This window comes from Neptunomonas japonica DSM 18939 (assembly GCF_000422765.1).
Lineage (GTDB): Bacteria > Pseudomonadota > Gammaproteobacteria > Pseudomonadales > Balneatricaceae > Neptunomonas > Neptunomonas japonica.
The window spans coordinates 1-57671 of sequence record NZ_AUGR01000017.1 but is presented as its reverse complement, the minus strand read 5'-3'; the positions used below and the strand labels follow the sequence as shown (position 1 = coordinate 57671).

Annotated in this window: 53 protein-coding genes and 1 tRNA gene (1 of these 54 running past the window's edge); 23 read left to right on the top strand and 31 right to left on the bottom strand. The window is 43.6% G+C overall.

Annotated elements, in window-relative coordinates; translation table 11 throughout:
• Positions 1–153: the 3' end of an RDD family protein gene (locus G511_RS0112130; protein ID WP_028469861.1), read on the top strand. It extends 303 nt beyond the left edge of the window; the window shows 153 of its 456 coding nt (coding positions 304–456); the start codon falls outside the window, past its left edge; it ends in the stop codon at positions 151–153.
• Here G511_RS0112130 and lptG read toward each other — a convergent pair.
• Complete coding sequence (gene lptG, locus G511_RS0112125; RefSeq protein WP_342664796.1) at positions 150–1214, bottom strand: LPS export ABC transporter permease LptG; 1065 nt, start codon at positions 1212–1214, stop codon at positions 150–152. The two genes, G511_RS0112130 and lptG, sit on opposite strands and share 4 nt — an antisense overlap.
• On the bottom strand, positions 1211–2326 hold the full coding sequence (gene lptF / locus G511_RS0112120) for an LPS export ABC transporter permease LptF (protein ID WP_028469859.1): 1116 nt from the start codon (positions 2324–2326) through the stop codon (positions 1211–1213). The genes lptG and lptF overlap by 4 nt, the downstream gene beginning before the upstream one ends.
• Positions 2327–2460: 134 nt before the next feature.
• On the opposite strand from lptF, the gene G511_RS0112115 reads away from it, so the two are divergent.
• The 4 genes from G511_RS0112115 (at position 2461) to G511_RS0112100 (ending at position 9603) form a co-directional block, all read left to right on the top strand.
• Positions 2461–3969 (top strand): leucyl aminopeptidase, encoded by a 1509-nt coding sequence (locus tag G511_RS0112115; RefSeq protein WP_028469858.1) that lies wholly within the window; start codon positions 2461–2463, stop codon positions 3967–3969.
• Positions 3969–4406: a DNA polymerase III subunit chi gene (locus tag G511_RS0112110; RefSeq protein WP_028469857.1), complete on the top strand. Its 438-nt coding sequence runs from the start codon at positions 3969–3971 to the stop codon at positions 4404–4406. Before G511_RS0112115 ends, G511_RS0112110 begins: the two co-directional genes overlap by 1 nt.
• Positions 4407–4578: 172 nt before the next feature.
• Entirely contained in the window at positions 4579–7449 is a 2871-nt protein-coding gene (locus tag G511_RS0112105; protein ID WP_028469856.1) for a valine--tRNA ligase, read from the top strand.
• Positions 7450–7884: 435 nt separating this feature from the next.
• Positions 7885–9603, top strand: coding sequence for a sensor domain-containing diguanylate cyclase (locus G511_RS0112100; protein ID WP_028469855.1), 1719 nt, complete (start codon positions 7885–7887; stop codon positions 9601–9603).
• Here the strand turns inward: G511_RS0112100 and G511_RS0112095 are convergent.
• Both G511_RS0112095 and G511_RS0112090 read right to left on the bottom strand, forming a co-directional pair.
• Positions 9587–10327, bottom strand: coding sequence for a sulfite exporter TauE/SafE family protein (locus tag G511_RS0112095; RefSeq protein ID WP_028469854.1), 741 nt, complete (start codon positions 10325–10327; stop codon positions 9587–9589). The two genes, G511_RS0112100 and G511_RS0112095, sit on opposite strands and share 17 nt — an antisense overlap.
• A 171-nt stretch (positions 10328–10498) precedes the next feature.
• Positions 10499–11089, bottom strand: coding sequence for a TetR/AcrR family transcriptional regulator (locus G511_RS0112090; protein WP_028469853.1), 591 nt, complete (start codon positions 11087–11089; stop codon positions 10499–10501).
• A 102-nt stretch (positions 11090–11191) separates the two neighbouring features.
• Here G511_RS0112090 and G511_RS0112085 point away from each other — a divergent pair, with 102 nt between their 5' ends.
• Positions 11192–11731 (top strand): carboxymuconolactone decarboxylase family protein, encoded by a 540-nt coding sequence (locus G511_RS0112085; RefSeq protein WP_028469852.1) that lies wholly within the window; start codon positions 11192–11194, stop codon positions 11729–11731.
• A 61-nt stretch (positions 11732–11792) separates the two neighbouring features.
• Here the strand turns inward: G511_RS0112085 and G511_RS0112080 are convergent, their stop codons facing one another.
• Positions 11793–12749 (bottom strand): GlxA family transcriptional regulator, encoded by a 957-nt coding sequence (locus G511_RS0112080; RefSeq protein ID WP_036551963.1) that lies wholly within the window; start codon positions 12747–12749, stop codon positions 11793–11795.
• Positions 12750–12863: 114 nt separating this feature from the next.
• Here G511_RS0112080 and G511_RS0112075 point away from each other — a divergent pair, with 114 nt between their 5' ends.
• Entirely contained in the window at positions 12864–13421 is a 558-nt protein-coding gene (locus tag G511_RS0112075; RefSeq protein ID WP_028469850.1) for a cysteine hydrolase family protein, read from the top strand.
• A 151-nt stretch (positions 13422–13572) separates the two neighbouring features.
• Here G511_RS0112075 and G511_RS0112070 read toward each other — a convergent pair whose 3' ends face one another.
• Entirely contained in the window at positions 13573–14121 is a 549-nt protein-coding gene (locus G511_RS0112070) for a hypothetical protein (protein ID WP_028469849.1), read from the bottom strand.
• Between the two features lie 505 nt (positions 14122–14626).
• Here G511_RS0112070 and G511_RS0112065 point away from each other — a divergent pair.
• The gene (locus G511_RS0112065) at positions 14627–15325 is read left to right on the top strand and encodes a hypothetical protein (protein WP_028469848.1); all 699 of its coding nucleotides are present in this window, start codon (positions 14627–14629) and stop codon (positions 15323–15325) included.
• Positions 15326–15369: 44 nt separating this feature from the next.
• Here the strand turns inward: G511_RS0112065 and G511_RS23880 are convergent, their stop codons facing one another.
• From G511_RS23880 to G511_RS22740, 11 genes are all read right to left on the bottom strand, one after another.
• Positions 15370–15792: a GNAT family N-acetyltransferase gene (locus tag G511_RS23880; RefSeq protein ID WP_051221977.1), complete on the bottom strand. Its 423-nt coding sequence runs from the start codon at positions 15790–15792 to the stop codon at positions 15370–15372.
• 202 nt (positions 15793–15994) lie between these two features.
• Positions 15995–16129 (bottom strand): hypothetical protein, encoded by a 135-nt coding sequence (locus G511_RS24840; protein ID WP_281170419.1) that lies wholly within the window; start codon positions 16127–16129, stop codon positions 15995–15997.
• A gap of 269 nt (positions 16130–16398) precedes the next feature.
• Positions 16399–17142, bottom strand: a complete 744-nt coding sequence (locus G511_RS0112050) for a hypothetical protein (RefSeq protein ID WP_028469847.1) — start codon at positions 17140–17142, stop codon at positions 16399–16401.
• A 30-nt stretch (positions 17143–17172) separates the two neighbouring features.
• A complete protein-coding gene (locus tag G511_RS0112045; protein ID WP_028469846.1) occupies positions 17173–18234 on the bottom strand; it encodes a protein-glutamate methylesterase/protein-glutamine glutaminase in 1062 nt (353 codons plus the stop codon).
• 20 nt (positions 18235–18254) lie between these two features.
• Positions 18255–18881 (bottom strand): chemoreceptor glutamine deamidase CheD, encoded by a 627-nt coding sequence (gene cheD / locus G511_RS0112040; RefSeq protein WP_051221975.1) that lies wholly within the window; start codon positions 18879–18881, stop codon positions 18255–18257.
• Position 18882: 1 nt separating this feature from the next.
• A complete protein-coding gene (locus G511_RS0112035; protein ID WP_051221973.1) occupies positions 18883–19731 on the bottom strand; it encodes a CheR family methyltransferase in 849 nt (282 codons plus the stop codon).
• 37 nt (positions 19732–19768) lie between these two features.
• Positions 19769–22126: a methyl-accepting chemotaxis protein gene (locus tag G511_RS0112030; protein WP_028469843.1), complete on the bottom strand. Its 2358-nt coding sequence runs from the start codon at positions 22124–22126 to the stop codon at positions 19769–19771.
• A gap of 68 nt (positions 22127–22194) precedes the next feature.
• Positions 22195–22692, bottom strand: coding sequence for a chemotaxis protein CheW (locus G511_RS0112025; RefSeq protein WP_028469842.1), 498 nt, complete (start codon positions 22690–22692; stop codon positions 22195–22197).
• The gene (locus G511_RS0112020; RefSeq protein WP_028469841.1) at positions 22689–24878 is read right to left on the bottom strand and encodes a chemotaxis protein CheA; all 2190 of its coding nucleotides are present in this window, start codon (positions 24876–24878) and stop codon (positions 22689–22691) included. The genes G511_RS0112025 and G511_RS0112020 overlap by 4 nt, the downstream gene beginning before the upstream one ends.
• A gap of 6 nt (positions 24879–24884) precedes the next feature.
• Positions 24885–25247, bottom strand: coding sequence for a response regulator (locus G511_RS0112015; protein WP_028469840.1), 363 nt, complete (start codon positions 25245–25247; stop codon positions 24885–24887).
• A gap of 18 nt (positions 25248–25265) precedes the next feature.
• Positions 25266–25529, bottom strand: a complete 264-nt coding sequence (locus G511_RS22740; protein ID WP_036551962.1) for an STAS domain-containing protein — start codon at positions 25527–25529, stop codon at positions 25266–25268.
• 459 nt (positions 25530–25988) lie between these two features.
• Between G511_RS22740 and G511_RS0112005 the strand changes: the two genes are divergently transcribed.
• Positions 25989–26246 (top strand): hypothetical protein, encoded by a 258-nt coding sequence (locus tag G511_RS0112005; protein WP_028469839.1) that lies wholly within the window; start codon positions 25989–25991, stop codon positions 26244–26246.
• A 40-nt stretch (positions 26247–26286) separates the two neighbouring features.
• Here G511_RS0112005 and G511_RS0112000 read toward each other — a convergent pair whose 3' ends face one another.
• Genes G511_RS0112000 through pdxH form a run of 3 tightly spaced genes read right to left on the bottom strand, consistent with a single transcriptional unit; the run spans position 26287 to position 28078 of the window.
• Positions 26287–26757 (bottom strand): FKBP-type peptidyl-prolyl cis-trans isomerase, encoded by a 471-nt coding sequence (locus G511_RS0112000; protein WP_028469838.1) that lies wholly within the window; start codon positions 26755–26757, stop codon positions 26287–26289.
• Positions 26758–26768: 11 nt separating this feature from the next.
• The gene (locus G511_RS0111995) at positions 26769–27431 is read right to left on the bottom strand and encodes an alpha/beta hydrolase (protein WP_028469837.1); all 663 of its coding nucleotides are present in this window, start codon (positions 27429–27431) and stop codon (positions 26769–26771) included.
• The gene (gene pdxH, locus G511_RS0111990; protein WP_028469836.1) at positions 27428–28078 is read right to left on the bottom strand and encodes a pyridoxamine 5'-phosphate oxidase; all 651 of its coding nucleotides are present in this window, start codon (positions 28076–28078) and stop codon (positions 27428–27430) included. Before pdxH ends, G511_RS0111995 begins: the two co-directional genes overlap by 4 nt.
• 140 nt (positions 28079–28218) lie before the next feature.
• Between pdxH and G511_RS22735 the strand changes: the two genes are divergently transcribed.
• From G511_RS22735 to G511_RS0111970, 4 genes are read left to right on the top strand one after another with little or no spacing between them, the layout of a single operon-like run.
• Positions 28219–28857: a paraquat-inducible protein A gene (locus G511_RS22735; protein WP_051221971.1), complete on the top strand. Its 639-nt coding sequence runs from the start codon at positions 28219–28221 to the stop codon at positions 28855–28857.
• Positions 28857–29483, top strand: coding sequence for a paraquat-inducible protein A (locus G511_RS0111980; RefSeq protein WP_028469835.1), 627 nt, complete (start codon positions 28857–28859; stop codon positions 29481–29483). The genes G511_RS22735 and G511_RS0111980 overlap by 1 nt, the downstream gene beginning before the upstream one ends.
• Positions 29480–32086: a PqiB family protein gene (locus G511_RS0111975; RefSeq protein WP_028469834.1), complete on the top strand. Its 2607-nt coding sequence runs from the start codon at positions 29480–29482 to the stop codon at positions 32084–32086. Before G511_RS0111980 ends, G511_RS0111975 begins: the two co-directional genes overlap by 4 nt.
• A gap of 15 nt (positions 32087–32101) precedes the next feature.
• Positions 32102–32803 (top strand): hypothetical protein, encoded by a 702-nt coding sequence (locus G511_RS0111970; protein ID WP_245574000.1) that lies wholly within the window; start codon positions 32102–32104, stop codon positions 32801–32803.
• Positions 32804–32839: 36 nt separating this feature from the next.
• Here the strand turns inward: G511_RS0111970 and G511_RS0111965 are convergent, their stop codons facing one another.
• From G511_RS0111965 to G511_RS0111955, 3 genes are read right to left on the bottom strand one after another with little or no spacing between them, the layout of a single operon-like run.
• Entirely contained in the window at positions 32840–33481 is a 642-nt protein-coding gene (locus tag G511_RS0111965) for a DUF2959 domain-containing protein (RefSeq protein WP_028469832.1), read from the bottom strand.
• Between the two features lie 53 nt (positions 33482–33534).
• Entirely contained in the window at positions 33535–34539 is a 1005-nt protein-coding gene (locus G511_RS0111960) for a hypothetical protein (RefSeq protein ID WP_028469831.1), read from the bottom strand.
• A 43-nt stretch (positions 34540–34582) separates the two neighbouring features.
• Positions 34583–35422, bottom strand: a complete 840-nt coding sequence (locus G511_RS0111955; RefSeq protein WP_028469830.1) for an alpha/beta fold hydrolase — start codon at positions 35420–35422, stop codon at positions 34583–34585.
• A gap of 229 nt (positions 35423–35651) precedes the next feature.
• On the opposite strand from G511_RS0111955, the gene G511_RS0111950 reads away from it, so the two are divergent.
• The 9 genes from G511_RS0111950 (at position 35652) to G511_RS0111910 (ending at position 45882) form a co-directional block, all read left to right on the top strand.
• Positions 35652–36914, top strand: a complete 1263-nt coding sequence (locus G511_RS0111950; protein ID WP_051221969.1) for an efflux RND transporter periplasmic adaptor subunit — start codon at positions 35652–35654, stop codon at positions 36912–36914.
• 3 nt (positions 36915–36917) lie between these two features.
• A complete protein-coding gene (locus tag G511_RS0111945; protein WP_051221967.1) occupies positions 36918–40070 on the top strand; it encodes an efflux RND transporter permease subunit in 3153 nt (1050 codons plus the stop codon).
• Between the two features lie 290 nt (positions 40071–40360).
• The gene (locus G511_RS0111940; protein WP_028469827.1) at positions 40361–40591 is read left to right on the top strand and encodes an EF-hand domain-containing protein; all 231 of its coding nucleotides are present in this window, start codon (positions 40361–40363) and stop codon (positions 40589–40591) included.
• Positions 40592–40832: 241 nt separating this feature from the next.
• A complete protein-coding gene (dapC, locus tag G511_RS0111935; RefSeq protein WP_028469826.1) occupies positions 40833–42032 on the top strand; it encodes a succinyldiaminopimelate transaminase in 1200 nt (399 codons plus the stop codon).
• Between the two features lie 23 nt (positions 42033–42055).
• Entirely contained in the window at positions 42056–42421 is a 366-nt protein-coding gene (locus G511_RS0111930) for an ArsC family reductase (RefSeq protein WP_028469825.1), read from the top strand.
• 20 nt (positions 42422–42441) lie between these two features.
• On the top strand, positions 42442–43473 hold the full coding sequence (gene dapD / locus G511_RS0111925; RefSeq protein WP_028469824.1) for a 2,3,4,5-tetrahydropyridine-2,6-dicarboxylate N-succinyltransferase: 1032 nt from the start codon (positions 42442–42444) through the stop codon (positions 43471–43473).
• 133 nt (positions 43474–43606) lie between these two features.
• Positions 43607–44752: a succinyl-diaminopimelate desuccinylase gene (dapE, locus tag G511_RS0111920; protein ID WP_156905209.1), complete on the top strand. Its 1146-nt coding sequence runs from the start codon at positions 43607–43609 to the stop codon at positions 44750–44752.
• A gap of 12 nt (positions 44753–44764) precedes the next feature.
• Positions 44765–45604, top strand: a complete 840-nt coding sequence (locus tag G511_RS0111915; RefSeq protein ID WP_028469822.1) for a putative RNA methyltransferase — start codon at positions 44765–44767, stop codon at positions 45602–45604.
• Positions 45601–45882 (top strand): hypothetical protein, encoded by a 282-nt coding sequence (locus G511_RS0111910; RefSeq protein ID WP_028469821.1) that lies wholly within the window; start codon positions 45601–45603, stop codon positions 45880–45882. Before G511_RS0111915 ends, G511_RS0111910 begins: the two co-directional genes overlap by 4 nt.
• A gap of 29 nt (positions 45883–45911) precedes the next feature.
• On the opposite strand, the gene G511_RS0111905 is transcribed toward G511_RS0111910, so the two are convergent.
• Together G511_RS0111905 and G511_RS0111900 are read right to left on the bottom strand one after the other, a co-directional pair.
• Positions 45912–47777 carry a methyl-accepting chemotaxis protein gene (locus G511_RS0111905; RefSeq protein ID WP_028469820.1) on the bottom strand — a complete coding sequence of 622 codons (1866 nt, stop codon included), beginning with the start codon at positions 47775–47777 and terminating at the stop codon, positions 45912–45914.
• Positions 47778–47958: 181 nt separating this feature from the next.
• On the bottom strand, positions 47959–49269 hold the full coding sequence (locus G511_RS0111900; protein WP_036551959.1) for a DUF945 family protein: 1311 nt from the start codon (positions 49267–49269) through the stop codon (positions 47959–47961).
• A 153-nt stretch (positions 49270–49422) separates the two neighbouring features.
• Between G511_RS0111900 and G511_RS0111895 the strand changes: the two genes are divergently transcribed.
• Positions 49423–49815, top strand: a complete 393-nt coding sequence (locus tag G511_RS0111895; RefSeq protein WP_028469818.1) for a hypothetical protein — start codon at positions 49423–49425, stop codon at positions 49813–49815.
• A gap of 6 nt (positions 49816–49821) precedes the next feature.
• Here G511_RS0111895 and G511_RS0111890 read toward each other — a convergent pair whose 3' ends face one another.
• The 6 genes from G511_RS0111890 to G511_RS0111865 form a co-directional block, all read right to left on the bottom strand.
• The gene (locus G511_RS0111890) at positions 49822–50721 is read right to left on the bottom strand and encodes a DMT family transporter (protein WP_028469817.1); all 900 of its coding nucleotides are present in this window, start codon (positions 50719–50721) and stop codon (positions 49822–49824) included.
• Positions 50722–50889: 168 nt separating this feature from the next.
• Positions 50890–51333 carry an IreB family regulatory phosphoprotein gene (locus G511_RS0111885; protein WP_028469816.1) on the bottom strand — a complete coding sequence of 148 codons (444 nt, stop codon included), beginning with the start codon at positions 51331–51333 and terminating at the stop codon, positions 50890–50892.
• Between the two features lie 98 nt (positions 51334–51431).
• Positions 51432–55067 carry a translocation/assembly module TamB domain-containing protein gene (locus tag G511_RS0111880; RefSeq protein WP_028469815.1) on the bottom strand — a complete coding sequence of 1212 codons (3636 nt, stop codon included), beginning with the start codon at positions 55065–55067 and terminating at the stop codon, positions 51432–51434.
• A complete protein-coding gene (locus G511_RS0111875) occupies positions 55064–56803 on the bottom strand; it encodes an autotransporter assembly complex protein TamA (RefSeq protein ID WP_028469814.1) in 1740 nt (579 codons plus the stop codon). The genes G511_RS0111880 and G511_RS0111875 overlap by 4 nt, the downstream gene beginning before the upstream one ends.
• A 30-nt stretch (positions 56804–56833) precedes the next feature.
• Positions 56834–57319, bottom strand: coding sequence for a transcription elongation factor GreB (greB, locus tag G511_RS0111870; protein WP_028469813.1), 486 nt, complete (start codon positions 57317–57319; stop codon positions 56834–56836).
• A 257-nt stretch (positions 57320–57576) separates the two neighbouring features.
• A tRNA-Lys gene (locus tag G511_RS0111865) sits at positions 57577–57652 on the bottom strand.
• Between the last annotated feature and the right edge of the window lie 19 nt (positions 57653–57671).

Below are 57671 nucleotides of genomic sequence, written 5' to 3'. Positions count from 1 at the left end.
CGTTTCTTTATGGCTGGCGTGTCTATTGCATGCCTTGGTTTAGGTTATTTATGGATGCTTTTTTCGGATCAAAAACTCACCTGGCACGACCAAGTTTCAGGCACACGAGTCGTTCAATTACCTGCGAAAAAGAAGCAGAAGAAAGCCGGCTAAGCGGCTTTTCTTAATAAGAACAACCCGACAATTAAACAGATAACAATAGGAATAGCGGTTGCCAGTAGCGGTGTAAAGCCTATCACTGTACTGGCTGGCCCCAGCAGGTCTTGAGAGAACTTAAAGATGAGGCCAACAATCACTCCGGCAATAATTCGCTGCCCGACAGTAACGCTTCTTAGTGGCCCAAAAATAAAAGAAATCGCGATCAGAACCAAAGCAAATATACCCGCGGGCTGTAGGACCTTACTCCAAAAAGCTAATAAGTACTGATTAGAGTCCAACCCCTGCTCACCCAAATAGCTTGAATAAGACCATAAACCACTGATTGAAAGGTCCATTGGATCAACAACAATAACTGATAACAAAGTAGGGGTTAATCCAGACTTCCAACTTTCTTCATCAACCTGCTCTGTTTGTGTACGATCACCTAAAAATAAGGTACTCACCACATCTTCAAGTAACCAACCGCCGGTACTATAAACACCACTTTTAGCAAAACTCGATGCCACCATCTGACGCTGATCATTAAAAGAATACCGCGTCACCCCGTGTATTTTTCCGCCGGGCTCTACCGCGTTAATATGGATAAATTGATTATCCTCACGGTGCCACACCCCATGCTTAGAGCGTAGAGCCTGTCCTGCTGATTGTGCTAAGGCACGCGAACTCTGTGCTTTTTGCTCTGTTACAGGGACAACATATTCTCCCAAAATCAACGCAAATACAGCCAGCAACATAGCGGGCTTCATAACCGCTAATACAATTCGCTGTATGGAAATACCTGCTGCACGCATTACTGTTAGCTCACTATTGCTTGCCAACATGCCTAAACCAACCAAGCAGCCAACTAAACTTGCCAGAGGCAAAAACTCATATAAACGACTAGGTATTCTGAGCATTAAATAACTCAATACATCTACAAAACGGTAGCGGTCATTAATTTCACCGGTTTGCTCTACAAACTCAAAAACCAGATCGAGCCCAACAATAACTAACAAGATAACAAAAATAGCACTGAGTACCTGATAAGCGATATATCGGTCTAAACATTTCATCATGCCTTACCTCGCTTAGGGATAGACGGCACCATACTGAACAGCCGTTCCCAAACACCGGAGGCAAATATCAAACTCATGGCTAATAAAAAGAAACCCGCATGAATCATCCACAATAAACCAACCGATGCATCGCCATCATCAATCATGCCTTTGGCACTGGTGAGAAGCGTGAGATACAACATATAAAGCAGTATTGATGGAATGAGCTTGGCATAGCGCCCCTGACGGGGGTTAGTTTTACTCATAGGCACGGCAATTAAAGTAATAATGAGTGCCAAAAGAGGCATGGATAAACGCCAATGCAGTTCAGCTTTAAAACGCGGTTCTGAACGACCAAGGAGTTCAGTCAGCGTCATTGCTTCAATTTCAGGGCCTCGTAAGTTAGCGCCTGATCTAGGCATCAAGAAGCCATATTCCGCATATTTAATTTCTTGATAGTCAGCTTGCCCTGGTACACCTGAATAACGATAACCATTTCTCAGTACAACAAAGCGCTCACCTGTTCTAGGATCAGTAATCACTTGTTTGCCGGATTCTGCCAATACAACTCGCAGCTCCCCGGTTTTGCTGTCACGCTCTGAAACAAATATAAGGTCGAGTTCTTTCCCACCCTCTTTTACTCCATTGATATAAGTGGTGCGCCCTCCGCCTTTGCCTAGATTCTGGAACCTGCCGGGGGTCAGACTATCCAGCTCACTCTTTGCGCTCTGCTTATCATAAATAATTTCCACCTGCTTCCAGCAAAGTGGCGATATATACAAGCTCAATAACGCCACTAGCAAAGCCACACCAGTAGCAGGCCCTAAAGCAAACGCGGCTAATCGCCGACCGCTCACGCCGCTTGAGTTAAGAACGACCATTTCGCTTTCTAAATACATCCTTCCATAAGCTAGTAACACTCCCAAAAACAAGCCTAGAGGGATAATCAGTACCAACATACCCGGTATACGATACATGACTGATTGAAATACAAATTCTGGTGATAGCTTTCCTGCTGCCGCATAAGAGAGGTACTTAACAAAGCGACCACTGACAATTAACAGTGTAAGTACAGTACTAACAGCCAGCGTGCTCATCATGATCTGACGAGACAAGTAGCGAAAAATAATCAAAGTAAACCAACCTAGAAGCTAAAGGGTTTATGTATCTCAAAGAAAAATAGTTTATAGTGCCAAACAATTATAGATGCCGGAAACTACACGGCATTATCTATCAAACCAGCATTAATGTCTTGTTTGGAGCCATCATGGATTTTGAAATTGTAAACGGTGCAGTTGCATCTCTAGAAACCGAATGTCTAGTTATCGGCATAGAAGATGGGGCAACGCTTAGCCCATCGGCACTCGCATTGGATCAAGCCTCACAGGGCTACCTTAGCAGCCTAATTAATAGCGGTGATATCAAGGGCAAAACCGCTGAGTCGTTATTGCTACAGAAAATCAACGGTGTCACTGCTAAACGTATTTTATTGATCGGCCTTGGCAAAGCAGATGGCCGCCATGACCGTAACTACAAGAAAATCGTTACAACGATTAGCGCTGCGATTAAATCGAGCAATTTAACAGAAGCAACCATTGCTCTTGATGGACTTGCATCCAAAACAGATGATACCTACCGTCAAGTTCGCCACCTAACCGAGTGGGTTACCGCCGATCTTTATCAATACGACCAAACCAAAAGCAAAAAAGCAGATCCCCACGCTATCCAGAAGCTTTGGATTCATTTGCAAGAAGCTGACACTGAAGAAGGTGAAGGAGCGCTGGTTGACGGTACTGCCATTGCTAATGGTATGAATGTTGCCCGTGATCTAGGTAACCTGCCAGGTAATATTTGCACACCAAGCTATCTAGCAGAACAAGCAATAGAACTTGCCAACGAATACGACTCTGTCACGTGCGAAATTCTCGACGAAGACGCCATGGAGCACCTCGGCATGGGCTCATTACTATCAGTGGGTCATGGTAGTGAGCAACCTTCTCGCTTAATCGTTATGAAATACAACGGTGGCGAAACTGATGCACAACCGCATGTCATTGTTGGTAAGGGTGTAACGTTTGATACTGGCGGTATCTCGCTTAAGCCTGGCGCTAAAATGGACGAGATGAAATTCGACATGTGTGGCTCAGCATCAGTGATGGGCACCATGCATGCTATCGCTGAAATGGACCTGCAAATCAATGTTATTGGAGTTATTGCTGCCGCAGAGAACATGCCGGGCAGCAAAGCAACTAAACCGGGTGATATTGTTACGACACTCTCTGGTCAAACCGTTGAAATACTCAACACTGATGCCGAAGGCCGTTTAGTACTCTGTGACGCACTAACCTACGTTGAACGTTTTAACCCTAAAACCGTAGTCGATATTGCAACCTTAACAGGAGCAGTTATCGTCGCGCTGGGGAATAGCGTTTGTGGTCTGCTGACCAACGATGAAGAACTCGCTAGCGAATTAAGCATCGCTGGAGACTACGCGAATGATCGCGCATGGCGCTTACCATTGTGGGATGACTATCAGGAGTTGCTCGATAGCAATTTTGCTGATATCGCCAATATTGGCGGACCAGCTGCAGGAACTATTACAGCCGCCTGTTTCTTATCCCGCTTTACTAAGTCATACCGCTGGGCACATTTGGATATCGCAGGAACGGCTTGGAACAGTGCAGGAAAAGCCAAAGGCGCTACTGGTCGTTGTGTACCTTTACTAAGTCAATACCTGCTTAACCAAGCAGCCGACGAGATGACAGACGACGAGTAATGTCTCAAGCCGACTTTTACATTCTGCCCAGCGCAGATGAAGACAGCCGCTATCAGTTTCTAGGTAAACTGGCGACCCGTGCAATAAGCGCGGGTCACTGGCTGTACATTCACACAGATTCTGAGCATCTGGCTGAGCGTATCAGCGAGCGTTTGTGGCAATCGTCACCCGAAAGCTTTTTAGCCAACAGCTTGCCTACAGAAAAACTGCATGCGCCTATTTTGATCGGCTGGCAGCCGGATCACATCCCTAACACACCCGATATGTTAGTAAATCTTTCAGCTATCTTTCCTACTCAAACAGTAGAGTTTAACCGCATCGCCGAAATTGTTATCCAATCCGATGAGATACTCGCTCTCACGCGAGGACGCTTTAAAGAATACCAAGGCGCCGGAATCCAGCCTCGCATGCACGATATGCGTAAACGATCCACCTAAACGCCTTCATTGATACCGTCTCTACAGGTATAATTCTCTGTTTTACTGGCTACACTTGTATCTATTTGCACCGCACGTACTTCTAAAGAGCGTCCGGTATGCCGCCAGTCCTTAATTAAGCCGCCCTAAACACGCAGCCTTAAACAAACAGTGCCAAGAGACGCAGACCACGATGGATAAGACCTACCAGCCACACGAGATTGAAAAATCCTGGTACAAAACCTGGGAAGACAACGGTTACTTCGCCCCCTCTGGCGAAGGCGAATCATATAGCATCATGATTCCACCACCGAATGTTACCGGCAGCCTGCACATGGGCCACGCATTCCAGCACACCATCATGGACGCACTCACTCGCTACCATCGCATGAAAGGTAAAAATACCTTGTGGCAAGTAGGTACCGATCACGCCGGTATCGCAACCCAAATGGTAGTAGAGCGTAAGCTGGCAGCAGAAGAGCAAAAGACCCGTCACGATTTAGGCCGTGAAGCCTTCATCGAAAAGATTTGGGAATGGAAGGAAGAGTCTGGCGATACCATTACACGCCAAATGCGCCGTCTAGGCGACTCAGTTGACTGGCCAACTGAACGCTTCACTATGGATGCAGGTTTTTACAGTGCCGTACAAGAAGCCTTTATCAGCATGTACGACGATAAACTGATCTATCGTGGTAAGCGCCTGGTTAACTGGGATCCTAAACTACATACGGCCATATCTGATCTTGAAGTAGAGAACCGCGAAGTCCAGGGCAAGATGTGGTACCTACGCTATCCTCTAGCCGATGGCGCGACTACAGCCGAAGGTAAAAACTATTTAGTCGTGGGTACGACACGTCCCGAAACTATGCTCGGCGATACGGCTGTAGCCGTAAATCCAGAAGATGAGCGCTTTCAAAGTATCGTTGGTAAGTTTATTGAGCTACCTCTTGTTGGACGGCGTATTCCTATTATCAGCGATGAATACGCTGATATGGATAAAGGTACGGGTTGTGTGAAAATCACACCTGCACACGATTTTAACGATAACGAAGTCGGTAAACGCTGCAAGCTACCGATGGTCAATATCTTCACACTTAACGGTGACATCCGAGACGAAGCACAAACGTTTACTTCTGATGGCCGCGAAAGCAACGATCTCGACAAAACCCTACCCGAGAAATATCGTGGTATGGAACGCTTTGCGGCACGTAAAGCCATTGTTGCAGATTTCGAAGCCCTTGAGTTACTCGTAAAAGTTGAAGAAAACGCCATGACGGTTCCATACGGAGACCGTGGTGGTGTTGTCATTGAACCGATGCTAACAGACCAATGGTTTGCTGATGCTAAAACACTAGCAAAACCTGCTATTGAAGCCGTTGAGAATGGCGACATTAAATTTGTCCCTAAACAGTACGAAAATATGTACTTCGCTTGGATGAACGATATTCAGGACTGGTGTATCTCTCGTCAGCTATGGTGGGGCCACCGTATCCCGGCGTTTTATGATAACCAAGGCAATGTTTACGTTGCTAAAGATGCCGATGCAGCACGTGCTAAGTATGGTTTAGACCTTGAGACAGAACTACGCCAAGACGATGATGTTTTGGATACATGGTTTAGTTCAGGCCTATGGACATTCGCCACACTTGGCTGGCCTGAAAACACCGAACGCCTGAAAGCCTTCCACCCAACGGATGTGCTCGTTACAGGCTTTGATATCATCTTTTTCTGGGTTGCTCGTATGATGATGATGACGATGCACTTGGTCAAAGATGAGGATGGCAAACCACAAATACCGTTCAAAACCGTTTATGTTACTGGCCTTATCCGTGACGAAAATGGCGACAAAATGTCTAAGTCTAAGGGTAACGTCCTTGATCCTTTAGATATGATCGATGGTATCGAACTTAAAGACTTACTGGAAAAACGCACCGGTAACATGATGCAGCCGCAACTGGCTGAAAAGATTGGTAAGCGTACTGAGAAGCAATTCCCAGAAGGCATCGCCGCACACGGTACTGATGCACTGCGCTTTACACTGGCAGCATTGGCCTCTACTGGCCGTGATATCAACTGGGATGTAAAACGCTTAGAAGGTTACCGCAACTTTTGTAATAAAATCTGGAACGCTGCACGTTACGTACAGATGAACACTGAAGGCGAAGATTGCGGCCAGATCCTGGTTGATGGCAAGGCGGGCGATGTAGAATTGTCACTGGCAGATCGCTGGATTGCTAGCCGCTTGCAGCAAGTGGAAGCTGACGTAAGCAAGCACTTTGAAGAATACCGCTTCGACCTTGCATCACAAACACTGTATGACTTCATTTGGAACGAGTACTGCGGTTGGTACCTAGAACTATCTAAGCCTGTACTGTGGGATGAAAACGCTTCTGAACAAGCCAAACGCGGTACACGCCGCACATTGGTACGTGCACTCGAAGTGATCTTGCGATTGACTCACCCAATCATGCCGTATATCACCGAAGAGATCTGGCAGTCTATCAAAACTGAAGCGGGTGTTGAAGGAGACACCATCATGCTACAGGGCTTTCCTATTGCCAATGAAGCCAAAATCGATACAGCAGCAGAAGCCGATATCGAGTGGCTGAAAGGTGTTATTGCTGGTGTACGTAATATCCGTGGTGAAATGGGTATATCTCCAGCTAAAGAGCTAGATATCCTGCTACAAAACGGTAATGCTGAAGATAAAGCTCGCTTGGATGCGAACCAAAACTTCCTATCAAAACTCGCTTCTCTTGCTTCAATAACCTGGCTTAACGCAGACGACGAAGCACCCATGTCAGCAACGCAGCTAGTAGGCGATATGCAGGTATTGGTGCCAATGGCAGGATTGATCGATAAAGATGCGGAACTAGGGCGTCTCAAAAAAGAGATGGATAAACTTCAGAAAGAGATCAGCCGTGTAGAAGGTAAGCTAGGAAACGAGAAATTCGTATCCAACGCGCCTGATGCTGTTATCGCTAAAGAGAAAGAAAAACTCGATACTGCCAAGTCAGCACAAAGCCAGCTGACAGAACAGTATGGAAAAATCGAAGCGTTGTAAAACACGCTTCCAGTTTTACTTAAGTAGCTATAAAAATCCCGACATCAGTCGGGATTTTTGCGTGAAAAATTAGAAGTTAACTTAGCTTACATAAAAGGGAAAGATAAATTCCTGACACTATTCTAAATGCGCCCGAGCTCCGAGATAGCTGCTTACAGCATCATCCCAGCCTCGGAATAATAATTCCGGGGCTATCACCATTAAGAGCAAGCTCTTATAGCGTCACCGATTTACTCAACCAGAAGCAAAATATCACTATTTGAAAAATGGCCTAGTCCTGTTTACGCTACAGTTTCCATTATTAACATTGATACCATTCGCCTGAAATAACTTATTTAGAAACATAATTATAAAATGTCTTAATATAGCAACGATACACGATACAATAAGCAAGAATATATCTATCGCCAGCTCGCACTATTGGGACAAAATGAGATGTCTGCAACCAAAATAAGTTTCCGGTCGCTGAAAGTAACACTGATTTTTCCATATGTCTTTCTGATCATTCTTCTTACGATCACCATTGGCCTGCTTTCCTACTGGGCTGGTAGCAATACCGTTTCACGTCTTTCAGAACGTCTTTCTTTAGAAATGGTAGAACGTATTGGCCAAGCAGTAGATCACCACATGTACGGCTCTAGCGCTGTTTTAGAAGCAGCCTTTCCTGTTGGTTTAGCCGCTTCCGATGATATTAGTACTGAGCTGGATGCGATGCGCACCCGTTTTTGGACCGCCACGACCTTGCACACCGACCCTAATGATTATGTTTATTATGGAAATCTCGCAGGACAATCTTATGGCCTTAAACGACTTAATAATAAAGAAGCTGAAATCCGCATTAAAACAGATCCGATTGAGCCTCGCCGCTATTTACGTTTAAGTAGTATTAACGGAGAAACTACGCAAGTTTCAATTGAAAGCAGTGTTTTTGACCCACGCACACGCCCTTGGTTTAGTTCAAGAGAGAAAAGCGCGAATCGTCACATGTGGACATCTGTTTATGTGGACTTTTCTACTCAAGACTTAGTCGTGACGCGTGCCCGTCAAGTACTCTCACTTGCAGGGAGCTTTACGGGTGTAGTGGCGACTGATGTTTCCTTATTAAAGCTCAACCGTTTTATTTCTGACCTAGAAGTAAGTGAGCATGGATTAGCATTTCTGGTAGAGAGTAATGGTGACTTGCTTGCAGCGTCCAATGTACCGAATGTCCAAAAAACTAGCGACGGGCAGATGACCAGAATGGATGTGAATGACTCTGGCAATGTCATGATCAAATCCACTTATCAGGTTCTTATCCCCGAAATAGCTAAAAAAGAGAACCGTTCATCGGTGGGAACCCTGACATTTACGGACAAGTTTGGCGAAAAAATTAATGTGGCTTATAAGCACATTACAGATAATGCCGGACTAGACTGGATCGCGGTAATTGCTGTACCTAATAGCGATATTCTCACCGGTGTTACACAGCAGGTTTACATGGTACTAATATTAGGCATAGTCGCCGTGGTATTAGCTATGTTACTAGGGCTAATGATCTTGATGAGGTTTACTCGTGATATAACCTCTATGGCTCATGCCGTTATGGAAAGAGGTGAACCGGAGTTATCCAATATAACACTACAGCGGACTGATGAAATTGGTGTGTTAGCACGCTCTTTAATGGAAATGCGCCGCGACCTACTCACTGATTCATTAACAAATACCGCAAACCGCGCGGCCCTTGAGTTATTTGTCTCAAAGCTACTTAAGTCAGATGACCAGTGCCCGGCACCTTCTTTCGCATTACTTTTTATTGATCTAGATAACTTTAAACAGCTTAATGACAAGTACGGTCATGATAAGGGTGACGAGGCATTAATCGAAGTGGCACAACGTTTTGCAATGCTGATGAGACCACATGACTTACTGGCGCGCATTGGCGGCGATGAGTTTGTCGTTGTATTAACCGATAATATTAGCCTACCTTCAGCAGAAATAATTAAAGACCGCTTTGAAACGTCACTAACCCAACCTTTGGGTTGCTTACTCCCTAATAATACACTGCAGTTACATGCATCTGTTGGTGTCGCTATTTATCCAGACGATGGGCGTGACCTTAAGTCATTAATCAAAGCTGCTGATATGAAGATGTACAAAGCTAAAAGTGACCGATAGCCGCACGTACTAGGCCTATGAGTGACAGCAGTATCAGCAAGCCAATAACTCCGGATCTCAAACGTTGTTCGGGAACGATTGTAAATAGTTTCCCTCCAAAATGAACACCCAACGTCATAGGGATTATCATCAAGGCACTCATAATCAGTAACGATTGAGTGAACAGCCCGTGGCCTGATGCACTGAGTATAAAAACAATATCTGTTCCAAAAAAGAACAATACTAAGGTAGCGCGCAAAGACGCCATACTCAGGTTCATCGCTGTTAGAAAAGTAGCAACAGGCAACCCCCCGACAGCTGCTGCACCGTTACAAACGCCTGACAGTAAACCAAGAGAAAAAAACGTTGCGGGTCCGCGTCGGCCACGATACTGCCAACCACTGGCCAACAGGCCACTTAGAATTAATATCATCAATGACAGTAACAAACGTATGCTGTCTGCGGGCAATATAACCAATACATAAACACCTAACGGCGTGGCGATTGTTGCGCCAATCATGAGATAGATGAGTATCTTACGCTCCACATCCCGCCATGTTGTGATGGCCATATGAATACTGGCAATGATCTCTAGGATCGCCAACATGGGCACTACGATTGTTGGATCAAGAAACAGTGTTGATGAGGCAACAACTAAAGCAGAAAAACCAAACCCAATACAACCACGGACTACCCCAGCAATAGCGATAATTACTGTCAGCAAAAGCCATTCTATCGGCGTCATAACGGCAACTCCATATCCCAGAAAGCATGCATCTACTCTTCTGTTTTTATTGTTATTTTTAAATCAGTGTTAACAATATAAGGATGGGGAGGAAGTACCAGCCAAGATCGAAATATAGGACCACATTTTCTCTAAGAATAAAGTGGAAAAGTCATTAGCGGTCATAGCTAGTTAGTGAGGCGCTTTTAACATTTGAAAGGTGTTTTCAATCAACTGCTCAACCGCAACAACATCATTACTAGTACGTAAATAAGTACGTAAGCCTATGAGTTGAACCTGTATATATTTAGCCAAGGACTGAGGGTCTGCATTAGAAGAAAGCTCGCCCTGTGATTGTGCTTCTTGTAGAACTCGAGTAAAGCTTAGCTCACCTTTTTTCATCAATATTTGGCTTTCTTGTAATAATTCTGGGTTGCTATCAGTTAACTCCGCAACCGCTTTAACTAGCATACACATATCGCTAGGCGCAGAGCTACGATTGCTAACCACGACGCAGTGAATAAATGCCTGCAGCCCAGACAAAGGAGAACCTTGTTGCTGAATTTTTTCCTGGAGTAATGCATATGTATTGGCTGAGTAGCAGCGTAGAGCCTCTTTAAACAAACCTTCTTTGCTGCCAAATGCACTATAAATACTGCCTGGGCGAAGATCCACGGCCTGCTGAAGATCCCGCGTTGAAGTGCCATTAAAGCCCTTTTCCCAGAAAAGTAGCATCGCTTTTTTTATTACATCAGCACGATCGTATTTAGCAACATTAGCCATGATAAGTTCCAGTTTGAGCAGTCGTTCAATTTTAACTTGAACAACTGCTCAAAATCAAATAACCTTGAATTATTGAACAATCGATCAAAATAGGAAGCACTTATGAACAACCTTAATGTACACACTCGCGAAACCGCTCCAGAACAAAGCAAAGCTCTACTAGACAACTCTATTAAAGCATTTGGCTCTATCCCCAGCCTACACGGTGTTATGGCTGAATCACCTGAAGCGCTTGAGGCCTACCAATTACTCCACAAGCTTTTCCAAGCAACCTCTCTGGATGCAGAAGAGCTTACTGTAGTATGGCAAACTATTAACGTTGAACATGGCTGCCACTACTGTGTTCCCGCTCATGCCGCCATTGCAAAAATGATGAAAGTAGACGATGCACTTACTGTCGCACTGCGCAGCCGTAGTCCAATGCCTACCCCTAAGCTACAGGCATTGCATGACACAACCCTAGCCATCGTTCGTAACCGTGGTTTAATTTCTGAAGCACAAGTACAAAACTTCTATGACGCAGGCTATACCCAGAAGCAGTTATTAGAGATAGTGTTAGGCTTGGCCCAAAAAATCATGAGCAACTACATTAACCACTTAGCAGATACGCCACTCGATGAGCGCTTTTCTGCTTTTCTATAACCTTCAAAGTACATACAACAACGCATAAGAAAAATCGGCAACTCCAGCCGGTTTTTTATGCTCAATGCGCAAAGCGGTGTCTAAACTCACGCGGAGTCAGCCCCATCGTTTTAATAAATATTTTACGAAATGCACTCACATCTTCATAACCCACTTTTGCGGCTATAAGCTCTACACTGTCGTAACTACTTTCAATCCAGTCGCAGGCTTTTTGGATACGTAACTGCTGCAAGTACTGGCTGGGTTTTAGTTTTGTTGCTTTAACAAAGCGCCGTAAAAAAGTACGTTCACCTAGACAACTTAGTGCTGCTAAATCACTCATCGAAATATTTTTAGCAAAATTAACCTGCAAATGATGCTGCACAGTAAGGACGGCTTGATCACCATGATTTAGCGCTGGCACAAAACTACGATAATAGCGCTGCTCTCGTGAGCCTGTATCAACAATCAAATACTTCCCTAGTAATCGCATTATGCGCGGTTGAGTAAACTGAGCCACCAGCTCCAGGCCTAAATCCAGCCACGCCATAAGGCCACCCGCTGTAATAAGATCAGTATCGTTTATCAATATTTTATTACTGTCTAAAAGGACGGTGGGATAAGTTTTGTTAAAGCGTTCAGCCAAGCCCCAATGTGTCGTCGCCGGACGCTGATCCAATAACCCGCAAGAAGCCAGGATAAAAGCTCCAGCGCATACGGAGCAAAGTATCACGCCTTGTGCACGCTGCTCTAATAACCACTCTTTAAGGTTTTGATCTGGGCCAATGTAATACTCACCCTCCAGACAAGGGGGAAGAATCACAACTTGTAATGGGTTACTCGTCTGCTGCTCCTCTAAAAACCCCTTAGTCGAAGATACTGAAACCTGTTCAACATTGTATATGTCTATATCAAAAGCGATAGTCAGATCTTGCTGTACACAGATACGGTTTGCTGCAATGAACATCTCTTTAAGACCTTGAACAGCAGATTGAAGTGCACCTGGGTAATCAATAATGCCTATATGAATCAGGACCATTGTCAGTTCTAACCTTTTATATGCCTATTATGACTCCAGTATATAGACCTGCTTTTTAAGATAATAGTCACAACACCTCAATACAAACTCCACAATAAGATAGGAAGAGTACATATGTCCCATACAGCATTATTATTAATCGACTTTCAAAACGATTATTTTTCAGAGGGTAAATGGCCACTCAGCGGTGCTGAAGCAGCCGCGGAGCAAGGCGCTAAACTACTGACAACATTTCGCAACCAAGGTTTACCTATCGTTCATGTTCGCCATGAATTTTTAACAGCTAACGCGCCATTCTTTTTAGAAGGATCTGAGGGTGCGAAAATTCATCACTCAGTAACCCCACTAGAAAATGAAACTGTTATTCTCAAACACAAACCTAATAGCTTTCGTGATACCGAGCTTCAAGAGGTGCTTAAAAAACTGAAGGTAGAAAAACTCATTATTATTGGTGCAATGAGCCATATGTGTATCGATGCAGGCGTTCGTGCGGCCGCAGATCTAGGCTATGAGGTATCGGTAGCGCATGATGCTTGTGCTACACGTGATCTGGAATTTAATGGCACAACGGTACCTGCTGCTCATGTACATGCAGCGTTTATGGCAGCGCTTAGCTCATCATATGCCAACGTAAGCAGCACAATAGAGTTATTAGTAAACCTAAATGTCTAATATCACAAACACGTGCTCATTCAATTAGCATCAACTAAGCAGATGAATATTGATACAAAAGACATGGTTGGGCAAAAAACTCCAACCATGCATTCATCACGTTTAACGTGCCTATTTTATTCTGTACGGCTTAGGCAATACAACTACGGAGCTATTGGCATGCTTCATCTCTTAGCTGTATATCCAATGGGTCACGACTGCTCATAGCTTTTAAGACAAGAAGTGAGCATTGCTGTTTTTTCACTGTATTTTCTTCCACAGGCAATGAAAGTCTCACTTGAGCCACAACCGGTTGAAAACTTGCTGCAGCGTTGCAATACAAACGCTTATATTTCGGATACAACCAATCTTTTCTATTGGGATTATTTATAAATTGCCTACAGGTTTCTTTAAACAACTGTTGCGCCGCCATCGAACACTGAGAGTACTGCAGCACATCAATATCTTTTAAGGGTAAACACACACTATTAGGTTTCAAGCGCCACATTTGGTATTGGTAACTTACAGGCTGACCTTGGTAATCAACCATCACCGAATCTAACGTCAAGCCTGCACTTTCTGTGTATTGCTGGCTGATTGCCCTACTAAGAGAATGCGTAAATGAGAGATAGCTTTGTAAAACAAAGTTCTCAGCCACAGCACCTCTTGAGACAAGTAACAATACAGCCATAACTACCCTTTGAATAACAACCTTACGCATCCTTTCGTCCCTTATAGCTATCAGATATTTTATTGCTTCATATATTTATTATCTTAGGCAAAGAACACTCTCATCGCATACTGAGAAACACACCGCCGAACCTATCAAACACAACAAAGTTTAGCTGACCTTTCCTTTTACAGGGGACGCTGAACACATAATTTTGTTTTTAAAAAGATACTCACACTTCTTGTGGATAAGTATGTCAGTTTCAATTGAACATATCCCCCTAAAGCCCACAGATTAAGGGATTCAACAACTGGGTGCTTTTCGAACAATAAATAAAAAATGCGCAACAAGTACGACATATACCTTTTAGCACTTTCATCTTTTTATGCAATATTAACAACAAATTACTCTATATAGATCAGGCTTTTACTTGTTTCCAGCCTATATAACTTGGTACATTCTGATCATAATGAAAGTTGAAAGCACAAATACGTGTGACGCAAAGCGGCTAGAAATTAACTATCGCGTGCATCAACATATAGCTACGGAGGACACAATGGCTTTTAAAAAACGCTTTTGGATAACCCTATCATCCCTAATCATCCTGCCTACTATCGTAATAATTATGGGCATTTATCAATTCAGTTACACCAATGCAGATATTTATATTGAGTTAGCGGATGGTGAAGTAGTGCAATACGATAAGTTGATGCGCGAAGCAGAAAAAAAAGGCTACTCAAAAGTCATGCTGTCATTGTTCAGCATCCGCACTTTGCAAGACTTTATAGTATTCCTCCCAGAGCAAGATAGTGCACCAATTGCTGTGCCGTTAAACGAGATTAAAAAACAGGAGATGCAACGCTGGGCCACAGGCCAATATTCTATTGGTGAAGAACGCGGTAACATTTCTCTTAATTTCGATACAATCAGAACTATTAATGCAGACATTAAAGACAATCAGATAATATTCGCAGCCCCTTTTAGTGTTTCAAACCAAGGGTCTGGTGTATTTTTTTATTTGGGACTGTTTTCACAAGATACCAAACGACATACGATCAATCATATCGATAGTATTTTTATTGGGGATAGGGTAAACATTGTTAGCATCGAGCCTGACAACCAAGGCCGACTCATTGCTATCGAATATACTGAGCGTGATACCGCAAGTGAAGCTGATAAAACAACACTGTCGCCGGTCACTGTTGAATTCTCCCTAAATACAGAGCAAGTACGTTTTTCACCTAAACCTAAATAACTGCACCTAAAATAGCAGTGTCTCGAATCACAGCCCTTACTTAGTTATGCTTGTTTAACCATTAAGAGCACTTGCTCATTTTTCCGATTATAACGCTCTAAAATTGGCTGTAACAAAATGGGAATAGGCTCTACGCGCTTGAAGCCATGCGTAGCATAAAACACTTCTAGGTGAAGATAGGGGAAACAATAACAGCCGTTGAGTTCACCTTCACAATGTAAATACTGTAGTAACTGATGCCCTAAACCCTGGGTACGTAACTCTCTTTCAATCAAAACACCTCGTAACACCGTACAACCCGCTTGCTGACAAAAACGCGCTGCACCCACGACCTGATTACCCGCTTGGACAATAACCCAAACCCTATCAGAGCCTTTGACCTTACCTTTGTATTGATTGCGCTTATAGAATTGGGAAAGCGCTAACTTGTGTTCTGATAACAGTGGTTGTATTTGATAATCTGCCACTAGTTACACCCTCTAATAACTCCCTATTGATGACAAGAAAAAAGGTAAATTTTCACTATGAGATATTTCAGGCTTAAACTTAATTCTCATACATGTTTACTATAAGCAGTATTATACCTAATGCTTTGAATAAGAAGAGTTGAAAAGGTGTGAAGATAAAACAAAAAAACCCGCAAAGGCGGGTTTTTTTAGAAGACTCAAACTATTTTCCAGATTGGTCATCGTTCATCAGATGACGAATTTTTATGAAACCCCATATCATTGCACCTGCCATTGCAGCTACCCCCACCAAACTGGGTATAAGAGTTTCCATAACATAGGGATCAATACCAAACATAACCATCACCTCATAGAGAATTCTTTATCATTAGAGATAGGTTACACGCGAACACATTAGAAAAAATTGATATAGCTCAACCTTTGTGCTCAGAGCTATCATTACTAATTTTATCCAATTGATATTTATCAGTATTTTATATAAAGCAGCTTTGCGTTAAACGCTAAAAATTGATCTAAATCAATATATTAAAATACTCTTCGAGTCGCGCCATACATATTCAACATTCACCGCGCACTTGGCTAAGATAGCATCGCTGGGTTCTTTCCTTAAAAAATTTCAACTTCCCCCGCATGCATCCCAACTTGGGTAACAGGACGCTTAACAACTATCGATTGCTGTAGCCTTATTGCACGGCAACTGCGCAATAAGTTATGCATCTGTGTTTGTGTTTGCGCAGCATCCTGAAATGATATTAACTTCAGCTGTTCCGCGACTTGATTCAATAAATGAATATTCTGACCTAACGCAGCTAACGCCTGTGAAGATAAGTCCTCAAACTGTAACGATCTAACAGCATGATTAATCGCACCGTCGAGTTGCTCTCCTAAAGCATCTATCATCTGGGTATGTTCGTTAACAGAGTTATAAACATCAGCAGCTTTAACTCCATTATTGACTTTATTCAAGAGCTCACTTGAAAGCTCTCTTTGTTGACTAGAGAGCATATTGACGGTTTTAAAACTGACGCCTAATACCTGAACAGCCTCTTTAATTAGTCCACCAATACGTGTCACTTCCTGTTTAATAGTCAACGTTTCATGAGCTATTATTTGCTCTATTTCATCAAAGACTGGAGCTACAATCTCTTTTTCCAGTACAGCTGATGCTTGCTGAACAGTATCATCAGAAGGTAATTTAGTACCTTTAATAAACGGCAACCCCACCAGAAAAACCCCAGAAAACAAACCCACTTCAGCAGCCCAGCGAACACTAGGAATAGCCATAATTTCGGCGGCAATGAGTACTAATAATGAAGTAACTAAAACAACTAGCCCTGTATTCTTATGCATCACTCACATCCATTTTTAGCACTACTATATTTATTGTGTTTTAAATCTACCCACCAACGCTTGAGATATTTTTTCTAATGGTAATACATCTACCACAGCTCCCAATTTAACAGCTGAACCAGGCATACCCCATATCAAACTACTCTCTTCATCTTGAGCAACTGTATAAGCACCTTCTCTCTTTAAGCGAAGCATCGCTTCCGCACCATCATTACCCATACCAGTTAATAAAACAGCGATAGCTGTCTCTACATTTGCTGCAATCAGTGAATCAAACAGCACACCAACTGAAGGTTTATGGCGGTTTACCAGAGCACTATCTTCTACTCTGCATTTTAATATTGTGCCGCTGCGCTCGACCTTAAGGTGGCACCCTCCTGGCGCAAAATAAGCAACACCTTGTTCTAACGTCAAACCATCAGTCGCTTCTATTACAGAGATAGTACTTTTTTCGTCGATACGTTTTGCCAAACGAGCACTAAATGAAGCAGATATATGCTGAGCTATAACAATGGGAGGAATATCCTTAGGCAAAACAGAGAGTACTTCCTGTAATGCTTCCGTTCCTCCCGTCGATGCCCCTATAGCAATGATTTTTTGCCCTATGCTGCTTTCTAAGTTCAGTGATTTCAGTATAGATGGTGATTGTGGACGCTGTGCGGGAGGAAGGCGCATTACAATTTTATTTTTTAAACTAGCCGCCGCTTTTATCTTTTCTTTTAGCTCTTCAGCAAAATCACTTATCGCCATGCCTTGAGCACCTGTTAATGGCTTTGGCATATAATCAATCGCACCGATGGCCAATGCCGTCAACGTTTCATCAGTTCCTTTGGCTGTAAAGGTTGATAACATGATGACCGGTAAAGGATGTAATCTCATTAAATTGCGTAAAAAGGTAATGCCGTCCATTTTGGGCATTTCAATATCAAGCGTAAGCACATCGGGTTTAAGCTCTTTTATCATTTCCCGCGCTTCATAAGGGTCATGAGCTGCACCCACAACCTCAAAAGCGCTATCCGCAGATATAATCTCTGTTATCACATGGCATATCAGGGTGGAGTCATCAATAATTAAGACCTTAATACGTTCCACGTACTCCTCCTTTTTCTCGCTCAAAACAACTCAACATCGCCGCCTATTGGCTCAGCTGCCAACCTGTTTTTAAAGTTACTTTCTGCTTTCAATAATTTCTCATTGTGTAAAGTGGCTAATTTTTTTACTAACATACGCCCTTGCTGAGGCAAATACACAACATTACGCGGCTGATCACCACCAACATCCGCTGACAACATATCGAACCCTTCCTCTCGTAAGTATTGAGTAACAAATCTAATATTTTGCTTACCGATATCACTCATGCCTTGGACCATGCGACCACCACCTGTAATCTTTATCTCCAAACGTTCCTTAACACCACCAAATTTCATAACGGCATTAATCAAGGTCTCCATGGCATAGGCACCATATCGTGAAGAATCAGCCCAATCTGTTGCTCGTTTACTTTCTGCGAAGGGCAAAATAAAATGGTTCATTCCGCCAACACCAGTAACAGGGTCTCTAACACAGGCAGCAACACACGAACCGAGAATAGTAGTAATGGCTTCATTACTTTGGGTAACATAGTACTCACCTGGTTTGATTTTCACGGCGAAACAACCTCGTGACTCCAGCCAGTATCGATTGGAATTTTCAAAGCCCGGCAATACTCGCTGTGGCGACTCCAAGCAATTTCCGATCATATCAATAGACCTTTTGATAAATCGTATTACCGATCAATTTAAACCGATCTGTTAACCGAAAGGGTGATTCTGAATGCCCTACAAAAAGAAACCCACCGGGTTTTAATAAATCAGCCAGGCGGTTTAAAAGTAGCTTTTGTGTTTTTTTGTCAAAATAGATCATAACGTTACGACAAAAAATTACATCTAAGGGCCCTTTCATCGGCCAGGAGTGCATTAAATTCAGCTCTTTGAATGTAATCATAGCCCTAAGCTCATCTACAATTTTAACCATGCCTGAATACTGCCCTCGCCCTTTTCTAAAGAAACGCGTTTGAAATACCTGAGGCATAGCATCGATGCGATCTGCTCCATACATACCTGCTTGAGCAATTTTCAGCACATCAGAATCAATATCTGTCGCTAATATTTTAATATCCCATTCGCGTAAATCAATATCGCTCGTTCCGAGGGCCATCGCTAAACTATAAGGCTCTTCTCCCATAGAGCAGCCTGCTGACCAGATTCGAACTCGCTGCGAACCACTGGCTGCCACATCAGGTATCACTACCTCTTTTAGAAATTCAAAATGATGACTCTCTCTAAAAAACGCAGTCAAGTTAGTCGTCAATGCATTTATAAAAAGTGAAAACTCTCCTACATTGCTTGCTAAGTAAGAAAAATAAGCGCTAAAGCTATCCAGTGATAACACTCTAATACGCCGCACTAGGCGGTTATAAACCATATCTTTTTTATAATCAGACAAGGAAATGCCGGCATGTTTATATAGCTGACTTCGTATGGTTTCAAAATCTTTGTCAGTAAAAACAAATTCCCGTTCAGGTGGTACGTCCATGTCAATCACAGCCATTTTTTCAATGTCCTTATGAATCAAACGATAGAACCCATTAGAATTCTTCCCACTCAGTATCGTCAGGTGTTTCCTTCATAATAATGGTTTCACTTTTATATGAGCCTGTAGCAGGAATCCGTACAGCTTCTTCCGAATGCAAATGCTTTGTTTTCCACCCCTGATTTTTAATATTGATTGTTGGTAAGTGAGTAACATTTGAGGGTGTAACAATACTCACCTTGAATACATTTACAAGATGTTGCAGCTGCTGGGCTTGCTCATCCATCGACTCAGAAGCAGCGGCAACCTCTTCGACAAGCGCAGCATTTTGTTGTGTTCCTTCATCCATAGCCGTGACAGCTAAGTTAACTTGCTCAATACCATTGGCTTGTTCTCGGCTCGCTTCTGCAATTGCATGAATAATAGAAGATACCTTCAAGACCCCCTGCATTATTTCATTTAGTGCACGCCCCGACTCATCAACATAGTGACTACCTTCTTCAACTTTTTCTACGCTATCACTAATCAGGTGTTTAATTTCTTTTGCTGCACTAGCACTTCGCTGAGCAAGATTGCGAACCTCAGCAGCTACCACTGCGAATCCTCGGCCTTGCTCTCCCGCCCTTGCAGCTTCTACTGCGGCATTAAGTGCTAGTAAATTAGTCTGGAAAGCAATTTCATCGATAACGCTGATAATTTCTGCAATCTTTTTAGAGCTCTTACTGATATCGCCCATGGAGCTAACAACTTTCACGGATATCGTACTACCGTCATCCGCTAGCACTTTTGCTTGTTCTGCTAATCGGCTCGCCTCTTGCGCATTTACAGCATTTTGCTTCACGGTAACAGTCATCTGCTCCATACTCGCTGCGGTTTCCTGCAAGCTTGTAGCCTGACTCTCAGTTCGCTGACTCAGTGTTGCATTGCCATGAGCAATTTCAGACGCACCCGTAGTAATATTAGCGCCAGCTGAGCGGATCTCACTCACCATATCTTGTAACTTATTCATCGAAATATTCAGTGCATCATTTAGTTCTTCATATTCACCGGAGAAGTTACCTTGCATATTCTGTGTTAAGTCACCATCAGCCAAAGCAAGCAGTACACGCTTAGCTTCTTGTACAGGCTCAACAACAGCATCCAGCATTTCATTAACACCAGAAGCTACATTTTTCATAAAACCTTCATAAGCCGAATCGTCTAAGCGCTGGCTCAAATTGCCGCTAGATGCATCTTGAATCAATCGCTCTATTGCTTTTTCTGCTTGCAGTTGCTCTGTTAAATCTTTCCACTCAACTACTGTGCCTAAACGCTCTTTATCAGGAGAAAAGACTGGGTTAGCCAATAAAATAAACGTACGCCCTCCCACACTAATTCGACTTTCAAATGATGACTTTAACGCTTCTAGTAATCTTTTCTGGTGAGTAGGATCCGCATGAAACTCATCGATATTGCTTCCCAGTAAAAGTTTATAATCAAACTTTGGTAAGTCAGTGCAAATGTCATTTTGAGCAATATTAAACATGTTAAGAATGGCATCGTTCACATAAATAATTCGCCCCGTAGGATCTGCCATCATCACATTTGATGAGACACTATCGAGCGCTTGTGTGATTCGACTTGAGCGAAGCGCTTCTAAACGAGATTCATTTATTTCAAAACCAAGCTTAATGGCTAATGATTTCGCAGCACGGTTAAGACTACCAATTTCTCCTTCTTGCTCTACTTCTATATCGGTATGATAATCCCCTTCACTGACTCGTTTAAGAGTGGCAATAGTTTCAGATAATGGTTGCTTCACATAAGTCCTGATACAACTTACTGCTCCAAAAAGCATAATAAGAAAAGCTGCAAATGGACCAAGCGCAATAAGTGAAGTATGCCCAGAACTATATAGCCCACCAGCAATTAACAGCATTACTATTAAAGCTATTGCTGCCCAGTTAAATAACTTTTTATCAAGTATTTGTGTGGGAATTTTAGTAGGGTCAGATAACCGCGCTTCTTTATTACGTAACTTTGTATAAAAAATATCAGCAGACTGTCTTTCAGCATCAGTGGGAGCTGTACGCACTGACATATAACCGACAATTTGTCCTTTTTTATATACGGGTGTTACATTCGCTTTCACCCAATAAAAATCACCATTATTACAGCGATTTTTTACCATTTTGCACCAAGGCCGGCCAAGCTTTAATGTTGACCACAAATCTTCAAACGCTTCCTTAGGCATATCGGGGTGGCGGACCACATTATGGTTCTGCCCGACCAACTCCTCTTCGCTAAAACCGCTAACCTGAATAAAAGCCGGGTTTACATAAGTTATCCGCCCCTTAAGATCAGTTTGAGTCACCAACTCCTGCCCTGGGATTACGTGTCTTTCGTGATCAGTCACTGGCATGTTAACTTTCATTTAACTTTCTCCTCAAACAGAGCTGTCACTTGACCAATGCCTGCTTGATAAATATTCAAATTAATCCACTATTGCAATCGGTCCAGATCAACACAGCTTTGCTCATCCGAGTTCATCAAATAGTCTAAATCCAATAGGACTACCATTTTTTCGTTCATTGTAGCCAGCGCTTCAAAGAACTTTGGATCGATGCCATTTCTTATCAAAGGCGCGGGCTGTATGTCATCACTAGATACGTCATAGGTGTCGGCTACAGCATCGACGACAATTCCCATGCAATGTTCACTTTCAGGGCCATTAATCCAGACAACAATCACCACTGTCGTGGCTCCATACTCTCGACTTTGTAAACCAAAGCGCATACGTAAATCGATAATTGGTATGATTTCTCCGCGTAAATTAAGCACCCCTTTCATGTAACCAGGTGAATTAGGAATCCGCGTCACAGGAACCCATCCTCGAATCTCCTGTACACGCAAAATATCTACCCCATACTCTTCATCAGCTAAAATAAAAGTCAAAAATTGGCGAGTTTCCAGAAGTAAGGGTTCTACTGCTTCTGTCATATATCCACCTTTGCCAATAGGTATCCGTCATCCTTATTTATTGCATGTGGATACTGCTTTGTTGATGAATCCAACCCCATTTTTATGACACCTGCCACATCAAGAATCAAAGCCACTTGTCCTGTGCCTAAAATCGTTGCGCCGGAAAAACCTTCTACTCGCTTATAATTTGTCTCTAAGCTTTTTATTACTACCTGCTGCTGACCTTGCAGCTCATCTACAATTAAGCCAGCCCTTTTACCGCCACCTTCAACAATCACCATTAAACTATTAGTAAAACTTTTAGTCGTTTCACTAAGGCAAAAAACATCGCTGAGGTTAATAACTGGAATGTACTCATCTCTAAATAAAAACAAACGCCCTCGACCTGCAACAGCATTAAGAGACTCAGTTGAGACCCAAATAGACTCGATAATAGAGAGCAACGGTATGATATAAATCTCGTGCTGCGTTTTTATTAACTGACCATCAAGAATAGCGAGCGTCAACGGTAAACTAACAGTAAAAGTAGAACCTTCTCCTGCTTCAGATACCACCGCAACATACCCACCTAAGGCCTCAATATTCCGGCGTACTACATCCATACCAACGCCTCTGCCAGAAAGGTCATTAACTTCTGCTACAGTGGAAAAACCAGGCACAAATATTAAGTCATGGATATCAGAATCACTGAGTACTTGGTCTGTAGTAATGAGGCCACTGGACAAGGCTTTTTCTTGTATTTTATTGGTATCTAACCCTCGTCCATCATCCTTAATTTGGATAATAATAAAGCCACCTTGATGAGAAGCACTTAGGTGAATCGTCCCACTCTCAGCTTTTCCAGTAGCAATACGCTCTTGCGGTGTTTCCAAACCATGATCTAAAGCATTGCGTATTAAATGTAATAATGGATCTCCTATTTTTTCCATCACGGTTTTATCCAGCTCGGTCTGCTCTCCAGATAGAGTCAGCTCGACCACTTTTCCCAACTTGCTGCTGATGTCATGCACCATCCTTGGGAAGCGGTTAAACACAAAACTTATAGGTAGCATTCTAATTCTCATTACCTCTTCTTGAAGGTCACGAGTATTTCTTTCTAACTGAACTAAACCGTCATTTAAACGCTCAACCCCAGGGTGATCACAGTCAGACATTTCTAAACCAACCTGTCCTAACATAGACTGTGTAATTACTAGCTCACCAACTCTATTAATCAGCCCATCAATCTTATCAATACCGACGCGAATAGAGCCTTGGTCGGCCTGGATTTTTCTTGTGTTTTGCGCTGGAGCCGCACTAGAGTCGTCATTATTTTTAGAGCTTGCTGTTTCAGACCTGATAGTAGGTTGCTCTACACTTTCGTTATTCAAAACTAAAGCAGTCGAAGACTTCTCCGCTACTTTATCAAAAGCTATCTCGTCAGATACTGAATCATTTGGAACACTCTCTTCAGAAACCTCATCTGCCAACGTCTGCAAAGGCAAAACGGATAGTGAGCAGTCACCCTCTACCCATTCAAAAACCTCACGTACAGCAAGTTCGCTACAATCACTATAGAGATCTATTTTCCAATGTAGGAATAACTCCTCAGGATTTAACTCATCTAAACTAGGCACCTGATCTGTGGCTGCATACGTAACTAGTTGTCCTAGATCCGCTAGTGCAGAAATCAATAAAATAGGCTCATTTCCTGTCATCAGTAGATGAGGAGCAGGAGCAAAATCAATCACCCAACCTTGTGTCTCCTTAACTGCAACTGGAGAAGAAGAGATCTCAATTTTCTCAAACTCATTATCAACAATTGCAACCTTATCTTTATTATCAAAAGATAACTCTGCTTCTAATTGCTGATGTACTTGCTTAATTTGAGGGTCGTCACATGAAGTTCCGTCTCTTGCCGCTTCAAGTAATAAACGTATGCAATCGACAGATGATAATAAGACACTTTTTAACGAGTCACTGCATGACCTACGCCCTGCGCGCAGCTCATCCATAAGTGTTTCAACCACATGGGTAAAATCGGTAATGTTAGAGAAACCGAATGTGCCGGCTCCTCCTTTAATTGAGTGCGCGGCGCGAAAAATAGCATTGATGGCTTCAGCATCATCTTCCTCAAGATTTAAAAGGCCTGACTCCATGACTTCGAGCCCTTCAAAGCTCTCCTCAAGAAAAACCGGAACAAACTGGGATAGATCAATGCTCATATGAGATTACCGCACGACACGTTTTAAAGTGGACAGCAAAGTATCGGGATTAAACGGCTTTACCAACCAACCCGTAGCACCTGCCGCTTTACCTTTATGCTTCATTTCCTGAGAGTTTTCAGTGGTTAGAATTAAGATTGGTGTAAATTTAAACGATTCTAATTTACGTAATTCAGTGCACAGAGTAATACCATCCATTCTTGGCATATTGACGTCAGTTAAAACCAAATCGCATGCAGTATGTTTGGCTTTATATAAGGCATCTTCTCCATTTTCAGCCTCAACAACGTCATAGCCTCGTTTTGTTAATGTAAAGGTCACCATGCTGCGTAACGATACTGAGTCATCAACAACCAAAATTGTTGTCATTTACCATCTCCAAAAAATCTACCAAGCAATACCTAAGGCATCACTCATACCTAACCATTGAGCGCTTTTTGATAAAACAACTGAATTGCCCGACCAATGTATATCACCTTCCTTTGCTTGCAGTGCTTGCTTCACAGCAAACAATAACTGAATACCCGTCGAGTCAATCTTCTTAAGAGTAGATGTATCGATATTCAAAACAGAAGACTCTCTGGTTTGAGAGAGAAACTTCTCTTTCCACTGCGCAATTTCAGTGATGGTCAGGTGTTCAGGCAAAACCATAGTGGAAAATCTCCTTAGCAAACTAATTACAAGATAGCCTAAATACTGCCCTGCAGAGAGGTTCATCGGCATTTATTGTTAAAACCTTTGTTTTATCTTAATAAAGAACTCTTCCAACACTCCTCAATCAGTGATACCCCGCTATTTTTACAGCGAATTTTATGGATATGATTCAAGCAATCAAAAATAGAAAATGGTAAATCGAATATAAATTTAGATTACTTGTTTTGATAATATTTTTATAAAAAATCACAAAAAAACCATACTTAAAAACTCTTTATAATCAAATACTTAAACGAAAACACTTCATATATAAAACTTTCTCGAAATATTTATTAAAATTCTTTTAAAAACAAAGAGTTAGATAGGAATTTTTATTGGCATTTATTTGCGATAAATCAATATTTATTTTATACTTATCATAAGTTATTAAAGACTAATCATTAAGAGAATAAGACAATGCAAGAGAAAGAAATAAAGCTTCTTTTTAATGCCGGCGTGTTTGAGTCTTGTCAGGCAACACCCATTGCCATGTCACGAGGATGGACACTTAAATTCATCGCAAAAGACAACAATGTCATTACGTTGGATCTGCAGCGCAGCAAGAAAGAAAGGGAGTTCAAGAGTTTGGACGGCGCAGCGGCTGTCGCTAGAAAAATTGGCTTCGAGTGGTTAAATGTACATATCGGAGAACTGGAGTGGCGGGAAAAAGTCTAACGGCGCTTGAGACAGCAAACGCCGTGGTGAATCGAGGCTATTACACAGGATTAGCCTGGCCGGCTTGAATTTCTTGTGCCGTTGCTTCTCGTATTGATACGACTTCGACATCAAATGTAAGGCTTTCACCAGCGTATGGGTGATTAGCATCTACAGTAACGACGTCGTCCTCGATTTCAATAACGCTGACAACTTCATCTTCGCCTGATTCATTGGTCATATGGCACATCAACCCGACGGCCAGTTCTGACATATCGGCAAACAGTGCTCGCTCAACGTCGTAGATTTTTTCTTCATCTATTTCGCCATAAGCTTCTAGTGGCGTTAGTGATACACGAAAATGATCGTTAACAGACCGACCAGCCATCGCTTTTTCCAAACCTGGCACAATATTATGGCACCCGTGCAGGTAAGGAATAGGCTCCCCTCCCTTAGAGCCATCTAATACTTCGCCCTGATCATTGATCAATGCGTAATGAAAACAGACCACAGCATTATCAGTTATTTGCATTAAAAAACCCTCTATTTACTTAATCGTTCACTTATCCAGCGCCCTAAAACAGCCAGCGACTCTATTGATACTTCATGAGCCATCGGAAATGTTTGCCACTCTGGACTGTAACCTTTCATTTGTAACTGCATAACCGCGTTTTCGCCCAAGGTTAACGGAACGACATCATCCTGCGTTCCATGAATAGACAAAATCGGCATCGTTGTCTCTGCTTCAGTATTTGTATCTGCAATAGGGCGCGGCAGGTACGTTGACATAGCAGCAATGCCACCAAGTTTTGCCACATAACTCAAACCGGTCTCATAAGCGACAGCGCCGCCTTGTGAAAAACCTACCAACAGAATTCTTTCAGGTGCTATACCGGATTTAATTTGTTCAGTTATCAGAACAGATATGCGCTCAACCGAAACGTCTAGCTGCGCTTCATTAATCTCGCGACCATTACCCATACTTAAAATATCGTACCAAGAGCGCATCACAAAACCACCATTAATGGTGACAGCCTGCTCCTTCGCATTAGGGAACATAAAACGAACGGCGAGTTCTTCTGGCAGCTTAAGATAAGGAATAGTTGGAGGAAAATCAGAACCATCAGCCCCCAACCCATGCATCCAAATAATGGCGGCATCACATTCAGATTTTGTTTCAACAACTATCATGTCACTGTCTATCATGGCTGCAACCTCTTAATTTCCCACGAATCTTCATCTAACGAGTAAGTGAAGCGATCATGCAAACGGCTTTCCCGCCCCTGCCAAAACTCAAACTTGGTAGGAATTAAACGATAACCGCCCCAACGTTCAGGGCAAGGCACTTCTTGATTTTTATATTGGGATTGCAACTGCTCTACACGTTTCTCTAACTCTTCACGTGAGGGTATCGGCTGGCTTTGCTGTGAGGCAGCCGCGCTCAGCTGACTCCCTATAGGGCGTTGATGAAAGTAGTTATCTGCTTGCTCTGGGGTTAGCTTTTCAACACGCCCCTGAATACGAATTTGCCTTTCTAGCCCGTACCAATAAAACATAATTTCAGCTTGTGGGTTTTCTTCAAGCTCACAGCCTTTCTGACTTTGATAATCGGTATACCACGCAAAACCCTCAACGTCGAAATGCTTCAACAATACAATTCTTGCCGATGGCATTCCCTGCTTATTTGCAGTTGCCAGAGTCATAGAAGATGCATCATCAGGGCGAATCTTACAAGCTATATCAAACCACTCAGTAAACTGTACGAACGGGTCGGAGTCGATAGTGTCGCGAGTAATCCCCGAAGACACATACTCACGACGTAAATGGGTAACATCACCCGCATTATCTGACATCTTTAATCTCCTATATAAGCGGCCTACTATAACGAAAACCTGCACCCCATACATCTGTCCTGATGCGGTTTTGTGTCGATAGCCATAACATGGCCCTTTCTGGCATACTGCGCTTTGATAAAACAGATCTTTAGAGGCTTATGACAGACAGGGATTTAGCATCGACACAACCGGGTAAATTTTGGGTATGCCCAGAATGTGATCTATTAATGAACCGTCGTGCCATACCCAATCGACACGAAGCACATTGTCCTCGCTGCCAGTCTTTAATCGTTTCCAGCAAACGTCACTCTATTGAATGGACACTCGCGCTTGCCCTTGCTGGCTTAATCTTATTTTTTCCTGCCAACTTATTTCCTATTCTGACACTCACGACACTGGGCCTTTCTCAATCAGAAACCATATTCATGTCGGTTACGGCACTTTACGATAGTCACCTGTTTGCTGTTTCAGCTCTCGTCTTAATGTCAGCAATTGTTGTCCCTCTAATGAAACTTTTGCTCATGGCCTATTTAAGCGGCTGCCTTTTATTCCATAAGCCAGCGCCGTTACTTTCGTGGGCAATGCGTAGCTACCAGCAGCTGGATAGTTGGGGAATGTTAGAAATCTATATGCTGGGCATTCTGGTTTCTATTGTGAAACTCGTTGATGTTGCCGATGTCACTCCAGGTATCGGTTTATATAGTTTAGCTGGGCTTATTATTGTGACCTTACTTACGTCCACACAACTTGATCGCCATCGCTTTTGGCGACGCATAGAACAACTGGAGAGGCGTTAATGCAACACTCAGCACTAACGCGCGGCATTATTATTTGCCATCGCTGCGAAAAACCCGCATCAATAAAACAAGATGGGCAGCCTTGCCCCCGTTGTGGCACCCATATCCACCGTCGTAAACGACACTCAGTTGCTTACACATGGGCTTTGCTGCTTGCATCAATGATCATGCTGATCCCTGCTAACTTACTGCCTATAATGACTTTTAAATCATTAGGAAAAGGAGATCCTGCCACAATTATGCAAGGTGTTTTACAGCTTCTTGAGCACGACATGTTAGGCATTGCACTGGTTGTACTGACAGCATCCATTATTATTCCTGTCATGAAAGTGATCGGTTTGATCATCCTTCTGCTGACAGTGCAACTAGGCTGGACTACCAATGTGCGTCAAAAAATGCTGATGTATCATTTTGTCGAGTGGATCGGTCGTTGGTCTATGCTTGATATCTTTGTTGTCGCCATCCTTGCTGCTATTGTTCAGCTGGGAAACCTTGCCAGCGTCACAGGCAACACTGGCGCAACCGCCTTTGCCGCCGCCGTTATTTTTACTATGTTAGCCGCCAACTGTTTTGATACCCGCTTAATATGGGACAAACACCTGGAACAACTTGAGGTCTTTCCATGAGCGATCATGACCCTATTATTACCCGCCGCCATTTGCCTTCTGCTATCTGGTTTTTACCACTGCTGGCCGCCATTATTGCTGGCTGGCTGGTTTACAAAAACTATGATAATAAAGGTGTTTTAATTGAAGTTATTTTTAACTCTGCGGCGGGACTTGAAGCCAAAAAAACTAAAGTGTTTTATCGCGGGTTGCCAGCGGGAGTAGTCAAAGAATTAAAGATTGATGATGACCTTAGGCGTATTAAAGCGCTGATTGAGATGGTGCCACAAACTGAGAAAACACTCACCGACAATGCACAATTTTGGCTAGTAGAACCGCAAGTCTCTCTCTCTGGGGTTCGAGGTCTAGAAACATTACTTTCTGGGAGCTACATCAGCTATCAACCAAGCCTAGAAGGCGAGCCTAAGCGTGCATTTGAAGCGCTTGATCAGCCGCCTCCGCCGATTAAAAACTCTGGAGGTCTTTACATCACGTTAACCGCCGATAACGCTCGCTCTGTTTATCAGGGAGCTAAGGTTTATTTCCGCGATATTGAGGTGGGCGAAGTGCTCAGCCATGCACTCAGTACCGACGGTAAAAAAGTGCTGATAGAGACCTATATAGAACCTCGCTTCACCTATCTTATTAAAGCAAACACACGCTTTTGGAATGCCAGTGGCATTAAAGTAAAAGCAGATTTTTCAAAAATAGATATCCAGATCGGTTCTCTCGCCTCTATTATTGCTGGCGGCATCCACTTTTCAACACCCGATGAATCTGCCCCTGAAGCCAACAACAGCCAAATTCTGCCTCTCTATGATGACTATGAAGCCGCACAAGATGGTATCGAGGTCGCGTTAAGATTCCCCGGAGCCACAGAGCTTCGAGAAGGAGCAACCGTACAGAGCCGAGGCATTCAGATTGGCCGTGTAAAACAGGTCACTCTGACAGATGATTTCAAACACCTCGATAGTATTTTATTAATTGACCCTCGCGCTCAAGACCTTCTCAAAGAGGGATCACAATTTTGGCTGCAAAAACCCGAAATATCTTTAGAGAACCTAGGCAATATTAGCTCGCTACTACGTGGCAGTTACATTGAACTAGAAGCCGGTCAAGGTGCTGACAAGCGATCATATAACGCACTTGAAATCGCCCCCATTAAACGCCAGCTCAGTATGGGAAAAGCCATTGAGTTACGTACAGGACAGCTTGGCTCTATTTCCAAAGGGGCGCCCGTTCTTTACCGCCAACTGCCCGTAGGTGAAGTTATTAACTACGAGCTAGATGGCGAAGGAAAACAAGTTATTATTCATGCAGCAATAGAGCAGCGCTACAGCCACCTGATCAAAAGTAATAGTCGTTTTTGGAATGCCAGTGGCATCGACCTGACCGCCAATATTGACGGTCTCGAGTTGCGTACTGAGTCGGCCGCAGCATTACTGCGCGGCGGCGTTGCCTTTTTTAATCCTCCCCAAACAAGCAAAACTAAAAAACACACTTCTGTGTATCAGCTTTATAGTGATTATCATCAAGCATCTGAGAAAGGCACCTTAACTGACAAGCGCTTTCAAAAGGCTTTAAAAATCCGCTTACATAGCGAAGGCTCGGGAGCCCTTAGTGCAGGAGACCCTATTCTCTACAAGCAGATTCCTGTAGGGGAGATAGCACAGACTGTGCTTAACAAAGATGGCAACAGCGTTACTATTTATGCTTTTATTGATCCCGCCTATAATCACCTTATAAATGAAGGCAGCCGCTTTTGGATAGCCAGTGGCATTAAAGCTGATATTTCCTTAAAACAATTAACGATACGTTCCGAATCAATTAAAACCTTAGTGCAAGGCGGTATTGCTTTCGAAACAGAGCATACAGGCAAAGCGATCAAGCCAAATCACCTATTTGCGCTTTACCCCGATCACACCACTAGCCTGCAACAACCTCTGGGTATACAAATAACATTCCCGGCAGGGAAAAGTATCCAACCAAACACCGATCTTCGCTTTAAAGGACAAGTAATAGGAAAAGTGACAAAAGTAGCTGTTACCAGTGATGGTAATGAATTACTGGTTGATTTGAATCTATTTCGTGATGGTCATTTCTTAGCCCGTAAGCACAGCTTATTTTGGGTCGTTGAGCCTGCTATCCGCTTAAGCGGGGTTGACCATCCAGAAGGCATTCTAACCGGTAACTTTATCGAAGCGGCATCAGGAGAAGGACCCGCCACCTTCTCCTTTAAAGGTGTCACTAAGGCACCTGCATTTGAGAATAAAGTGGGGCTTAACTTAATTGTACACGCTCCCACACTAGGGTCACTCTTTAAGGGCAGCCCAATATTTTATCGCCAGGTTCCTGTCGGCTCAGTCACAGGTTTTGACCTAACACAGAGCGGGAAAAGCGTAGAAATATTTATCAATATAAAACCGGAATACGCCCTTTTCGTGCGTAAAAATAGTGAGTTCAGAAATGCCAGCGGCGTGAGAATCGATTTCTCACTGTTTGGCGGAATCGACTTTCGCGCAGATAGCTTAGAAACCATGATTGGCGGCGGGCTGAGTTTCACTTCTCCACCTCAGAGCCAACCAGCAAGCTCAGGTGAGGTTTTTGTTATTGATGAGATGTAATTCTGGAGTTAAATAATGCCCATAGTTTTAAAAGCCATAGTATTCGGCATGATCATCAGTTTATTAGCAGGTTGCCAGCAGGGAAAAGTTCGCTCTTTTAATGTTAAGAACCTAGCTAAATCAGATATCGATATGGTGACAGACGCTCACTTGCAAGAACTCAGTAAGCTGGCACGTGATCTCTTGGTAAAGATGTACAAGCTCAACCCCAGAGAGCTGTCTAAAGCCCCAGCGGGAATGACCGTCGACAAGCGTATTTATCAGCTGTTTAGTATGCCGCGAATTATCCAGTTTGCAGAACTTGGAAAACCTTATGGAACCACAGCTGTACCCGTCGCTTTCAACCCCGATTTCTCAGGAGATAGAGTCTTTGCTCTAATGGTGGGTATTGCGGGCATGATTCACGGTTCATACAATTATCAGGACGAGTTTTTTATGCTGGATGAAATAGATCAGCAAAAACTCTATCACTGCGCACGGAATTTAGAATCTATTGCATGGCAGTTACACCATCGGCGTGATACACGCGGAGAGCTATTACTCGTTAGCAACAGTATTAATAGTGTGACCGGAGAAACCAACCTGAGCACGGAACGGCTCTTAGCAAAAATGATATCTTTGCAGGACATGATGGCACGCATTCTTTCTGATAAGAATAACCGTACCATCAACAAAGTTTTACACGGCGTAGCATCAACCACCTTATTGCCAATCTAGGCTGCTATGCTCAACCACAAGCAGCCTAGCTAAAGACTACTGTGTTTCCATCGCACGAATAAAGGTATCCGACTCTTGGATCGAGCGCTGCATTTCATTTATTAAGCGATCAATATTTTGTTGAATGCCTGCAAATTCACCTTTTAAGGCACCAACAGCCCGAGCATTCAAGTTATGCTTAAGGTATAAAACATTATCATTGAGCGCCGAAAGTACCGGCTGCATGCGTTGTTCAGCACGCTTCATTACCCGTAGAAGAGCCGTATAACGCTTTTCTGTATCCTTCAGCTGTTTAGCACTCTGAGCACGCAGATTAGCACTTTGATACTGCTCTAGTTCATCTTCCCACTCTTCAAAAAGCGCTTGTGCTACCTGTTCAACACCCTTGATACGCTCTGATACATTATCTGCCGCTTCAACGCTATCATCGTATTCAGCTTGTAATCGATCATAAAGCGTTTCCAGCTTACCGCCATCAAACTGCACCACTGCGCGATACTGCTCTAATGCATCTTTAAACTGTTCTTGTGCTTCACCTTGGGCATCACGCGCATTTTCAACTCGGTCGACTAAAATTTCGCGCTTATGCACTCCGACCTGTTCCATCGCGGAGTAATAGGCACTCTGGCAACCTGTCAGTAAAATCACAAAAGACAATAACAATAATTTTTTTAACATCCGACCTCTTCTCCTTTCATATTGACATAAACCCTAGATTACCTAAGCAACACTTAACGACACAGTGTCATCGGCTTATTAATCTGTATATCACTAATCTTATGGTTTTCATTAAGCATTAACGTCACATCAGCACGCTTAGGCATCTCATCTAGCATAGTTCTTGTTAAACGCTCATAGTGCTGGATAAAACGCACGATCTCTTCTTCATTCATGATACGCAGATGATCTGCAGGCTGTTGCGTATCAAAGTTGAATTTAACTCTTTCAGCCAATTTCTTTTCTTGCAGGGAGCGCCAACTATAAACCGCTTCCATGCTGGGTACTTTCAACATCACCAACGAATCAATCATGCTAAACAATTCCTGATACTTCTCTTCTAGCTGGCGATTTACATAACGGCGCCAATCACCATTAGCGTCTTCTACCCGCTCTAGTGCATTTACCGGTGGAGTAAGGTTTTCATCACTCTCAGGTAAAGAACCAACACACCAACCTTCAAAGACAATCACATCGGCAGGGCCAACCCACTCTTGCCATACTGAGGTAGGGCAACGATCATCAATCGATTTGTCAAAAACGGGGATCTTAGTCGGGTTTTCGGGGTCGCCTTCTTTTAAAGACTTAATAATATCGATACCCAACTGAACATCATGTGTACCGGGCACACCTCGAGTAATCAGTAATGGATGGACAATTTCAGCCAAGCGCTCCCGTTCATGGCGTGTCTTATATAGATCATCTATTGAAAAGCCGACCACTTTCTGCCCGAAACCTTCACTAAGAATGACCTCAATTAAATTAAACAGCGTCGACTTACCCGCCCCTTGAGCACCATTAATGCCCACCACCAACGGCCCATTTTGTTGTCGTTTTCGACACAACAACCATGCACCCAAAGGCACATAAAGGGACTCAAACATCTCTTTAAGGCCGATATCAACTTTTAATGATGCAAGCGCAGTAGCAAACGCTTGCTCAACTGCTTTAACAGCTTCTTTGCGCTCATCATGAGACAAGCAAAGCTGCTCGGTAGGCCAAGGGGACAACAAGCTCATTCAGTTTCCTTTTAATGCTAAAAAATTAATAATGACGTACCTGTTAACTCATTCGTAACCATTGGCTTATTTCGTGGATATGCGCTTCTTCCATTAAAGAAGGTACGTGTGGAATTCCGGGCAAGCTATAGAGCGACATTGCGGAATTTTCTTGCTGCATTTGCTCGACTGTCGCTCGGCTCAATACATCTGAGTCTTCACCCCAAATCAGCATCTGCGGGCATTGTATAGCGCGCCATACAGGCCAAAGATCTATATCTTGGTTTGCAGTAGATCGCGTGATATCACCAATAGCCGGATCATAATGTTGCGTCCAACCTTGCGGCTCCTGCTTAAAACCGTGTTTGGTCAAGCTCTGCCACTGAATATCGGTTAAATTGCGCAACCCAGAATATGTTGTTTGCATAAAGGCTTGCGCCTCATCAAGCGTTGTAAAATACTTCGGTACTAAATAGTCGCCTATTCGCTCCAATGCATCCTGTGAAACAAACGCACCGATATCATTTAATATCAGCTTCCTAATAGGAGACTTAGGCATAGACGCTAACAACATACCGATAATGCCGCCCATGGACGTCCCTAGCCAATCAACTTTTTCTATATTCAAACGTGCCAATAACACCATAATATCGGACAGATACTGCGGCATACCGTAGTCAGCAGGATTTAATAACCTATCACTTTCTCCCCGGCCAACAATGTCAGGGCAAATGACACGATATTCGCGTGACAATGCTTTTGCTATTTCATCAAAGTCGCGACTGTTTCTTGCCAAGCCATGAACACATACCAATACTCGCTCATTATCCTGACTACCCCACTCATGATAAACCATCCGATGAAGCCCAGAAGAACTTAATCCCATTACTGATTCAGTGCGCACGTGAAGTATTCCTTTTGAATTAAAGTATGAAGCATGCTGATCCATTCAGCATATCGGAGCGTATTTACTATCGTAACTTATCATTCCTAACAGAATTGTAAAGTTGCGTAAACAAACCCCCATATCGGTTCGAAACCAGATAAACTATTCCATCATAAAGCGCTAATACATAACAGATTATTTATTGTAACCCTTTTTTAAAGACCAATGATTCTAGATTGAGGTTGATATGTCGACTGCGGTTCATCAAAAAAAAACTCGTCACCTCACGTGGATTTTGCCACTACTGGTAATGGCCGTAGCCATAGGCGTTTTTCTAGCGCTCAAGTCTAGCAAACCACAAACACCTTCCCGCCCCGCATTAGAGAAGAGCTGGAGTGTCCAAACACAAACGGTAAGCTTTTCAACTATTCGTCCTGAAGTTGTTTTGTATGGACAGGTAGAGTCTGTACAAATGACGCAGTTATCCTCTTCAGTTACGGCTTTTGTCGAGTCAGTTATCAGCAAAGAAGGCCAACAAGTTGAGAAAGGTGATCTACTGGTTAAATTAGACCCTCGTGATACTCAACTGATCGTACGTCAGCGCGAAGCCGATTTGCAAAGTGTAAATGCCAAATTAAGTGCGGCTAGAACTCAGAATAGCGCTGATAAAAAGGCATTAAGCATAGAGAAAAAGCTCTATGCCTTAGCCAGTAAATCAGTATCCCGTTACAAAGATCTAAGTAAGCGAAAAGTAGGTTCGGACGATCAGCTTGATACCGCCAGAAAAAACCTCCAACAACAAGCGCTCGCCTTAAACAACAGTGAACAAGCCATCAACGCTTATCCATCTCAGCTTGCACAACTCAAAGCCGAACAAGAAAAAATTAAAGCGCTACGTGATAGCGCTTTACTCGATCTAGAAAGAACATCAATCACCGCACCTTTTAAAGCGCGTATATCCAGCATAAAAACAGCCACAGGTGATCGCGTAAAAAGTGGAGATCCGTTGATTACGCTTTACGACCCTACACAATTACAGTTGCGCTCCCAAATCCCATCTAAAACCTTACCCTGGGTACGCCAAGGGCTGTTAGAAAGCCAAGACTTAAAAGCAACGGCGGTTATCGACAAACAAACGATCACTTTAAATTTGTCACACCTAGCAAGCTCAGTGAGCAACGGTAACACCGGGGTGGATGCTCTTCTACAATTCACAGCCGATCAGTTCATTCCAGAACCTGGGCGTACGCTATCATTAACGCTATTTTTACCTGAAGTTGACAACGTAGTGACCATCCCTCCTTCGGCACTGTATGGGACTGACCGGGTATATCGTGTCCGTGACGCAAAGCTGGAATCAGTTACCGTCAACAAAGTGGGCGATGCGCATGATGACAACGGATCCCCCCTCATTCTTATTCAGCCTGGCGAGCTTCAAGCAGGCGACTCCCTTATTATTACCCAGCTCCCTAACGCCATCTCTGGCTTGCCAGTCAAAGCGACGGAGTAACCCATGCGTACTTATAACGGTCCACTACAGAACCTGACAGCACTGTTTACAGAGCACCGAGTCGCTGCCAATCTGTTAATGATTTTGATGCTTCTAGCAGGTGTTTGGGGCGTAAAAAAACTTAATACTCAGTTCTTCCCCTCATTTGAACTAGACATCATCATTGTCAGTGTTGCCTGGAGTGGCGCCGCAGCCGAAGATGTTGAAAGGTCTATTGTCTTACCTATTGAGGAAGAAATTCGCTCAATTAATGGCATCGACACACTTTACTCTACAAGCAGCCAAAGCCGAGCCTCAATTCGGCTCGAGTTAACCGAAAACTCTGACGTGCAATACACCTTGGATGAGGTAAAGCAGAAGATAGCCAACATTCGCAGCTCCCTTCCTTCTGATGCCGAAGAGCCCGTCGTTCAGCGTATTATTCGTTATGAAAATATCGCATCAATGCTCATCACTTCAGAAAACGCTGCCATCAGTGAATTACGAGTGTTAGCACGTCGTTTTGAAAGAGAGTTGCTAGACAAGGGCATCCGCAAGATCGATTTTACAGGAATGCCAGCAGAAGAGATTGCTATTCAAGTACCGACAGAACAGCTTCATTCGCTAGGTATGTCACTGTCTGATATCGCCACCAATATAAGCCAACGTAGTGTCGACTTACCCGCTGGAACAGCCGCTAAAAGTGACGGTTCCAGACAGATACGCAGTTTAAGCCAGCAACGCGACGTCGAAGGGTTTAAACAACTCCCTATCATTTCTGATAACACTGGGCGGTTAGTGCGCTTAGGCGATATAGCAGAGATTGACTGGCGCACTAAAGATAGCCAAATAGTACTCAGTTACCGCGGCCAGCCAGCCATCTTAATGGTACTGAAACGCACCGAAAGCGATGATACTTTGCAGTCCGCTAGCATTATGGAAAACTGGATCGGCAATGCCCGCGAGCAATTACCCCAAGGTATAGAGCTAGTCACCTACGATGAACGCTGGATGCAGGTTCAAGCACGTATCGATCTCCTATTGAAAAACGGCTTGGGCGGTTTAGTTCTCATTATCGCCATCCTATTTTTATTCCTAAATGCGCGGGTGGCTTTCTGGGTAACCGTGGGTATTCCTGTGTCCTTTATGGCAACCCTAGCTGTGCTTTATATGATTGGCGGTTCAATCAACATGATCAGCTTATTTGGCCTTATCATGGCATTAGGAATTATCGTCGACGACGCGATTGTGGTTGGCGAAGATACTCTGACGCATTTACAGATGGGTGAAAGTGGCCTTCAAGCGGCGATTGGCGGAGCACACCGAATGCTGTCACCGGTTATCGCCTCTTCCCTTACGACTATTGCTGCTTTTTTACCGCTACTGATTATCGGTGGAACCATTGGCAATATCCTTGTAGATATCCCCACGGTAGTCATTTGCGTAATACTAGCCTCCTTGGTCGAGTGTTTCCTGATCCTGCCTGGACATCTACACCACAGCTTACGCAGCAAAGCTGATTTACACGCATCTAAAACTCGCCTCGCACTCGAAGCACGTATCAATCATTTTCGTGACCACACCTTTCGCCGCTTTGTCAGAATAGCAATTACCTTTCGTTGGACAACCCTAGCCAGTGCAATCGGCATTTTCATTATTGCTATCGGACTAATAATGGGAGGAAGAGTCAAATTCACATTCTTCCCGTCAGTCGAACGAGAAGTATTTACAGCCAATGTGCAGTTCACCGCTGGTACAAATAATTCTCAGGTAAAACAGTTCTTAGCGCATTTAGATGGCACGATTCAGCTAACAGAAGAAGAGCTAGGTAATAACCTAATTAAAGTCGCTTTTCGTGAGTATGGCATCGCCAATTTTACACGCACCAGCTCAGCATCCACCAGCGGTGACGAGTTTGGCTCTTTATACGTAGAGATGAATCCAGCCGACACCCGTGACATTACCAACCGCGAATTTATTAAGGAGTGGCGCAAGAAGATCAATATTCCTGCCGGAGTTGAAAAGTTCTCCATTGACCAATCCACTAGCGGACCTAGAGGAAAGCCGATAGAAATCAAACTATCGGGCAATGACGTGGGCACCTTAAAACAAGCATCCATCGAAGTTCAAAGCGTACTCAAACAATACTCAGGATTATCGAATGTCGACGATGACCTTCCGTTCGGCAAGTCTCAGCTGATTTATGAATTAACACCTACCGGCAAAGCTTCGGGTTTAAAACTACAACAAGTTGGTAGACAACTACGTGCGGCATTTGATGGCATTGAAGCTCAAACCTTTTATAACGGTCAGGATGAAGTTGCGGTACGCGTGGTACTTCCTAACTCGGAGCGTAATCGCTTAAGTGCATTAGAATACCTTCCCATTATTCTTCCAGACGGTTCTAGCGCACCATTGTCTAATATTGTACAGTTCTCGCCTAAGCGAGGCTTAGACACCCTACAGAGAATCAATGGACAACTCGCTATTAATGTCACGGCAGATTTGGACGAATCAGCAGCTAATGCCAATGACATTATTAGCGACCTGGAAACAGGTAAACTAGACAGCGTACTTAGTAAATATGGTGTCGAAGCCAGCTTTGAAGGTAAAAATAAAAACCAGAGAGAAACACTCGCTGATATGCAGCTAGGGCTTCTCCTTGCCTTATGTCTTATCTATATCATTCTTGCGTGGGTATTTGCGTCATACAGCTGGCCTATCACTGTCATGCTCGCTATCCCGCTAGGGTTAACAGGCGCTATTCTCGGACACTTTATAACAGGGCTTGACCTCACCATTCTCTCTTTATTTGGATTTTTTGGGTTATCAGGCATCGTTATCAATGATTCTATCGTACTGATTACCTTTTATAAAAAGCTAAGAGCTACCGGTATGGCAGTAGAAGATGCTATCGAAGAAGCCGCTTGCCAGCGCTTGCGTGCAGTACTGCTCACGTCTTTAACAACCATTGCAGGGTTAACACCGATTCTTTTTGAAACCTCACTACAGGCTCAATTCCTTATCCCGATGGCTACTTCTATCGTTTTCGGTTTAGCCTACGGCACGCTGCTCATTCTCTTATTTATTCCCGCAATACTGACTGTCCTAGAACACAGCAAAGCACGCTTAGGACTAAGAGTACACCACGGTCAATTATCAGAAGACGCTTCCTAGGGTTAACTTCTGATTCTCATCACGGCGACTGAAACAACCCTTCAGTCGCCGTTCTACAACATTATAAGCTATTGATTTAAAACAAATTAAAACTCAATACAAGATAACTGTTAGCAAAAAGCAACAGTTATGCGCATTCTTTCCTCACCAATGACGGCTGTGATGTTGACTTCACTCCAAAACAACACTTCAGAAACATCTAAACAACTGTTTTAAAAGAAAAAAGCAAAGCGTGGCACATTTTAAGCAATACATCGGGTATCCAATCACGACATAAAGAGAGATAACCCATGAAAAAATTAATGACTATCGCTGCTTTCACTTTTGCTTCAGCTACTGCCATTGCTCAACCAGCAGGCGGAACTGATTTATTCGTTTTATTAGATGTTGATGCGAACCAGATGATTAGCGCTGACGAAGCAAAAATACATGAACCTGTATTAGCGCAGTTTGAAACACTGGACTTAAACAAAGATGGACAGTTAAGTGCTGATGAGTTCAGCCTGCTAGCTAAAGGGTAATCTCCCCCTGCACCCAACGTTCCGGCATGTTCCCCCCACAATTTACGCCGGAGCGTTTTTTTAGTTTTATCTAAAAACCTCTAAAAAACACCTTCCTAACAGCTCCACAAAGCAAATATAGTCGTACAAGTAAGCCTCACATCGACATATCAAAGAGGAAACACTTAATAGACACCGCCGCATCCGGTATAATTTCCAGCCTATTTTTGATAACAGCCTCACCCCAGAGCAGGAAATATTTATGAACCGGGATTTAGCGCGTCTTCAACCCTACCCTTTTGAAAAGCTGGCAGAACTGAAAGCGCAGGTCACACCTCCCGCTGAATTGCCACATATCGCGTTCTCTATTGGCGAACCAAAACATAAATCTCCTGCTTTTGTTGTTCAAACACTGACCGACAATCTTAATGCACTATCAAATTACCCAACCACCAAGGGTATTCCTGAATTACGTAAAACTATTGCCGACTGGTGTACTCGCCGCTTTCATTTAACGGCAAATACATTAACAGCAGATCAGCATGTACTACCGGTTAACGGAACACGGGAAGCGATATTTGCCTTTACTCAAGCAGCTGTTGAGCGCAAAGAAGGCGCATTGGTAATATCACCCAACCCTTTTTATCAAATCTATGAAGGCGCTGCTTACCTAGCAGGTGCCGAACCTTATTACCTAAGCTGCTTAGGTGAAAACGGTTTTATTCCCGATTATGATGCGGTCTCTAGTGACGTATGGGAACACTGCCAGATTCTATTTCTCTGCTCTCCTAGCAACCCAACTGGGGCAGTGACTGATTTTGACACTCTAAAAAAGCTCATTGCATTGGCTGATCAATACAACTTCATCATTGCCTCAGATGAGTGCTACTCCGAAATATATTTAGATGAAGCAAACCCGCCAGTTGGCTTGCTTGAAGCCTGTGCTCGTTTAGGCCGCAACGACTTTGATAAGTGCGTGGTCATGCATAGCTTATCTAAGCGCTCTAATTTGCCAGGTTTGCGTTCGGGTTTTATTGCCGGAGATGCTAAATTAATGAAGCCTTTCTTGGAATATCGCACCTATCATGGCTGCTCTATGCCAGTACAACACCAGATTGCATCAATTGCTGCATGGCAGGATGAAGCTCACGTGAAAGAGAACCGCGACCAATACCGCGAAAAGTTCGCACGCGTCGTTGAAATCCTTTCGCCAGTGATGGATATACAGCAACCAGAAGCCAGCTTCTATTTATGGGCAAAAACACCGATAGCAGATGATCTTTTTGCACAACAGCTTTTTGCCGAGCAAAACATGACAGTACTACCAGGCAGCTATCTATCACGTGAAGCTGAAGGTGGTGTACCCGGTGCCGGCTATGTACGCATGGCCTTAGTGGCAACACTTGAAGAGTGTGTTGAAGGTGCCCAACGTATTAAGCGTTTTGTTGAAGGTTTACACTAAAAAGCAACAAAGAGAGAATCAATATGAGTATTACGCTTTTTGGTATTAAAAATTGCGATACAATCAAGAAAGCGCGTAAATGGTTGGATATCAATAATATTGAATTCCAGTTTCATGACTTTCGTAAAGATGGACTAACAGAAGCGCAACTGGATCCACTCATCGACTCGCTCGGTTGGGAAATCCTATTGAATAAGCGCGGCACAACATGGCGTCAGTTATCCGATGCTATCAAAGAGAATATCGATGCAGCATCAGCCCGTTCGCTGATGCTGGAAAACCCGGCGATTATTAAACGTCCGGTATTGGAGATCAGCTCAGCAGATGCGGCTCCACAACGGTTTGTCGGCTTTAAAGAAAACGAATACACAGAAATTTTTCAAATTTGACGTCTAGGCGGAATTAAAACATGAGCTACTTTGCATTTGGTCTGGGTATTGGTACCCAATCTTCTAACGGTGACTGGTTAGAAATTTACTACAACGCACCGATCCTAAACCCGTCTGATGCACTGATTAGTGCAGTTGCTGAAAAGCTGAATTACGAAGGTGGTGATGCCGCTATCGAAATCTGTGAAGCACAGCTAAAAGATCTAGAAGCCGCTTTCCTAAGCGTGGATGCAGAAGACCAGGCTGAAGTGGTTGAAGTACTTAAAGGTACACAACAATCACTGGTCATCACTATTCTAGAAACAGATAGCTCTCCAGCATCGACGCCTGAAGTTTACCTAAAGCTAGCTTTACTTTCACATCGTTTGGTTAAACCTCACGGTATCGATCTGTCGGGCATGTTCGGCTTACTACCAAACGTTGCTTGGACAAACGAAGGCGCTGTATCACTCGCTGACTTACCACGTCGTCAGTTGTCTGCACGTGCTCAAGGGCGCGTATTAGATGTCCACTCTGTGGACAAATTCCCTAAAATGGCCAACTACGTGGTTCCTGAAGGCGTTCGTGTAGCAGCTACTTCACGTGTGCGTCTAGGTGCCTATGTAGGCGAAGGCACAACAGTCATGCACGAAGGCTTCATCAACTTCAATGCCGGTACTATGGGTGTCAGCATGGTTGAAGGACGTATTTCTGCCGGTGTTGTTGTGGGTAATGGTTCAGACTTGGGTGGCGGTTGCTCTACTATGGGCACGCTATCTGGCGGTAACAATGTGATTATCTCTGTTGGCGATAACTGCCTGCTCGGTGCGAATGCAGGCTTAGGCTTGCCACTAGGTGACCGTTGTACTGTTGAAGCAGGCTTGTATGTTACTGCTGGCTCAAAAGTAACGCTACTCGATGATCAGAACAACGAAGTCAGCACCGTTAAAGCGGGCGAACTCGCTGGAAAATCTGATTTACTGTTCCGTCGTAATTCACAAAACGGTCGTATTGAAGTTAAAACCAACAAGTCAGCCATCGAGCTGAATGCGGAACTTCATAAGCATAACTAATATGCTTATGTAGGCTTGGAGTAACCGATGTTTTCACATCGAGAACTCCAAGTCTGCACCTTCTGACCAACACCTATTGCACGCTGCACTGCATTCTATCTTATCCTCTATCTAGTACCCCCGGAGCCCTGATATGCCGATCCTGTCACCGACAGTCGAACTCACTAAAGAGCTAGTTTCACGCCCTTCAGTCACACCAGAAGATGCTGGTTGTCAGGAGCTTCTAATTGAAAGACTGGAAGCATTAGGTTTTGTGATCGAACGCCTACCTTTCGAAGATGTTAGCAACTTTTGGGCTCGTCGTGGTACACAAAGCCCGCTATTTTGCTTTGCTGGGCATACTGATGTTGTTCCTACAGGCCCTGTTGAAAATTGGTCTCACCCTCCATTTGAACCTACTATTGTAGAAGGTTACTTATATGGACGCGGCACGGCAGATATGAAGGGCAGTATTGCGGCTTTCATTACATCACTGGAACGCTTTATTGAACACCACCCTGACCATACAGGCTCCATCGCATTATTAATTACGAGCGATGAAGAAGGCCCGTTTATTAATGGAACAACACGCGTTATTGATCACCTGGAAGCACGCCAAGAAAAAATCGACTGGTGCATCGTAGGCGAGCCTTCTAGCACCGATAAAACCGGCGATACTATTAAAAACGGCCGCCGCGGCTCACTCAGTGGCAAGCTTAAAGTCGCCGGAATACAAGGCCATGTTGCTTACCCACACCTTGTACGAAACCCCATTCACGAAGCAGCGCCGGCATTAACTGAACTGGCAGCTACTGTATGGGATGAGGGTAATGACTTTTTCCCACCAACAAGCTTTCAGATTTCAAATATCCATGCAGGTACAGGTGCAAATAATGTTGTCCCTGGTGAGGTAGAGATCGATTTCAACTTCCGTTTCTCAACAGAAGTAACAGCCGAGCAGTTAAAAGAGAGCGTCAGAGACACACTTGATCGCCATAACCTTGAATGGGATATCGATTGGATCTTATCAGGCAACCCTTTCCTCACCGCCGAAGGCAACTTAGTAGAAGCCGCACAGCAAGCAATCAAAGCGGTTACCGGTATGGACACTGAGTTATCAACAGCGGGCGGCACATCTGATGGACGCTTTATTGCGCCTACAGGCGCACAAGTTCTTGAGCTTGGACCTGTGAATGCCACCATTCATCAGATAGACGAGCGAGTGAAAGTAAAAGATCTCGATATACTGAGTGATCTGTATGAAAATATTCTGGCTCGCCTACTCTCTTCAGCAAAATAAGCGACCTGAATAATGAATGTTACTAGCGGCCACCTAACCTGCCCTGTTTGCTCCCTTGCTTTAACACAAAAGGAGCACTCTTTGTCATGTGAACAAAATCACAGTTACGACCAGGCTAAGCAGGGTTATTGGAATCTATTATTGGTGCAGCGCAAGCGCTCCAAAGATCCAGGTGACAACCCCCAGATGGTGGCAGCTAGGACACATTTTCTCGATCAGCACTACTATCAGCCGTTAGCCGATAAAGTCAGCGAAAGCGTTCAACTAGAGCTGACAAACAAACCCAATTCTCGTCTGCTAGATATGGGCTGTGGTGAAGGCTACTACACTGCTCAAGTAGAAAAAGCATTGAGTAATACCGATGTTGAGATCATCGGTCTCGACATCTCAAAGCACGCGGTCAAAGCGGCTTGTCGACGTAGTAAATCTATTCAGTGGCTAGTCGCATCCGGTGCACAGATGCCAGTACCCGAACAAAGCCAAGATCTGTTACTCGTGATGTTCAGCCGTCTAATGCCAGCAGCATTTGCCAAAGTTGTTAAACCTGAGGGTTTATTGCTACTAGCGTGGCCTGCACAAGAACATTTACTGGAACTACGCCAAAGCATCTACAAAGAGATAAAAGTCTCTGAGTATGACCCGACAACAGAGTTAGCTGAACACTTTAGCTGTGAAAAAGTGGACACATTACGCTTTGAGTTTTCGTTGCAATCTGAGCAAGATATTCGAGCACTTCTAGATATGACCCCTCATAGCCAGCGCATCAATGACGACAGCATGGCGGCATTACTCGCCTCTGCACCACTTCATCTAACATTTCATGTCAATTTAGGCTTTTTCCGCCGTTTATGAGATGGAAAGCAGCAAAGCGCCGCTTGATAAAGCAGGCTGATAACTACCAACAAAACCTAATACTACTGATCAGTGGTTTTGGCCTATGTATGCTGGGCATACTGCTGATTACCATCGCAGAATTCTTATTTGGCCAATCACTACAACAAGAACTAGTTGCTCTCTTAGGAATGGCTCTGGTTGCCATAGGTGTTTTGCTAGCCCTTGCAGGCTACATAAGCTTGAGCATCCTGCGGATATTTCGTTTTTTGATTAGTGATGAAAATAAGAAAAAGTGAGGAGCGTTTTGCTCCTCACTATCATTGAATCACACCGTTTTAAACTTAGAGATTACCGAATGTAATAACGTTGCTTGCTTGGCTACGTCTTCACTTGCCAAAGAGTTCTGCCCCACCTGCTCACTTGATAGCTCGACAATATCTTTTATTCGATCCGTATTCATTGTAATCGTACTAGCAACAGCAGACTGCTCTTCAACCGCCGTTGCAACTTGCGCTGTCATATCAACAATATGCTCAGCTCCTGTCATGATTACATTTAGCGAATCTATGCTATCAGCCGCTCCTTGTGCGCTGATACGACTCAATTCAACAGATTTATTAGTCATCACAGCGACGATTTCTGTTTGCTGTTGAAGTGAAGAAATCATCGCATCAATTTCGACAGTTGATGATTGTGTTCTCGCCGCAAGCGCGCGAACCTCATCAGCAACAACGGCAAACCCTCGACCTGAATCTCCAGCTCTAGCCGCTTCAATTGCAGCATTAAGTGCCAGCAAGTTAGTCTGCTCAGCAATCCCTTTTATTACCTCTAATACAGAACATATAGCATTACTCTCTTCTTCTAACTTTGAAATAGCAGCAGATGATAGTTCCGCTTCTGATGCCATCAACTCAATATCTGCAATCGCCTTTTCTATTATTTTCTGGCTTTTAACGGCACTCGTCTGAGACTCTTGTGCTGTTGCTGCAGTCATATCAGTATTTTTTGATATCTCTACCATTGCACCATTCATTTCATTAATAGCCGAAGCTACCTGCAAAACCTCATCTCTTTGTGAATCAAGACCTTGCGCTGTCTCAACAGCAATAGAAGACACCTCTTCAGCAGCGCTACTCAATTGTATAGATGAATTATTAACCTCACTCATTAATGCCTTAAATTCATTCATCATATTATTAAAGCTCTGCCCCATAGTCGTAATTTCATCTTTACTATTACTATGGAATTCCAAGGTTAAATCTTTATTTTCTCTCGCTTTAGACATAACCCCATTGAGTGCTGCCAGAGGTCTAATAATGCTTATCGCAATATATAAAGCAAAACCCGAAGAGATGAGCCCTATCACAATAGAAATAATTATTGATAGCGTTTTAAGGCTTTCAATTTTTTCAGAGGATACTTCTATAATATAAGAAACGGTATCAGCAAGAACCTCTTCTGATTGGTGTATAGTCTTACGCATCCCCCCTAGCAAACCAGACTTACTATTCAAACCAACTTCTTCATACGTTTTCACTAAAGCAAGAAAGTCACGTTGATAGTTATCGAGTTTTTTATTAATACCAGCAAGTTGAGTTTGAGGTATCCCACTATTTTTAAGCGTTAATTTAATCTTTGAATAGTTCTTAGAAAATTTATCCAGATACTTCAAATCCTTTCGCAACAAGAAATCTTTTTCATTACGCCTAAGCTGCAAAATCTCTGAGAGTATTTTGTAATCAAGTAATTCCCTTACTTCTCCCTCTGCTAGCTTAACCGACGACCTCAATGAGCCTCGTAATCCAGAGTTTTGGTCCAGTCCGATTTGAATTTTTTTCTGCGCCAACTCATTAAAGCTTTTATTATAGATTTGAAGAATGCTACTAAGCTGATCCATAGACTCACTGGAAACACTAAGCGAGCTTAAATCTTTCTTAATATTAGATATTTTATTATCAAACTGTTGAGAGGAGTTATTAAATTTAGCAATATATTTCCTATCACTGCGCGCTAAAAAATCTTTTTCATGGCGGCGCAGCAACAACATATTACTTTCTAGTTCACTCACCTGATAAATAGACTTATCAAATAGCTCGATATTATAGATGGTGTAGCGCTGGAGCCCGAACATTATTAGCGTGCTAATAATCATGAAAGCAACCAGCATCAAAAGTTTACTTCTAATGTCCATATAGATAGCCTCAGCTAAAACAATACAGACTTGAGTATAGGTGTGATATTTTAAAAAAATGATTTTTTTAAAGCAGCGGCAGGCATTAAATTATAAGCAATTAATATTTATAAATAAATTATATTAACAATTGAACATACAACCCCATAATTAAAGCGCACCCTAAAGTACGCTTTCCCATTTACATCGGCACTGTTTGCCCATTCAATGTGACTTCACCTTTTTTTAGCTGAAGCTCTACTTTGTAATTGTTACCTTGTTTCTGTACAAAGCCCATCTGTACGAATGCATTTATTTGCTCTGGGTTGTAATCTGGCATCGCTTCCAGCATTGCTACTGGAACAGCGAACTGCGCATCCAAGGTTAAGTACTGTCTAATTTTATCGGGCTGCATCATTATTTCAGATGCCTGAAAAGGTGCGATATCAAGCTCTGCACTACCTTGCGCTTTATGACCTTCCCAGCCAACTGATAAGTCATTAATATCTGCACCAATGCCTTTTTCGGTCACACTATCAGCCACAACTAGAATACCTTCCATTTGCTGGTGCATAGTATCAGGGTCACTTTGCATACCTTGCAACATGATTGCCAGCTCACGTGTTGCTGCAAAGTCCAGATCAAAACTGAGCTTTAGATTTGGATCAATGAAAGCAGGGGCTGTTTTTCCTGCCTCTACAACTTGAAAAGAGTCTGCTGCATAACCAATAGAGGTAAGCATCCGGCCATCATTAAGACTCTGCTGTACGCCTAGACGCAAACCTTTAGCCTCAACGTTATAGACTTCACTCTCAACGAGAATCTGCTCAATATTAAACAGTGCTTCTAAGGTTTCTGCCATCACCGCTTGCAGAGGATCATCATGATCTAAACGACCACTCTCCGTACCCGTAATGCCTTTAACAGACAATTTATAATCTTGGGTATCAATGCCACTGTCTTGCATTACCAAATCAAGCGTAAAATCGCGCCCTTGTTGATCAAAATCCATCTGCATAGCGCCAACTGTTGCTGCTCCTTCTTCTGATTGCACAACGAATTGGTCCGTTTCAAATTCACCACTCACCGCCAGCTGCTTAGAAAATGGATTAAAGCGCTGTTGCGTCTCCAAAACAAACGGAGCACTAGCAGCATTGGTCTGTAGTGTTTTCAGCTTGGTTAACAAGCTTCCTTCAGCCAATACCAGTGTTGAATCTGCACCCCAAAAGCCATGTTTCACTTCAAGGTTAAACGGAATATCACGGCCACCCATCCACTCTTCAGCACTTTCAGGTAGCTCTGTTGGGGTATAAACAAGTTGATAACTTGACGAGTAAAAACCTGGTTTTGCTTCTACATGGATAAAGGCCTTTCCACTGGATTGAACCTGAGCTTGCTCAACTGCCTGCTGTATAAATTTATTGGCTTCTTGTCCCGAGTAATACACACCGGCAAGGTAAATTGCGGAGAGCCCCAATACAGATACACATCCTATGACTGCTTTTTTGTTCATTCCAAACCCTTCATAAATAAGATACTGCGAGGAAGGATACATGATCTTTGCTTAAAAGGAATATCTACCCCTAAGGTACGCACCTCTTGATCATCCTCGCCAAGAACCGCATACTGGCCGCCTCCTTCAACCTAACTGTATTGATAAACTGCAATGAATGAACAGCGCCACCCGGATATTGAAATCTACATCAAAAACCGCTCAATTAGCTCCATCCAGAGTTGGTTATCAACACTCGGGGACGACAGCGAAATCTCGACTTCACAAGATGCAGCAGAGAAACATACACATGAGTTTTCAGTAACCATTGCGGGCACTGTTATTCCAGTTTTCATTCATGAGCGTGCCGCAGGAAAAGCGTGGATCAGCGTGTGGTTCCAATCAGATAAAACCCCTTGGGTGAAAGATCTTGACTGCGCTCGTGTCGCATCAGCCGCCCTAGAAACACAAGTGCGATGTATCGCTAGCGGCTGGCAAAACGGAGACGACCCGGATGAGTGGTGGAAAGTCGAAGACACTATCGAAGAACTGATTCAATGGACCTGAACCTCATCAGCTCTGCGGCTTAGTTTTATAAGCCGCATATTGTTGATAAGCCACCGCTGAAACAATCATTATTAAACCTATGTAAGTAGCCCCGCCAATCTCCTCTCCTAAGATACTGTGAATTAAAATTAGCGACAGAAAAGGAGATAAAAAGATCAAGTTGCTGACTCGGCTAGTATGGGTTGCTAGCTTCATCGCATTCATCCACAACATGAATGTAATACCCATCTCAAAAAAGCCAACATAAATCGCGCTTAAAACACCCTCCATACCACTAGGCATACCATCCACCAGTAATGTGGCTAATAACACCAACGGCGTTCCGTTTAAGAAGCACAACAATAGAGATATTTCTGAAGGCGTATCATTTTTTGCATTGATCAACCAATACAGCGCCCACAGAACAGTGCTAACCAGCGCTAACGCAACACCCAAGCCACTATCAAACTCCATGCCCAATAAGTTGCCTCGTGTGGAGATCACCAAGACACCAAAATAGCCTAGAACAAGTGCAACAAGATCTGAACGCTGCAATGATTGCCCCAATATAGGCACCGCTAACAACGACAATACTAACGCCCACGTATAGTTAAGCGGTTGCGCTTGCTGAGCTGGCAATAGGTCATACGCCTGAAAGAGGATCACATAATATAAAAAGGGATTAAGTGCCCCCAGCACAGCGAATCTCAGCGGAGCTTTTTTCCAACAAGTCACTACGTCATGCCATGGATGCTTTCTAAGCACCGCCAAAAACAAAATTGCTACCGAGGTTACACTCGCAATTGAGAGTAACTGCAGCGGTGTTAAATGCTGTAACGCCAACTTAAATGCAGTGGCTACGGTTGACCAGAGCAATACAGCGCTGATTCCCAATAGCATTGCTTGCTTTTGGTTTTTCCCATCCATGCTATTAGCATCCCAAAATAAAAAAGCCAGTGTAGTGTGCTGTGTTTAAAAGCAAAAGTGTCACCGCATATTAAAAACATGTAGTTAGAGAGTAATACTATTTTGGAGGGCACTTGCACTAGATTTTAAGCGATTATTTAATTATGTTCGTTAGATTCAAGCTTACATCTAAGCCTGCACAGAGACAGAAGGTACTGATGTTTGCGCTTTGCCGATCTGATCCAACATTAAGCGCCCTGACGATAACAGCGCCATTTTGGCGAATTCATCAGCAGCTTCACGACGCACCCTTGCTATATTGGAGCGCGCATCTATATGGCTATTAATGTAGGCAAAGTCACCTGGTAACTTATCATTAACCGAGTGATTTAAACGTTCAATAAGGTAAGGCGTATGCAGCTCATCAACCGATGGATAACGCTCTTCTGGAAGTGTAAAGCCTTCTCCACGCTCTTGCTGAGCCGCTTGAGGCGAGTATTCATAACTGTTTGATTGATTGGTTGATATCAGGCTTAGTAGCATCGCAAACTGAGCACCATGAGACGCCGTCACTGCCTGTGGCAATGACGATGTATACGTCTCTATTCGCGCCTGTACTCTTTCAGTTTGCATACTTACTTTAGTATCTCATCAGTAACTATCCAATATGTCGGCAGGTTACTGATATTCTTTATATTTTTTACCCAATACGTACATTATTGTTATACGGATCAGTGCTCAAAGGTATAAATAATGTCACCGCCACTACTGTTAGTGCCAGTTTGTGACTCGATACTCCAACGCTTGCTCAATAGGTAACGCATGAAAAAAGTACTGGTGGGCTCAAGTATCCCCACGCCATACTTCACATACAATTTAGGCGATAAATATTTACCAATATAGAATGATGTATCGTTAAGTGAATCTCCTTCAAGCCCTAGTTCATTGACATCAAAAAGGTCTGAAAGTTTTTCAGCAATAACGTTGCCGCCTTTTAGTGTCAGTGCTGATGCGGCTCTAAAAAGTAACTCTTGCTCAGAAGCAGATGAACTTGCAGCACCTGGGGCTCGCCCAAAAAGAAGGTAAGAGAGCAAACTACTTTCCGGCATACTTGGCTCAGAAAATAACGTCAAGCGCGGCTCTTTTAATGTGCCGCTCACCTTTGCTCCTGCCGTTACCTCTTCCACAATACGTGATACGCGAAGATCTAAACCTGGGTTATCGACAGGGCCACCACTAAACACTAAGCTACCCCGTTCAATATTAAGGTCTTGTCCATAGAGGCGATATTTACCCGCAGCCACAGCCATACTACCGGTCGCACGTGTTGCACGACGACCATCATCTTCCACTAGTACACTGCCCTCTAAACGCCCTTGAAAACCAACCGCATCAACTTCAACCTTGTCGCCTAACGTGATACGAACTTGGGCATCAAGAGCCTGCTTGACCGGCACTGGCGCTGCACGCACCGAGTTAGAACCGACAATAACAACATCTGAAGATAACGGCGTGGTAGATGTCACTTTCGGTGGCGACAATTGTGCTTTAGGGATTTTAATTTCACCACGCACCGACACCAACTCGGGCGTAATAGATAAGCTAAGATCAGGCGAGACCCACGCCTGAATTGCATTAGTTGCTGTCAATTGAAAATCTTTGCCCTCAAGCTTTATCTGACCAGAATAATTCAAAGGATCAAGCACTCCTGACAACGCAAGCGCCCCTTTTCCTGAATCTAGTGAGCCACTAAGCCTCAGCTGATCCGTTGCCGGCTGATCATGAACTTCTAGATTAATAGCGTCCAATGTAATACCTAATGCAGGTAACTCAGCTCGACCTTCTTGAAGTTTTAGATACCCCTTAACTTGCGGCTTTTTCAAAGAACCACGCAGTGCCAGCTTCGACTCAACCTGACCTTTAACCGCTTGTAGTTCAGGCGAAAATAGAGAAACAAATACAAGATCACTCAGAGCCGCTTGCAAGGAGCCTGTTAGCTTACCCTCACCATAGGCGTCATCTACTACGATCGACGCCTCTACCTGCCCAACAGGCTGAATCAGAGGCAGCAGCAGGTCTGCTTTGATGCGTGACTGCTTACCACTTAATAACAAACGCAGATCACCTGCTTTAACACTTAAATTGGTGTCTTCCAAATGCAACTGGCTTGCAACAACGTTAATACTGGCAGAGAAGTCTGGTTTTTCGCCATTTCTTTGCTGAAAAGTACCCTGACCATGCACTTCTCCTGCTGCGTATGTGCCCGTAGGCAACAACGGCTCAAATAAACTCAACGCTAACTGAGAAACGTTAAAGCGCCCCTGGCTTCCGTTCTTTTTCGACCACTCGGTTGTAACACATATCTGATCACTACCCGCAGCATCGTTAGGAATACGCTGCAAACAAAAGTCATCTAATGTCGCTTCATCAGCACTGCCCGTCACACTCACGGTATGCAAAAGCTGCCACGTTCCCATTAACTCATTTTGTAGGTCAGTTTGGGTTAATGAGCCACTCCATTGCAAGTTTTCCCACTGGCCTTTTGCTTGTAAAGTCACATCTGCAGGCCCCTGCTCCAACGCCATCGTTAGCTGGTGTTGCAAAGGCGTTCCTTCTCCCTCTATGAGCAAGGACTGCCAACGCTGCCCCGCTAAACTCAAGTTAGCGGCTTTCACAAGGACATTGGAGCGCCGTTGTGCACTGAGGTCGATATCCAGACCGGCATCAAGTTTGTCGAGTTGATAACTTTCAAACTTAAGCCCACTTCCTTTTAGATTAGCAATAAGTTGAAGCTGATCTAAAGGGCCATGTAACGTGCCGTTCCCCGTTAAGTAGCCCTCAGCATTAGGAAGAACACTTGCAAGTGAAGGAGCATTTAGCAGCCACTTTAAATTCATCTGCTGCCCAGCAACACCTGTCGCTTGCAGCTGAGCATTAGCAACATTAAGCTGCAGCTGTTTAATTGTCAGTTCAGAACCCGCTAGCGAGACTCCCGCATTTCCCTCAATGGGCTGATTACGTAATGTCCCTTGCAGCGAGGTTAAATCAGCTTTTAGTTGCACTCCCCCACTCGCTTGTAACGACCCAGAACTACTCAAGAGGAAGTCCAACTTTGCCGGCCATTCTTCCCACTGGCTGCCTGGGTTAACTTGCTCCCCTTTAATATCTAATTGCCAACTCAAAGAGGGTAACCAGACAACATTACCATTACCCAACAACTGCCCTTCTAATGTGTCACCCTGTAGAGTAAATGCACTAAAACCTTGTGTATTGCCGTCTGCCTCAAGAACCCAGCGCCCTTCAGGCACACTCAACCCAACTAATTCACTATCTAACCTCAGATGGTAATTTCCAATATTGCCCGAAAGCTTAACCTTGCCACGCTTACTGCTATAAACAGCATCGCCTTGGAGTGGGTAATTTACGTTCTCCCAGCGTCCATCAATAGCAATTGTTGCTGTTTTTTGTAAATCCGAAACTTCTCCGCTTAAAAACACCCCGGCACCTGTTCCCGCTTCGTCTCCTGCCTGCATTATCTGCAATTCGTCTACAAATAAGGTATCAGCCGACAACCTTAACAACAGTGTCACTGCGCCATCGAACATGCCCGATAACTGCTGCTGCATTGCTAACTTTGTAAGGCCACCCGACAGGGTTCCTCTTCCTTCTAGAGCCTTCTTTTCTGGTTGCTGTACTTTCCACTGCGTTGACAATAAAAATGGATAAGCGCCTTGTGGCTGAACCTTACCAGCGACTTGGGCATCTAGTTGTAACAGCCCTTGCTGAGCCATAAACCGCAACTCGTCCACTATTACTGCTTTTTCTGCAGAGTGCATTGTCAACTTGAGATAGTGGATTAATATAGGCTCAGATTCAGCCTGATTAGTCTTTTTCGCTTGATTCAACACCAACTGTTTTAATTGAAGGTTTTCAATACGTAGCTGTAACGGTAGCACAATATCAGGCATGGAAAGAGGAAGCAGCGACTTTGTAGGTGGCTCTACAGAAGCAGCCTCAGCCGTACTGGCATGCAGAGTAATAACGGGATGTTCTAATGAAATACTCTGGACATCGATAAGCCCGCTCAACAGCGCCTTAGGAGACCAAACCCACTGTAGCTGCCTGAAGCTAACATCCATACTTTCATCTTGGTAGCTCACGCTCCGCAATGAAACCTTATCCAACAGAGTACCTTCAACATATTCGATTTGCAGTTCCCCAGGAAGCCAACGCTGCCCAAGCGATATTAACTGCTGCAACCCCTGCGTCGTCACACCAAAGTAAATAAAAGCCGCCAGAAAAAGTGCAACAAATACTGAGAAAGTAGCTAGCACACCCCAAGCGAGACGCTTATAAATAAGCTTCACAGATCCGGTCCCAAATTCAAATGTAAGCGGATACCGTTCTTATCACCGCTTTGCGGTACAGCAATATCAATACGTACAGGCCCTATCGGCGAAAACCAACGTAAACCGACTCCGACTCCGGTGCTCAAATTTGCTTGGATATCTTTAAAGGCACTGCCTGAATCGATAAAAGCTGCCACACCCCAGTTCCCTTTAAAGCGGTAGTCAATTTCGAGACTGCCCACTAACAGGTTTTGTCCACCCATTATTTCGCCATCCGCATCTTTGGGACTTAGGCTCTGATACTCATACCCCCGTACACTGCTGTCACCACCTGCAAAGAAACGCTGCGATACGGGTAATTTATCAAAGTCATCCACAAAGGTTGTGCCTACATCTATCCGCCCTAACACCCGCCACTTTGAGGCAATGCTATGCACAGTTTTAGCGCCAAACTTCAACTGTATAAAGTTGGTATCGGAGAGTAGTTGATCAGCGCCCCCTAACGCCTGCAATGTAAGGCGGTAGCCATTTTTAACATTCAAGCGGTCTTGAGTAGAAACGGTTGAAAAACTAATACGTGGAATAAGAAAAGTACTCTGCGTTGTTTCATTACCTATCTTGAACTCTTCTTGCTGCCAACCAAGTGCCGCCACTTGCCGCCAACGCCCTTGCTGCTTTTGCCAAGAGGTTCCCAAGTACAGGTTACTGTTATCAACATTATCAGAATGCTCTTCATTCAAGCTAAGGTTCACCGCGTACCTATCCTGTTGAGGCCGTAATCCAGGAATCACATATTCTGCTGCCAAATTAGAGCGGATCTGCGACGCTCTTAACTGAGTGTTGAACTGATGCCCCCGCTTATTAACCCAACGGCGCGTCATGCCTAGCGTCATTCTGGCCCCAGTATCCGTGCCATAACCAAAACCCGCGCTATACTTAGTACGCTTTTGTGCATTGAGCATCACTTCGATAGGTACGTCAGCCTCTGTGGCCTTATCCCAACGCGGGCGCACTTCAACCTGCTGAAAATAATCGCTATCAACAAGCGCCTCCTGCAAATTCAGCAAGCTCTTATTTTGCACAGGATCACCGCGCTTAAACGGTACATATCGCATCAAAAAGTCATCTGCTAAAGGGCTATCAGTAAAAACAATATCACCGATACGAAATCTCGGGCCACTATCATAATGCAGAGTAATACGAGCCTGATAGCTGAGTAGATCAACCTCTACTCGGTGCTCAGTAAACTCCCCTTGATAATAGCCACGTTCAGCCGCTAACGAGCGCAACTGCTTTTTTAAACCTTCATAAACACCATGAACTAAAGGGGATCCAGTACGTAAAGGGGTCCTCAGCAAGACTGAATTAAAAGCATCATCTTGTAGTGCCTCACCCTTTAATTGAATATCCAAAAAACCTATTGGCAAAAGCTCACCCGGCTCAATCTTAAAGTGAGCAAGCCAATGGTCGCTTTCTTCAACGAACTGGGAACTAATTTTAGGACGATATAGCCCAAAAGGCTGAAGCGCTTTATGGATTTCGTCATCAGCTTTAGCATATAAATACCTTACTCGGCTCAGGCTAGCGATCTCTTTTCCTTCTAAAGGCGCAAGACTCAGCATAGAGCGGATATTTTCTACTTGGTCTTTACTGACTCCTTCAATTTTAATCGCCAAGGTAGCCGCTGTAAGACCTAACGAGAAACTCATCAATACTAAAAGCGTTACAATATTCAACGCCCATCGCTTAAACATCAAACTGCCTTCTGGTCCAGACGAGTCCACTCATTCTATTAGAGGCTCACAATACGAAATACTATTCACAAACCAAAGTTTTTCTCCCTTTGGTGTGAGAACAACTACTTCATCATCGACTCCCTTTTTGAGCAAAGCTCGCGCCATAGGCGAGTCAATCGAGATATAGTCATTGCGACCATAGATCTCATCACCGCCCACGATTCGGATTTTCTTAATTTCGTCATCTTCATTCGCAATTTCAACCCAAGCCCCAAAAAAAACCTTGCCATCTTGCTGAGGAGAGTAATCAACAATTTTTAGCTGATCAAGGCATTTTCTGACGTACCTAACTCGCCTATCAATTTCCCGTAAAATCTTCTTGTTATATTGATAATCAGCATTTTCACTGCGGTCCCCTAAGCTTGCAGCCCAGGTGACTTTTTTGGTTATTTCAGGACGATATTCAAGCCACAGGTACTTCAACTCTTTTTGCAGGGCTTCATAGCCTTCACGCGTAATTAAATTCGTTTTCATCACGTTGTAACCATACTTTGAATACTATTAACGCGGTAAAAGGTCATGAGCCTTTTTTCATTGTTCGTTTTAAATGAATACTAACACAGTGCAAAGCTCCTCTTAGGAAGCCGCACAACTAAATCGAAGTAAATACGGGCTAAAGATCATGCAGCAGCAAATAACGAAGAACCATTCAGAAATATGAATACCGTAAGAAAAGAGAATAGTTAAGCAATAAATGAGGGAGTTACTGCATGTTACAAATCACACTAGGATGGTGGGGCGTATAGGATTTGAACCTATGACCAATTGGTTAAAAGCCAACTGCTCTACCAACTGAGCTAACGCCCCGTCCTGAGGTAGATCTGTA

Coding starts and splice junctions, on each gene's coding strand:
- G511_RS0111895 (WP_028469818.1), top strand. CDS start 49,423: ATGAATGAACAGCGCCACCCGGATATTGAAATCTACATCAAAAACCGC.
- G511_RS0111930 (WP_028469825.1), top strand. CDS start 42,056: ATGAGTATTACGCTTTTTGGTATTAAAAATTGCGATACAATCAAGAAA.
- G511_RS22740 (WP_036551962.1), bottom strand. CDS start 25,529: ATGGTTTTGCCTGAACACCTGACCATCACTGAAATTGCGCAGTGGAAA.
- G511_RS0112035 (WP_051221973.1), bottom strand. CDS start 19,731: ATGGCTGTGATTGACATGGACGTACCACCTGAACGGGAATTTGTTTTT.
- cheD (WP_051221975.1), bottom strand. CDS start 18,881: ATGATCGGAAATTGCTTGGAGTCGCCACAGCGAGTATTGCCGGGCTTT.
- dapC (WP_028469826.1), top strand. CDS start 40,833: ATGAACCGGGATTTAGCGCGTCTTCAACCCTACCCTTTTGAAAAGCTG.
- G511_RS0111980 (WP_028469835.1), top strand. CDS start 28,857: ATGCAACACTCAGCACTAACGCGCGGCATTATTATTTGCCATCGCTGC.
- lptG (WP_342664796.1), bottom strand. CDS start 1,214: ATGATGAAATGTTTAGACCGATATATCGCTTATCAGGTACTCAGTGCT.
- G511_RS0111915 (WP_028469822.1), top strand. CDS start 44,765: ATGAATGTTACTAGCGGCCACCTAACCTGCCCTGTTTGCTCCCTTGCT.
- G511_RS0111900 (WP_036551959.1), bottom strand. CDS start 49,269: ATGAACAAAAAAGCAGTCATAGGATGTGTATCTGTATTGGGGCTCTCC.
- G511_RS0111940 (WP_028469827.1), top strand. CDS start 40,361: ATGAAAAAATTAATGACTATCGCTGCTTTCACTTTTGCTTCAGCTACT.
- dapE (WP_156905209.1), top strand. CDS start 43,607: ATGCCGATCCTGTCACCGACAGTCGAACTCACTAAAGAGCTAGTTTCA.
- greB (WP_028469813.1), bottom strand. CDS start 57,319: ATGAAAACGAATTTAATTACGCGTGAAGGCTATGAAGCCCTGCAAAAA.
- G511_RS0111960 (WP_028469831.1), bottom strand. CDS start 34,539: ATGAGCTTGTTGTCCCCTTGGCCTACCGAGCAGCTTTGCTTGTCTCAT.
- G511_RS0112075 (WP_028469850.1), top strand. CDS start 12,864: ATGTCCCATACAGCATTATTATTAATCGACTTTCAAAACGATTATTTT.
- G511_RS0112065 (WP_028469848.1), top strand. CDS start 14,627: ATGGCTTTTAAAAAACGCTTTTGGATAACCCTATCATCCCTAATCATC.
- G511_RS0111945 (WP_051221967.1), top strand. CDS start 36,918: ATGCGTACTTATAACGGTCCACTACAGAACCTGACAGCACTGTTTACA.
- G511_RS0111875 (WP_028469814.1), bottom strand. CDS start 56,803: ATGTTTAAGCGATGGGCGTTGAATATTGTAACGCTTTTAGTATTGATG.
- G511_RS0112115 (WP_028469858.1), top strand. CDS start 2,461: ATGGATTTTGAAATTGTAAACGGTGCAGTTGCATCTCTAGAAACCGAA.
- G511_RS0112105 (WP_028469856.1), top strand. CDS start 4,579: ATGGATAAGACCTACCAGCCACACGAGATTGAAAAATCCTGGTACAAA.
- G511_RS0111965 (WP_028469832.1), bottom strand. CDS start 33,481: ATGTTAAAAAAATTATTGTTATTGTCTTTTGTGATTTTACTGACAGGT.
- G511_RS0112025 (WP_028469842.1), bottom strand. CDS start 22,692: ATGACAGAAGCAGTAGAACCCTTACTTCTGGAAACTCGCCAATTTTTG.
- pdxH (WP_028469836.1), bottom strand. CDS start 28,078: ATGTCAGATAATGCGGGTGATGTTACCCATTTACGTCGTGAGTATGTG.
- G511_RS0111950 (WP_051221969.1), top strand. CDS start 35,652: ATGTCGACTGCGGTTCATCAAAAAAAAACTCGTCACCTCACGTGGATT.
- G511_RS0111885 (WP_028469816.1), bottom strand. CDS start 51,333: ATGCAAACTGAAAGAGTACAGGCGCGAATAGAGACGTATACATCGTCA.
- G511_RS0111890 (WP_028469817.1), bottom strand. CDS start 50,721: ATGGATGGGAAAAACCAAAAGCAAGCAATGCTATTGGGAATCAGCGCT.
- G511_RS0112020 (WP_028469841.1), bottom strand. CDS start 24,878: ATGAGCATTGATCTATCCCAGTTTGTTCCGGTTTTTCTTGAGGAGAGC.
- G511_RS0111975 (WP_028469834.1), top strand. CDS start 29,480: ATGAGCGATCATGACCCTATTATTACCCGCCGCCATTTGCCTTCTGCT.
- dapD (WP_028469824.1), top strand. CDS start 42,442: ATGAGCTACTTTGCATTTGGTCTGGGTATTGGTACCCAATCTTCTAAC.
- G511_RS0112015 (WP_028469840.1), bottom strand. CDS start 25,247: ATGACAACAATTTTGGTTGTTGATGACTCAGTATCGTTACGCAGCATG.
- G511_RS0112110 (WP_028469857.1), top strand. CDS start 3,969: ATGTCTCAAGCCGACTTTTACATTCTGCCCAGCGCAGATGAAGACAGC.
- G511_RS24840 (WP_281170419.1), bottom strand. CDS start 16,129: ATGTTTGGTATTGATCCCTATGTTATGGAAACTCTTATACCCAGTTTG.
- G511_RS0112090 (WP_028469853.1), bottom strand. CDS start 11,089: ATGGCTAATGTTGCTAAATACGATCGTGCTGATGTAATAAAAAAAGCG.
- G511_RS0112005 (WP_028469839.1), top strand. CDS start 25,989: ATGCAAGAGAAAGAAATAAAGCTTCTTTTTAATGCCGGCGTGTTTGAG.
- G511_RS0112080 (WP_036551963.1), bottom strand. CDS start 12,749: ATGGTCCTGATTCATATAGGCATTATTGATTACCCAGGTGCACTTCAA.
- G511_RS0112100 (WP_028469855.1), top strand. CDS start 7,885: ATGTCTGCAACCAAAATAAGTTTCCGGTCGCTGAAAGTAACACTGATT.
- G511_RS0112000 (WP_028469838.1), bottom strand. CDS start 26,757: ATGCAAATAACTGATAATGCTGTGGTCTGTTTTCATTACGCATTGATC.
- G511_RS0111970 (WP_245574000.1), top strand. CDS start 32,102: ATGCCCATAGTTTTAAAAGCCATAGTATTCGGCATGATCATCAGTTTA.
- G511_RS0112030 (WP_028469843.1), bottom strand. CDS start 22,126: ATGAAAGTTAACATGCCAGTGACTGATCACGAAAGACACGTAATCCCA.
- G511_RS0111995 (WP_028469837.1), bottom strand. CDS start 27,431: ATGATAGACAGTGACATGATAGTTGTTGAAACAAAATCTGAATGTGAT.
- G511_RS22735 (WP_051221971.1), top strand. CDS start 28,219: ATGACAGACAGGGATTTAGCATCGACACAACCGGGTAAATTTTGGGTA.
- G511_RS0111905 (WP_028469820.1), bottom strand. CDS start 47,777: ATGGACATTAGAAGTAAACTTTTGATGCTGGTTGCTTTCATGATTATT.
- G511_RS0112085 (WP_028469852.1), top strand. CDS start 11,192: ATGAACAACCTTAATGTACACACTCGCGAAACCGCTCCAGAACAAAGC.
- G511_RS0111910 (WP_028469821.1), top strand. CDS start 45,601: ATGAGATGGAAAGCAGCAAAGCGCCGCTTGATAAAGCAGGCTGATAAC.
- G511_RS0112050 (WP_028469847.1), bottom strand. CDS start 17,142: ATGCATAAGAATACAGGGCTAGTTGTTTTAGTTACTTCATTATTAGTA.
- G511_RS0112070 (WP_028469849.1), bottom strand. CDS start 14,121: ATGCGTAAGGTTGTTATTCAAAGGGTAGTTATGGCTGTATTGTTACTT.
- G511_RS0112095 (WP_028469854.1), bottom strand. CDS start 10,327: ATGACGCCGATAGAATGGCTTTTGCTGACAGTAATTATCGCTATTGCT.